We start from the raw sequence: 57206 nt of genomic DNA, 5'->3' as shown, positions 1-57206 counted from the left end.
GCTCGTCCTTCGGCGGGGTCACCACAATGATTTCGGTGATCTGCCCAATCCCGAGGATCCGGTCCACTGCATGTTCTGCCAGGGACTTCCCGGCCACCTGAACCATCGCCTTGGGAATTCCTGCGCCAAGACGGGTTCCCATACCGGCCGCAACCAGGATCAGGCTTGAATTTTGCGCTTCGCTTTGCTTCACAGCGCCCAGCTTATCGTGCCTCGTCATCCTGATTCGGCTGCTTTAACGCCAAAAGCCGTGAAACGCTTGGGAGCGTTTCACGGCGATGCGTTACCGGAACTGGGTTAGGCCGAAGCCAGAACCTCGTCCAAGAGGCCTTCCGCCTTGGCCTCGTCCAGATCCTTGGCCAAGGCCAATTCACTGATCAATACCTGGCGAGCCTTGGCCAGCATGCGCTTTTCGCCTGCCGACAGACCACGGTCGTTTTCTCGGCGCCACAGGTCGCGAACTACTTCTGCAACCTTGATGACATCGCCGGAAGCGAGCTTCTCGACATTTGCCTTGTAGCGGCGCGACCAGTTGGTCGGCTCTTCGGTAAATTCAGCACGAAGGACATCGAACACATGGTCCAAGCCTTCCTGACCTACCACGTCACGTACGCCAACAAGATCAACGTTCTCGGCTGGAACCTCAATGGTCAGGTCGCCCTGAGCCACCTTGAGCTTGAGATACATTTTCTCTTCGCCCTTGATCTTGCGCATCTTGATCTCTTCGATCATTGCGGCACCGTGGTGCGGGTAGACAACAGTCTCGCCAACCTCAAAAACCATGTGGATAAACCCCTTTCCCACGTTCTAGTCTACCATGTTTGCTATTCATGGCCTTGCGACTGTGCCCCATATAACCGCGAATTCATGCGGAATTGCCTCTTCCACTTGCAAGAGAAACATGCTATGAAGAAGATAAGGCAGTCGATTGCACACCACCCTCTTTCCCAGCGACGGTTGTCTACAACTTGTCGAAAAGCGTGTGTTGCACGTCGCTAAATCGCGTCTTTGCGTGAAAAACAGCTAGGCTTAGAGGTAATCGTGGTCCTTTTCGCGGCTGCCCCTGCCCCAGGTGCAGCCGATTCAACCGGCCACGAACCCGAAGCAACTCATTATTCTCACCGAGGAGTTAGTGTCGTGATCACCGCACGCATGACCGCTGGACGTCGCATCGCCGCGTCCCTCGCTGTGGCTGCCCTGGCATTCGGTGTCACCAGCTGTGGCGCCATCAACGAGCAGGCCACCAACATGGACTACGCCGCCAGCGATGGCGTCAACGTCGATGTCGCAGACGCCAAGGTCCGCAACCTGATGTTCGTCACCAACAGCGACGACACTGAAGCCCGCCTGATCGGCTCGGTAATCAACGCCGGCGATTCCGCGCTGACCCTGTCGGTCAAGGCCGAGAACACTGCACCTGTCTCCATCCAGGTTCCTGCCGATGGCGCTATCAAGCTTGAAGATGACAAGAACGAGCAGATCATCAAGAACTTGGGCATCCCTGCTGGCCAGCACGCACCTTCGGTCTTCACCGTCGCCGGCGAGAACGTGGAATTCAGCGTTCCAGTAGTCGATGGCACCCTTGCCGAATACCGCGACTTCGTACCGGGCGGTGCCGATGAGTCGGTCACCGAGCACCTGACCCCGGAAGAGACCCACTCGACTTCGGGCCACTAGGCTCCCCAAGCCGAAACAGCAGCCCCGGACAGAATCACTGATTCTGTCCGGGGCTGCTGCCGTATCCGGTCTATTTGGCCTTAGACCACGAACTTGTAACCCAGTCCGCGCACGGTCACCAGGCGTTCAGGGACTGCCGGGTCAACCTCGATCTTGGAACGCAGGCGCTTGACGTGCACATCCAGGGTCTTGGTGTCGCCCACATAGTCGCTGCCCCAGACGCGGTCGATCAGCTGTCCGCGGGTGAGCACGCGGCCGGCATTGCGCAGCAGCATTTCCAGCAGTTCGAATTCCTTCAGCGGCATGGACACCTCGGTGTTGTCGACCGAAACCACATGGCGTTCGACGTCCATGCGCACCGGACCGGCAGTGACCACGTTGCTGATCAGCTCCTCACCTTCGCCCTGGCGTCGCAGCACGGCGCGGATGCGGGCCAGCAGTTCGCGGGAGGAATACGGCTTGGTGACGTAGTCGTCGGCACCGAGTTCCAGGCCCACCACCTTGTCGATCTCCGAGTCCTTCGCAGTGAGCATGATGACCGGGACCTGGCTGTTCAGGCGGATCTGACGGATCACCTCGGTGCCCGGCTGGCCCGGAAGCATCAGGTCCAGCAGCACCAGGTCTGCGCCGTGGCGTTCGAACTCGGTGACTGCCTTCAGGCCATCGTCGGCGATCCGGACTTCGAAGCCTTCGCGTTCGAGCAGGAAGGACAGCGGGTCTGAGAGCGACTCCTCGTCCTCAACGATCAATATGCGGGTCATCGGCGTCCTCCTTCACGATCGGACGCACTCGCCTCGATCGTTCGTTCCTTCATCGTCTGGCCGGCAAGCGCATTGCTGGTCGCCGGTTCTTCGTCCGCTAGGGGAAGTCTTAGGGTAAATGTTGATCCGTGGCCGGGCTGCGACCACAGGGACACTTCGCCGCCGTGGTTGGCCAGCACGTGCTTGACGATGCTCAGCCCCAGCCCGGTGCCGCCGGTCTGCCGCGAGCGTGCGGAGTCCACGCGGTAGAAGCGCTCGAACACGCGCTCCTGCTCCTCGGGCGAGATGCCCGGTCCCTGGTCGGTCACCGAAATCTGGGCGTAGCCATCGCGCTGGCGGATCCCCACGCCGACAGTGGTGTGCTCCGGCGAATAGCGGATGGCATTGTCGATCAGGTTGCGGATAGCGGTCATCAGCAGGTCCGCATCGCCCAGGATCGGCTCTTCGAGATGGCCGCCCACGGTAATGGTGATGCCCTTTTCCTCGGCAATCAGGTGGCTGCGGTCCACGGCTTCTGCCACGACGCTGTCGATATTCACTTCCTGGCCCTGCACGATCGCGTCGGATGCCTGCAGCCGGGAGAGCTCGATGATGTCCTGCACCAGGGCCGCCAGGCGCCGCGATTCCTTGTCCATCCGGGTGGAGAAGCGGCGTACCGCCTTCGGGTCGTCGGCGGCTTCGGTGATGGCTTCGGCTAGCAGCCCGATGGCGCCGACCGGCGTTTTCAGCTCGTGGGATACGTTGGCCACGAAGTCATTGCGCATCGCTTCGGTACGGGTGATTTCGGTGCGGTCGTCGGCCAGCAGGAGGATGTATTCGTCTCCCAGCGGAGCGACGCGCACGTGGACAATCAGCTGCCCGGCACCGAGCGTGGAGCGCTGCAGCTCGTACTGACTTTCGGCAATCACGCCATCGGCGCGCACCTGGCGTACCAGCGAGAGCAGTTCGTTGTGGACCAGCGTGTGCCCGCGCACCAGCCCGTAGGCATAGGAGGCAGGGTTGGCCCGGACCACTCCGTCAACGTCATCGAGGATCACGAAGGCTCGTCCGATGACCGACAGGACGGCGGCCGCCCCCTCGGGGAGCACGGGCTCGTCGACTTGCGGCAGCTTCGAAGAGCGGGCCTGGGAGAGCCGGAAGGCGATGACGCCAACGATCCCCAGAGCCAGGCCGAGGACGCCGGCTATAAGAGTCGAGATCACTTCGTTCACATCTTTAGACTAGCTTCACCTGTGGGCGGCTCCAGCCCTAAATGACGTGTTTTAGTCGATTTCGGCGCGCTGTTCACCAAACGTTCACTTTTCGTGGCATATTCGTTAATCACCCGCTGACAAGCTGGAGCAAGACCCTCCACCATGCCACAAAACTGTCTCGTGGCGGGTGGCTGCCACGGCAGTCCACCATCCGGCATGGATACCGACACTCGAAAGGAACTGCTGTGCGTAAGGTATTTCAGGCAGACCTGCAGCAAATTGGCGAAGAACTCATTGAGATGGCCAACCAGGTAGCAACCGCAATGGACCGCGCTTGGGAATCGCTAGCCAACGTGGACGTCGATCTGGCACAGGAAGTCATTGCGGCGGACGCGAAGATCGACTTCCTGCAGAACCAGCTCGACGAACGGGCCATCGACACCTTGGCCCTGCAGGGGCCGGTAGCCAGCGACCTGCGCATGATTGTCGGTTCGCTGCGCATGAGCGCGTCGCTCGAGCGCATGGGCGATTTGGCCCGCCACCTGGCGCAGCTGACTCGTCTGCGGTTCCCCAACCCGGCGATCCCGGCCAAGATTTCCGACACCTTTGCCCAGATGGCAAAGATCGATATCGACATCGCCAAGGCGGTCGCGCGCCTGCTGGACACCCGCGATCTGAAGATCGCCACCGAAATCATCGAACTGAACCACGAGCTGGATCGTTTGCACTCCAGCGTCTTCACCCAGGTCGCGGCCGAGGACTGGGACGCCAACGCGCCAACCACCGTGGATGTGTCACTGACCAGCCGCTACCTTGAGCGCTTCGGCGATCACGGCGTGTCCGTAGCCCGCAAGGTCACCTACCTGGTGACCGGCGAATGGGATCCAACCGAAATCTAGCTTCTCGGAGCATTGGCTCGATTGCATAGCCATGGCGCCTGCCGTCCGGTACCAACGGATGGCAGGCGCCTTTTTTGTTCTTCAATTTTGCTTGGACGCGGCATGGGACTTCCGGCTGGGCGCTCCAGAGAGCACGCTGTGCGTCCTTGTTGGCCCCGATGAGGAAGCTGGCCCAGCCAAGGATTCCAGCTCGTTAAACGGGTAGAGGGCTACCCACCGATCGGTGGGCTGCCCTCTGCCCGTTCTCGGCGCACGAATGGCGCCAGCGTCTAGCGGGTTTCTAGCCTTCGCACTCGACGCAGAAGCCTACGTTGCCTTCTTCGCGCACCAGCTGCGAACGGTGGCGGATCAAGAAGCACGAGCCGCAAATGAACTCGTCGTCTTTCTGTGGAATGACCGTAACGGTCAATTCCTCGTTGGAGAGATCCGCGCCTGGCAGATCCATGCCATCGGTGTGATCGGTCTCGTCGAGCTCGCGCACCACCGACTTGGCGTCCGGTGCGTTTGCGGACTTCACCGCATCCAGAGAAGCCTTGCGTGCCTCAGCAACGTCTGGGCGGACTTCATCGTAATCAGTTGCCACGAATTGCATTCCTAACGTGAGCCATTGAGCCTATTCGAAATAGGAGATTACAGCATACTAATGCCAAAAATACAATCGTGCGCAGTTGTTTCGCTCACAGCCGGATGCCTGGCGTTATCCCCGCATTAATAAGCAGACGGCGGCTTCGCGATCACCGGCCCATGGCCGGTCATCGCGAAACCGCCGAAAAGCGTGTCCTACTTGCGACCTTGGTTGGCGACGGCCTTGATGGCGTCGGCCGCGGCCTCTGGATCCAGGTAGGTTCCGCCCTTGGTGATTGGCTGGAAGTTGTCATCCAGTTCATAGACCAGCGGGATGCCGGTCGGGATGTTCAGGCCGGCAATGTCTTCATCGCTGATGCCGTCCAGGTGCTTGACCAGTGCGCGAAGGGAGTTGCCGTGGGCGGTGACCATGACGGTCTTGCCTGCCGACAGATCGGCCTTGATGTTGTTCTCCCAGTACGGCAGCATGCGCTCCAGCACGTCCTTGAGGCACTCGGTACGCGGGGCGGAGTCGCCCAGCGCCGCATAGCGCTCATCATTGATCTGGCTGAATTCCGAGGAGTCGTCCAGTGCTGGTGGCGGGGTGTCGTAGCTGCGGCGCCATTCCATGAACTGCTCTTCGCCGAATTCGGCCAAGGTCTGCGCCTTGTCCTTGCCCTGCAACGCACCGTAGTGGCGTTCATTCAGGCGCCAGTCGCGGTTCACCGGAATCCAGGAACGGCCGGCGGCTTCCAGAGCCAGGTTCGCGGTGACAATTGCGCGGGTCAGCAAGGAGGTGTGCAGCACCTCCGGCTTGTAGCCTGCTTCGGCCAGCAGCTGGCCGCCGCGGGCTGCTTCAGCACGGCCCTTCTCGGTCAGCGAGACATCGTACCAACCGGTGAACAGGTTCTTTTCGTTCCATTCGCTCTGTCCGTGGCGAAGCAAAATCAAAGTGTGGCTCATGGAATCTATCCTAACCAATGCGCAAGCCCACTCGCGCGAAAGTTAAGGCCCGTGGTTAAAGTGCGAAGACCTGCGCTCCGCCATCAAGCGGATGCAGGTCTTCGTGAAAACTTGGGTGCCTTGGCGCGGCCTAGTAGTTGTACCAGCCGCCGCCCTTGCCGCTCACGGCAGGCTTGACGTCCGCAAGGTACACGCAGGCGATGCAGGCGCCGATTAGCTGCAGGAAGCCGATTCCGCCCTGTCCAAGCATGCCCAGCAAGGCTACAGCGGTGCTGGCCACTGTCAGACCGAGCCAGAAGCCCTTGGTGCGCTTGCCTTCCTGGGCGAAGCGATCCGCGCCATGGCGCAGGCAATCAACCAGAGCCCAAACGGCGAGCGCCACGATGACAACGCTCAGGGCGATCATCATGTAGTACTCGATCAGTCGGGCTACGTGCATCATGTTCATGCCTTCACTCTACCTTTGCGACGCATTTGAAGGGCACTGTGCCACGCGCGGAAATTGGCCCCGCGGCATCAGAGCCGGTCCAGGGCCTGCTTCAGATCTGCCCAGAGGTCTTCCACTTCTTCAATGCCTACCGACAGGCGGATCAGGCTGGCAGGGACGCTGGCCGGTTCGGAAGCGTGGCGTGCCCGCCGCTCGGCCAGGGACTCCACTCCTCCCAGCGAGGTGGCACCGGTGATGAGCGTGAATGCATCCAGCACCCGGTCGGCTTCTTCGGCAGAGCCGCCCGCTTCGAAGGCGATCACCGAACCGAACCCGCCCATGAGTTCGGCAGCGCGCGCGTGGCCCGGGTCATTGGCCAATCCCGGGTAGCGCACTGCCTGCACCTTGGGATGCGCCGCCAGCCGTTCGGCCAGCAGCTGGCTGTTCGACTGCGAGCGTTCAAGGCGTACGGCCATGGTGCGCACCCCGCGCAGGGCGAGGAAGGTATCCATCGGTCCGGCGATCGCGCCATGCAAGGTCCGGTATCCGTGCAGTCGGCTGTGCAGCTGTTCGTCGCTGGTGACCAGCGCGCCCATGATCACATCCGAGTGGCCCGAGAGGTACTTGGTCACCGAGTGCACGACAAGGTCGGCGCCGTGGACCAGCGGCTGCTGCAGCAGCGGGGTGGCAAAAGTGTTATCCACGATGCTCAGCACGTTCTTCACTTTCGCGCCGGCCAGCAGTGCCGGCAGGTCTGCAACTTCCAGCATGGGGTTGGTCGGCGATTCCACCCAGAGCGCATCGGCCCCATCCAACGCGGCGAGCACTTCGTCGGTGTTGGCAATGTCCACCGGGCGGATGCTCAGCCGTCCAGCTTCTTGCAGTTCCGAGCTCAGCGCCAGCGAACCGTTATAGGAATGCCGTGGCATCACCAGCACGCCGGCCTCTGGAACGAGGCTCAATGCCGCGGCAATAGCTGCCATGCCGGAGGAGAAAACCAGGGCCTGCAGGGTTGCCGCTTCGAGCTGGCCCAGCACTTCCTCGAAGGGATCCCAGGTGGGGTTGGAGAACCGCGCATAGACGCGTTCGCCGGGCGCCGCCTGGCCCTTGGAATGGTAGGTAGAGGTGAAGGTGACCGGGTGGTTAACTGGAACGTCGTAGCCATGGGCCGGACGCCCACCGGCAACGAGCAATGTCTTCGGGTCCCAGGACGGGTTGGAGCCTTGTTCTGCGGTGCGGGGGTCCATGGAAAAAACTCTACGCTGGATCGGGTACTGCCAAACGGTGGATTTCACTACATTTCATGTGACTGATCCACCACACTTGACGTATTTCCAATGCCCAAGCAGCCGTTGCAGTACGCATCTTTAAATGTCCTTGGATAGGCTAGTGGGGTGAGTAGAGATTCGAGTTCCCCAACCCGTGGCTTGTTCATCGTTTTCGAGGGCGGCGACGGCGCCGGCAAGTCCACGCAGGTCGCGCTGGCCAAGCAGTGGCTGGAATCCCGTGGAGCCAAGGTCGCCACGACCCGCGAACCAGGTGGAACCCAGATCAGCGAAGAGCTGCGTTCCCTGGTGCTTGACCACGGCCACGGCGAAATCGATGCGCGTACCGAGGCTCTGATCTACTCGGCGGCGCGTGCCGCCCATGTCCAGCAGGTCATCTCCCCCGCGCTGGAGGCCGGAACCCACATCATCTGCGACCGGTTCGTCGATTCCTCGCTGGCCTACCAGGGCATGGGCCGCGAACTCGGAATTGATGCCGTCGCATCAATCAACGACTTCGCAACCGGCGGTTTGAAGCCGGATGCCACCATCATCCTCGACATCTCCGCCGCGCAGGGGCGTGCCCGGCGCATTGCGGCCAGCGGCGGGGTGGAGCAGTCGGATCGCTTGGAATCCGAGCCGGATGATTTCCATGAACGCATCCGCAACGCCTTCCTCGATTTGGCTGCCCGTGATCCGCGGCGCTACCTGGTCCTGGACGCCACCGCCAGCGTGGAGCAGCTGCACCAATCGGTTGTGCAGCATCTGGCGGGCCTGCTGTGACCCGGCCGGTCTTCGCGGACCTCGCCGGGCAGGAACGCGTCATTGACACGTTGACCGCCGAGGTTGATCGCGGCAACCCCACCCATGCCTGGCTGGTAACCGGCCCCCCGGGTTCGGGCCGCACCACCGCGGCGCGTGCTTTCGCGGCGGCGTTGCAGTGCACCCAGACTCCGGCCGGCTGCGGCGAGTGCGCCAATTGCAAAATGGTGATGAATTCGGAGCACCCTGATGTGTCCTTCGTTTCCACCGACAAGTTCGAGTACCAGATTGCCGATGTCCGCCACCTGATTACCCGTGCGCAGGAAAGCGCTGGCACCGGCCGCTGGCGCATCATCATCATCGAAGATGCAGACCGCATGTCCGAGCGCAGCACCAACGTGCTGCTCAAGGCCATCGAAGAGCCTCCAGCCAAGATGATCTGGATCCTCAGCGCCCCGTCCCCCGCCGATGTGCTGGTGACCATCCGGTCGCGTTGCCGCGCGGTAAACCTCTCCGTGCCTTCCACCCAGGACGTTGCAGATCTGCTGGTGCGCCGCGATGGGCTGGAACCGGATCAAGCGTTGTTCGCTGCCCGGGTTTCGCAGTCGCATATCGGTGTAGCCCGCTTGTTGGCCCGTGACGAGCAGGCACGAATCCAGCGCGAGAAAGTCGTTACGCTGCCGCTGCGCACCACGACCTTGCCGCAGGCGATGGCGGCGGCCGCAGAAATCTCCAAGCTGGCCAGCGAGCGTGCCGAAAACATCACCGGCACCGACCTGCAGAACAAGATTGCCCAGCTGCGCCATGCCAATGGCTTGGGTCCGGAAGAAACCATCCCGCCTGGATTGCGCGGGCAGTTCAAGGCGCTGGAGGATGATGCCAAGCGATTTGCCCGGCGTGCGGCGTTCGATGCCCTGGACCGGACGCTGACGGACCTGACCACCTTCTTCCGGGATGTCTTGAGCATCCAGCTGAAAACCGGTACCGAGCTGATCAACGAGCACCTGCGCGAGAAGCTGGAGCGGTTCGCTGCGGAACAGTCCAGCGAGAAGTCCTTGGCCCAGCTTGATGCCATCAATGAAACCCGTGGCCGCCTGGCCGCCAACGTCAACCAGCTCATGGCGCTGGAAGCGCTCATGACCCGTCTGCTGCCACAGCCCGGACGCCGCTAACCCATCCCAAGGAGACACGAACAGTGCCTGCACGCTCACCGATGAAGCGCTTGGCCGCAGTAGGGACTGCCATGGCCTTGGGCCTGGCAGGCTGCTCTTCCCCCACAGCGGATTCGCCATCCAGCGCATCGAATGCCCCGAAGCCCGCGCCGAACACCAGTGCGCCTGAAGGATTGGAAACCTTCTATACCCAAAGCCTCGACTGGGAAAAGTGCGGCAGCGTCATCGAATGCGCCACCATCCAGGTTCCGATGGATTACGAGAACCCCGAAGGCGAGAGCATCGAGCTGGCCCTGAACCGCCGCGCCGTGGACGGTGCGACGCGCAATATCCTGGTCAACCCCGGTGGCCCTGGTGGATCTGGACTGGACATGGTGTCGTCCACGGTCCCGAGCATGTTCAGCGATGACCTGCAGCGGGCCTACAACGTCATCGGCTTCGATCCTCGAGGGGTGGGCGAAAGCTCCCCGATCACGTGCCAAAGCGCTGCCGAAACCGATAAGGGGCGCCAGGAAAACCTGCTGGCGTGGGTTCCCGAGGACCAGCACGAGATCATCGAGAGCGCCGAGGACTACGCGGCTGACTGCGCGTCCAATACCGGCGAGCTGCTCGACCACGTCGATACCGAATCGGCAGCCAGGGACATGGACGTGATCCGTGCTGTGCTCGGTGATGCGCAGCTGGACTACCTCGGTGTCTCCTACGGAACCTTCTTGGGCGCAACCTATGCTGACTTGTTCCCGCAGAATGTGGGGCGTTTCGTGCTGGACGGAGCCATGGATCCTTCGTTGCCAGCTGCCGAAGTGACCTTGGCCCAGGCTGTGGGGTTCGAGAAGGAAATCGACGCGTGGCTCGCCAGCTGCCTTGAAAGCGGCAATTGCCCTTTCACCGGAACCGTCGAAGAGGCCAAGGTGCAGCTGCAGCAGTTCTTTGCGCAGGTGGAGAACGAGCCGATGACCGCCAGCGATGGGCGCGTCGTTCCGATCATCGACTTCGTCAACGGCTTCATTTTGCCGCTCTACGATGATGCCAGCTGGTCCTATTTGACCGACGCCATGAACGCCGCGGTCAACGACGGGAATGTAGACATCATCCTCAGCCTGGCGGATCTCTCGGCAGACCGCCAGAGCGACGGCACCTATGCTTCGAATTCGAGCGACGCCTACGTAGCCATTGATTGCCTGGATCGTCCAACGGACAGCAGCCAAGAAGCCATGCAGGCCGAAGCGACCGAGCTAATGCGTGCGGCTCCGACCTTGGGCAAGTATCTGGCCTACAGCGGCATCGCCTGCGAGGCCCTGGACTTCGAATCCACTGGCAAGCCCGAGGTGCTCGACGCGAAAGGCTCGAATGAGATCCTCGTCATTGGCACCGTCGGTGATCCAGCCACCCCATATAAGTGGTCCGAGGCCCTGGCCAAGCAGCTGGATAACGCGACCTTGCTGACCTATGAAGGCCATGGCCACACCGCCTATGGGCGTTCCAACGAGTGCATTACCAAGGCGGTGGATGAGTACCTGATCGACGGCAAAGTCCCCGAAGCGGGCACCCGCTGCTGATTGGGCCTGATGATGTCATCGCCGTTTTGACGTTCAGACAATTCCTCGGATAAAGTGACGTGGTGCCTGTTTACAGGCACAGGCCTCCTTAGCTCAGGGGTAGAGCAGCTCCCTCGTAAAGAGCAGGTCGCCGGTTCAAATCCGGCAGGGGGCTCCACGTGAAGAAAACCCCGGAATCGCGAACAACTCGTGGTTCCGGGGTTTTCGCCATCTTCAGCGGTTCTTGCCAACTGAGTTCGGCCTTTGCACCCCACGGACTTCATTCGCGTCCCATATATGCCCCAACGACAACTTGGGATATGCGAACAGGCCCTGGTTCCAGATGAAACCAAGGGCCCGTTCTTGGGGTCGGTGTTCTATTCGAAGTCGGCGGTGGCCGGGTCAGCCGAGATGCGGCCTTCGGCGCCGCGATCCAGGGTAGCGATGGCTGCCAGATCTTCTTTGTCCAGCTTCACATTCAATGATTCGAAGTTCTCGACGATGCGCGATTCGGTGGTCGACTTCGGGATGACGACATTGCCTAGGGCCAGATGCCAGGCGATGACTACCTGCGCCGCCGATGCGCCATGCTTCTTGGCGATGTCCGCCAGTACTGGGTCGCTCAGCAGTTCACCGCCGTGGCCCAGCGGGGACCACGACTCATGCAGGATGCCGTGCTCGGCTTCGTAGGCGCGCAGGTCGGTCTGGGGGAAGTACGGGTGGGTTTCAACCTGGTTGATGACCGGGCGGACTCCAGTTTCGGTGTAGAGCTCTTCGAGTGCTTCCTTGGTGAAGTTGCAAACGCCAATGGACTTGGCCTTGCCGTCCTTCTGCAACTGGATCAGCGCCTTCCAGGTGTCCACGTAGGTGCCGCGCTTCGGCTGCAACCAGTGGATCAGGTACAGGTCGACGTACTCCAGGCCAAGGCGCTGAAGCGAAGCATCCGCTGCGGCCATGGTCTTCTCATAACCCTGGTCCGAGTTCCAGACCTTGGTGGTGATGAACAGTTCTTCGCGCGGCACGCTGCTGGCGGCAACTGCACGGCCGACTCCAGCTTCGTTTCCGTAGATGCGCGCGGTGTCGATGTGGCGGTAGCCAGCGTCGATGGCCTTGCCAACGGCCACTTCCGCGTCGGCGTCGGCGACCTTCCAGACGCCGTAGCCAAGCTGGTCGATGGTGTTTCCGTCAAGGAACTTCAGTTCAGGGATTGTTTGGGTCATGCAACTAATTTAGTTCACCGATGCGTGCGGCACGGCGAAAAACCACGCCAGCGATCGGGAGAACCCAATTATTCGCTGGAAGCGAGATTTTGCGCGGCCCGGCTGACGTCTTCTTCCACCAGCTTGGCCCGATGGCGCACCGCCTCGATGTCGATCGGCTGGCCGGCTTCCGCCTGCATCCGCATCATCGCGATTACCTGTGCGGTCGTCGCCAAATCGTTGGCCGCTTTGGTCAGCGAACGGTGCGCCGCCGAGGTCAGCTGCGGGATCGTGTCGTCATTGCTCGGGGTGATCCGCTGCGCCGCGCAGCATAGCTGGCGCACGGTCGGCAGCAGCACTGCCATCTCGTTGGCTTCCTTGACGAGCTCGTTGTACACCTGGTCATCAGTGATGCCTTCAACCACCTGGAAGACCCGGTCCAATGACCGCTGGAAACGGTCATGTGCGCGACGCCAGACGCCCTCTCCGAGTTCGCGAGTAGCAGCACGCTCAGCGCGCAGTCGTGAAAAGAACGCCATTACACTTCTCTGCCGGTGGTTTCCGATGGATTACTGGTTCTAGCCTACCGGGATCACCACAGTGTTCCCGGCAACGCAGTCGACATAAAACGAAACCGGCCGTGAGGGCCATCCGCTGTTGCGGATGGCCCTCACGGCCGGTTCCAGTCGGGTTCAGCAGCAACGCCCCTCGGGGTTCTTTTCCTGCCAGTCGGTGTAGTCCTTCCAGAACTCACGCTCGGTCATCGGCTTGGCGGTGGGATGATTGCGTTCGTGGTGTTCCAGGTAGTGCTGGTACTTGTCGGCACCGAGCACTCCGTCGACAAACTTCTTGGCTTGCCCCAGGCGTTCCAAAAGCGTAGCCATGGCTAGTGGCCGCCGCGCTGGACTTGGGCTTCGGCAGGGACCTGCTTCCAGGCCTTTTCAAGCTCCTTTTCAGCAGGCGACGAGATCAAGCCGGCAGGTGCGTACATCTTCGATGGCACGGCCGGATCCTCGGTGCTGGTGCCGCCGCCGTTGCGCTTGGCCTTGATGGTTGCGACGACAGCCGAGACCAGCACGATCGCGGTCAGCAGCAGGAAGACCACGGACAGCCAGCCCTGGACACCGGTGTTGCGCACCACGGCCTCCATTGCTTCAACGCTGCCCGCCGAGCCGAGGGAAGTCTCGCCATTGGCCAACGCTTCCTTGTAGGCGTTGTGGTTCGCGAAGTAGCCGACCTTGGTGTCTGCGGAGAAGATCTTCTGCCAGCTGGCCACGAAAGTGATCACCACGGTGAAGGCCAGCGGCAGGGCGACAACCCACAGGTACTTGAAGTTGTTCTGCTTGGCGATGATGGTCATCACCACTGCCAGCGCAATCGCTGCCAGCAGCTGGTTGGCGATGCCGAACAGCGGGAAGAAGGTGTTGATGCCGCCCAGCGGATCGGTTACGCCGAGGATCAGGATGTAGCCCCAGCCGGCGACCATGATCAACGTGCACAGCCACACGCCCGGACGCCACGAGGTGTCCTTGAACTTCGGGATGAAGTTGCCGATGGTGTCCTGCAGCATGAAGCGTGCAACACGGGTACCGGCGTCAACCGCGGTCAGGATGAACAGCGCTTCGAACATGATCGCGAAATGGTACCAGAAGCCCATCATCGCGGTGCCGCCGAACCACTGGTGCATGATGTGCGCAATGCCCACAGCCAGCGTCGGTGCGCCACCGGTACGCGAGACCACCGAGTTCTCGCCGACGTTATTAGCCAGTTCGGTCAGCTGGTTCGGATCCAGGCTGACGCCGACCAAGCCCAGCGAGTTCACGAACACCGCGGCGGTTTCCACCGTACCGCCGGTGGCGGCAGCCGAGGAGTTCATCGCGAAGTAGATGCCGCGGTCGATGGAGATCGCTGCAACCAGCGCCATGATGGCCACCATGGATTCCATCAGCATGCCGCCGTAGCCCAAGAAGCGGGTCTGCTTTTCCTTCTCGACCAGCTTCGGGGTGGTACCAGAGGAAATCAGGGCGTGGAAGCCGGAGAGAGCGCCGCAGGCGATGGTCACGAACAGGAACGGGAAGATATGCCCGGCCACGACCGGGCCATCAGCTCGTCCGGCGAACTCGGAGAAGGCAGGAACATCGATTTCCGGGCGGACAACGATGATCGCCACGGCCAGCAGGGCGATAACGCCGATCTTCATGAAGGTCGACAGGTAGTCGCGCGGAGCGAGCAGCAACCAGACCGGAAGCACCGCGGCGATGATGCCGTAGATGATGATCGCCCAGGCGATGGTGGTGCGCTCCAGGTGGAAGAACTCGGCACCCCACGCGGATTCGGCAATCCAGCGGCCGGAGATGATCGCGAACATCAGCAGCACGAAGCCGATGACTGAGATTTCCAGGACCTTGCCCGGGCGGATGAACCGCAGGTAGATGCCCATGAACAGAGCGATAGGAATAGTCAGGCCCACCGAATAGACGCCCCAAGCGGACTCGCCCAGCGCATTGACGACCACCAGCGCCAAGATGGCGGTAATGATGATCATGATGGTCAGGGTGGCGATCAACGCGGCGGTGCCGCCGATCAAGCCCAGTTCCTCGCGAGCCATCTGGCCCAGCGAGCGTCCACCGCGGCGCATGGAGAAGAACATGACCAGGTAGTCCTGGACCGCACCGGCCAGCACCACGCCCACGATGATCCAGATGGTTCCGGGCAGGTAGCCCATCTGCGCTGCGAGGATCGGGCCAACCAGCGGACCGGCGCCGGCGATGGCCGCGAAGTGGTGGCCGAAGAGGACCCGGCGGTCGGTGGGTACGAAGTCGCGGCCGTTATTGACCGATTCGGCCGGGGTAGCGCGGAAATCATCCGGCTTGGCGATCTTGCGCTCGATGAACTTCGAATAGAAGCGGTAGGCAATCAGGTAGGTCGCGACAGCGGCAAAGACGAACCAGATGGCATTGATGGTTTCCCCGCGCGAGAAGGCGAGGATCGACCATGCGATGCCGCCGACCAGTGCAATGGCAACCCAGATGCCGATCTTGGCCGGGGTCCAGCGCTTTTCTTCGCGTTCGGCAACCTCAGGATCGACACCCGCTGGTGGCAAGGTATTTTGGGTCCTCAATTTGAGCAACCTCCTAGGAACGGTGCAAGTGATGTGAGTGACCAGTGGTTATTAAACAAGTCACGTATTTAATGACTACGCAGTCACCTTACAACCGGTTCGCCCGTTGCATTAAACCTTTATGACAACTTTTCCGGTGTGTTCGCCAGAATCAAAGTATTCATGGGCGGCGGCCAGCTCCGCGAAGTCCATCGTCTTGGTGACATTCAGGGCCAGTTTTCCCTGTTCCAGCAGCGGCAGCACCTTGGTGGTGGTCTGGCGAACGATTTCCGCCTTTTCGCCCAGCGGGCGGGAACGCAAAGTCGTGCCGATGATCCGCGCCCGCTTGTTCATCAGCAGGCCCAAATTCAGTTCCGCCTTGGCACCGCCTTGCAAACCGATGACTACCATCCGCCCGCCGACGGCGAGCGCCTTGACGTTCTCCCCCAGGTACTTGGCGCCGACAACATCCAGGATCAGGTCAACGCCCCTGCCATCGGTCAATTCCTTGATGCGGGCAGAAAAATCCTCTTCGCGGTAGTTGATCCCTTCATCGGCGCCGAGCGCACGGCAGTAGTCCAATTTTTCTGCCGACGAAGCGGTGACGATGACGCGGGCCCCGGCGGCCTTCGCGAGCTGTATGGCCATGGAGCCGATGCCGCCGGCACCGCCATGGATCAATAGCGTCTGCCCATGGCCCAGTCCGCCTTCGATGAAGAGATTGGAAACCACGGTGGCAGCGACTTCCGGCAACCCGGCGGCGTCGATGGTCGAGACCGACCCGGGGATTTCTATGAGCAGCTCTGCCGGAACATTGACGTACTGCGCATACCCGCCGCCAGCGAGCAGGGCTGCAACACGCGTTCCGGGTTTCCATCCGCTGACGCCTTCGCCGATGCCCACGATGGTGCCGGCAACTTCCAGCCCAGGGATGTCGCTGGCCCCGGGAGGTGGCGGATACACGCCCTTGCGCTGCTGCACATCCGCGCGGTTCAGCCCGAACGCCTCGACTTTGACCAGCACTTCTCCCGCCGCGGCGACCGGAATTGGCCATTGCACCAGCTCGAGGACTTCTGGCCCACCGGCACCGTTGTAGATATAGGCGTTCATAACGTCGTTCATGGCCTTCAATTCCTTTCGAGCGGGGTTCATGCCGTATACTTTTTCGGGTTGGATGGTTGTCCGAGCGGCCGAAGGAGCTGGTCTTGAAAACCAGTAGGCGGCAACCCCGTCTCATGGGTTCAAATCCCATACCATCCGCGTTCTACGGTTTGGCGGGCTGATCTTCGGATCAGCCCGCCAAACTGCTTAATCCTGTTCTGCGCTCAACTTTCCGTTGCCGCTCAGCCCCGCAAGACGCGCCACTTCATTCACCACGTTGGCCGCGTCGTGCAAGGTCCGGGCCGCAGGCCTGCGCAGGTCTCCAGCTTGGGCGGCAATTGCCGTTCCCCACTGCGCAGATGACAATTGCAATCCCAGAACAAACAGCCCACGGTGCGCCAGCCCTTCGCTGTTGACCAGACGGTATGGCTCGCCGACCACGTCGAAACCTGATCCGGGCAGGCTTTCGCCTTCCGCATTCTTCCACGTGTGCACGCGCGCCACATGATCACCCAGCAGCTGCTTGATCAGCGGCGAGCTGTTCTGCAAGACGCGGTTGCTCGGCATCATCGCCTCGCACATGATTCTCGCAGTATGCACTTCAGCGTCGACCCACGGCGAGGATGCCGTGAACTGCTCCGACACCTCATCGAAGCCGAACTCCGGATCCGGGCCGACGAAGGAGACGATTCCCGCACGCGACAGCGCCAGCAGCTGCTCAATGCGTTCCAGCGGTGGACCGGATGACAACCCTTCGACCAATGGCTCGAAGTGCGCCTGGATTTCCTCGATGCGCGACTGCTCGTCGATCACGCCCGAAGCGATCAGTTCCTTGATCAGCATGCGCCCGGCATTCATCGTCATGATCGCGCAGGACAACGGGTCGTCAAGTCCACCGGTGCTGTGCCGGGCATTGTCGACGAGGTAGTCGCGTACGCTCTGCTGGTACTGCTCATCGGAGTTGAATCCGACTTCCTCGAATGGCCTGGCCAGCTTTGGAACGTCGAGCCACTGCAGCTGCGGGAACTGCTCGATGAATTTGCGCAGTTCGCCAAGCCACACCTGGCTTCCTTCATGATGCTCGGCAGAGAGAATCGCTTCGAGCCGCTCAACGAACTCGCGCTCGCCAAAGCCATCAGGGGCGCCATGCACGCGGGCACAGCTGCTGTAGTAGGCGAACAGGATGTCGCGATGCAGTTTCGGCCAAATATGGCGTGAGAACACCAAGGACGCGGCAGGATTGGTGGCGCGGGCTTCGGCGAGGCGTCCAATCAGTTCCGGCGCGTCGAAGTAGCGAAGCTCGATTTCATCTGGAATGAACTGGTCCACCACTGGTTTGCCCCAGTACGGGGTTCCTCGCCGCGAAGCCACGATCAGTGCCGGCTCCCGACCTGAGGCAATGTATTCAAGGCGGTGCCCCGGCTCGGTGCTGGACTCGCGGAAGATTCCGCCACGGCCCGCTGTCAGCTCGGCCATGCCGTCGAAGAAATTCAACCCCAACCCGCGGATCAATGCCGGCTGGCCTTCCTTGAAGCGGGAATAGTCGAGGTCTGCAGGGACGTTCGGCGGCATGTAGGTCGCCCCTGCCTGCGCGGCTGCTTCCTCGAGCTGCTTCTGCCACGGGTTCAGCTCAGCCGGCTGGTGGCCCAGGGCCAGCACCACGGCGTCGGCGTCGAGCTGACGGGTTTCAGCACTGTCCTGGGCACTGCTGAAATCGACCTGGTAGGCGTTGCCTACGGGGCGGACAGCGACCACTTCTGCGGCAACATGCTGGATGCTGAAATTCTCGTGGGCGGCGAGAATGGAGGCGCTGCGGTCATAGACATGCTCAAGGTACTCGCCGTAGATTGCGCGTGAGGGATAGGTCCCGGGTTCAATCCGCTCGATCAGCTTGGCGTGCTCGTCGGTGAGTTTTCGTCCGTCGCCGCGAAGCTCCACGAACTGGCGAAAGCTCAGCCCCGGTTCAGCGCCTTCCCGTTCGGGGGCAACCGTCGGAAATGACGACGGGGTGTTCATCAGGAAATTCTGGGACTGCTCCGGGTTCCACACGTGGCCCGAACCCGGAGTGAATGGGTCGAAAACCGTCACTTTCAGGACGGTGCCTTGTTCCGGGAGGTTCAACGCCAAATTGGCGAGTCGTTCAACCACGCTGGTGCCGCGCGGGCCTGCCCCGACCAGGACCAGGCTGAACTCGTTCTTGGGTGCTGCCTTCTCGCTGTTCACTTCTCTAGGTTATTACCTTTGGACCACGTCATGGGCCAGACGCATAGACTATGGCCATGACTGAGCATGTTTCTGAGGTTGCAAGCACCGATCCATATTCCTGGCTTGAAGGAATCCACGACGAAACGGCACTCGAATGGGTGCGGAACCAGACCCAGCGCACAGAGTCCGAACTCTACGACGGAACGTTCCACGCAAATGCGCAGCGGATCAAGACGGTTCTCGATGCCCAGGACCGCATTCCGATGGTGAACAAGCGAGGCGAGCACTACTACAACTTCTGGCGCGACTCGGCCCATCGCCTTGGGCTGTGGCGCCGCACCACTTGGGATTCCTACCTCAGCGACAACCCGCAGTGGGAAGTCCTGCTGGATCTTGACCTGCATGCGCGGCAGGAAGGCCACGAATGGCATTTCGCTGGTTCAGCACTGCTGCGGCCCGCCTCCGGTGATGCGTATGAGCGTGCGCTGCTTCGTTTGAGCCCTGACGGCGGCGACCAAGTACGCATTCGCGAATTCGATCTGACGTCCAAGAGCTTTGTTCCCGACGGATTCGACCTTCCTGTCGCGAAGACCCAGGCCTCGTGGATTGACCGCGATACCTTGCTGGTCGGTTCCGCAACCAGCGAGCAATACACCACCCGTTCAACCTACGCGAACACCTTGCGGCGGCTCAGCCGCGGCATGGAAATTGAACAAGCCCCAATTCTCTTCGAAGTCGACAAGGAACATGTCGCAGCATTCGGCTACTACGACTCGACTCCCGGATTCGAACGAATCGTCACCACCGACGCCATCGACTTCTACAATTCCACTGCCGGGGTCTTCATCGATGGGGAACACCATCGGATCGATGTACCAACCGATGTGCAGGTGAGCCTCCACCGGCAGTGGGTCCTTTTTGCCCCGCAAACCCAATGGGAACACCAAGGCCAGCAGATCGCTGCCGGTTCATTGGCCATCGCCCGGTTGGACGCATTCCTTGAGTCCGGCAGCATCGAGAAGGTCCTATTCAACCCGGATGCGCACACGGCTCTGGAGTCACTGAGCTTCACCGCCAATTACCTGTTGCTCACCGTCTTGCACGACGTGGCTTCGCAGGTGCGCATCATCGATCTGGCAGACCAGTTCAGCCAATCCGACATGCCGTTGGAGGATCCAATGCTCAGCGTCTCGGTGGGAGCTGTTGACGATGAAGATCCGGCGCACGGCGATGACTATTGGATGACCATCACCGGCTTCATCACCCCGACGACCCTGTTGCGCGGCACTGTCGGCACCCAGGCAGAAGTTGTGAAGAAATCACCGGATCGTTTCGATGCCGACGGTTTTGAAGTCACCCAGCACTTCGCGACATCCGCGGACGGAACCAGGGTTCCCTATTTCCAGGTCGCGGCAGCTGATCTGGTGCACGACGGGAAGAACCCGGTACTGATGGATGGCTACGGCGGTTTCCAGCACAGCATGACGCCCGGCTACGCAGCGGCGATGGGCACCGGGTGGCTATCGCGCCGCACCGATGACGGCCGCAAGCCGGTATACGTCATGACGAACATCCGTGGTGGTGGTGAGTACGGCCCAGCTTGGCATCGTGCGGCGCTTCGTGAAAAGCGCCATCGCGCCTATGAGGACTTCGCCGCCATCGCCCAAGACCTTGTGGCCCGCGGGGTAACCTCCCGAGCGCATTTGGCTGCCACCGGCCGGTCCAATGGCGGATTGCTCATGGGCAACATGATCGCCGGCTACCCGCACTTGTTCGGCGCAATCTCCTGCGGCGTTCCGCTCTTGGACATGCAGCGCTATACCCAGTTGGCGGCCGGCCACTCCTGGATTGCCGAGTATGGCGATCCGGAGGTTCCCGGGGACTGGGACTTCCTGCGGACCTTCTCCCCCGTCCATCGGCTCACCGATCAGCCTCATCGAGTCGATGACTATCCGGCCTCATTGATTTGGACCACGACGTCCGATGACCGTGTAGGTCCATCGCAGGCACGCATCATGGCAGCGAAGATGATGGATCTGGGCATTGGCAACGTCAGGTACCACGAGCCGCAGGACGGCGGCCATGCCGGCTCAACGGACAACGAGTCCACCGCGAAAATGCTGGCGACCAGCTACGAATTCCTGTGGCGACAGGTGCGTTAGCTCTCTCGTTTTGGAACACGCACCCATCTTCAGGTAGGCTAGATTCTGCTGGAAACAGCGGATGGACACGTGCCAGAGCGGCCGAATGGACTTCACTGCTAATGAAGGGTCGGGCTAAAACTCGACCGGGGGTTCAAATCCCCCCGTGTCCGCCAAAAAACCCCTAGTCAACTAGGGGTTTTTTCGTTTCCAGGTCAAGAATAAGACCCGTGGGTCAAAACAGTCGGAATACTTCTCCATGCTGTTTTCGTAGCAAACCTCGACAAATGCTCAACGCGACTTGGCCACGCCCAATACAGGGTCACATGGAGAACAACCGGTGCCGTTCAATTCACCGTCATTCGACGCCAACTAAGTGCCATGCGAAAGCCTCTATTGGCCACAAGATCTGCTGTTTAAATTAGTCCAGTCCCCGCTGATGATGCATCAGCGGGGGCCAGGTGCGAGTTTTGCGCCAAGAAACAGAATCCCCATTCTGTTTCTTCAAGGACTTTCGATTCCCCAAAAACGATTGCCCAGCGTGAAACCTAAGCCTAGGATACGTCGTTAAACCTTTAACGCCTAGTAATTTTTCAAACTGGGAAAAGTATTTAATTTCTTCTTTCCACTTCTAATTTTGCTCTTCTGGCATTACAGTTGCCATTGGCTTATGCCAATCAAAGAATCACCAGTCAGGCATCGAGTTCGCAGCCCCCAAACGCGACCTCGAAATGGTGAAGCCCGTCAGTCTCCCCCAATACTGGCGGGTTGCCTGATTAACGAAGAAAATTCCCGACTGGCGCATTGAAAGTTGACCAGCATTTCGTAAAGTGGTCCGTTTCGGGAAACATGCCCTGGGAATCGCCAACAGTCGTTTGGCGCGCCTTAGGCACGTCCATGCGCCAGCCGGTCTCGCGTACACGTTGGTCTTCCTAGGGCGCTAGAAATAATCGCCCGAAGCGCCGGCCTGATTGCGGTGACATTCTTTCTCATCGTCGCACTGATCTGCAGTGCCAATAGCTTGCGAGCAGAAAACGCGAACGGGCGAGCACACCGCGTCGACTTCGGCCAGTCGCCGGCCCAGCCGGGCGCGCGAACGGCTGACCATCCAACGCCGCTGGATTGCCGCTGCTAATCCTCGCGCTTCACGAAAGTCCGCAGCATGTTCTGCACGATATCTTCCGGCAACGACGTATGCCGGACGATAATTTCCGACATCCGTTCCAGATCGGTATCTGCGATGGCATCGAAGAGCGCTTCGCGTTCAGCTTCCGGAAGCTCGGCAGCATCAAAATGCACAGGGCCATCCGGTCCCTGGCCTTCAAAACGGAAGTCTGCGACATTCCCGTTGGCGTTCGCGCCAGACATTGGAGATGTGGAGATCATGCGTTCCAAATCCTCGACCGGCAGGTCCGTATAGCCGTGAAGAATCTTTGCCGCTGCTTCAAAGTTGGAATCCCGCAGCATCGAGAACAGCTGGTCGTATTCATTGGGCGGCAGCTGCTCGCTGGAAAACTCGCGACTCTCGCCGTCAAGCTCAAATGCCATCTTGAAATGCGTGGCACTGGGTTCCTGGAGAGAACTGAACTGCTCGCTCCATTCCTGGGGAACAACCCAGGGTTCATCGGCCGATGCTGGCGCTGACTCGGCAGCGGCAGTTGCCGCCGCTTCTCGATCTTCGCGCTCAACTTGGGCTTCGAGCTTGTCGCCCAGGGCCTTGAGCTCGGTATCATCGTTCGGTAATTCCTTGGCAGGGGCAGTCTGCGGGTACTTGTCGAGGCTGCGGACTGCGATCACGCAATTCTTGACCGAGTCGCCGGTAGCCTCGCGGAAGTCCTTGACCGCGCCCATGATGTCGCCCTTGGCCAAATTGCGGTACACCGAATTGCGGGAAGCATCATCTAGTCTCGCGTTCGCGGCCTGTGCCGCCTCACGGGAAATCGCCTGCGCGATTTGCGCAGTGTTCTTCTTGCGAAGCGCTTGCAGACCGAAGTAGCCCAGGGCAATCACTGCAATGAGGACAACGAGCCAGATGAGAAATTCCATGCTTCCAGACTACTTTGTTTAACTGTGCGATTACCCAGCTACGCCCAAAGTGAAAGGCATGACACCCGGAGCGCCGGCGATCCTCAAGGCCCGTCCAGCCATCGCGATAGACCACCGCGAATCGACCAGGTCGTCAACGAGCAGCACCGGCCCTGGAGCATTGGCAATGAGCTGTTCAAGCTGGGTTGGAAGTTCGAACGCATCAGCTACCGCGGCAACACGGAAAGCCGAGTTTCCTCCGGGACCGTTCTGCGGTCCAGGACCGCGATATTCGAGCTGGCCCAGATAGCGCAGCCGACCTACTTCGGCCAGGCCTTGGGCCAGCGAGGTGATCAGCTGGGGGCGCTTATTCGATGGCATGGCCACCACACCCACCGGGCGTTCCTCCCAGTTCCATTCGGCCAGCACCTTGATGCAGGCCTCGAACATCGCCTTGTCGATCGGGTTGTCGGCAGGGTCGGCGAAGATCTGGCGCAAGCGGTTGCCCCAGCCGAGGTCGGTCAACCGGGCCAGCGCACGGCCCATGGCCACCTGCTCGTCAACAGGGATCTTGCCTTTGAGAGCGTAGCCCAGCCGATCCAGTCCGGAGGGGTACAGCTTGCGCGGCTCGATAGGCACACCCACCCGGCCCAAGGCCGCCTGCGCACTGTCCTTGGAGTCGTCGGGAATATGGTCGTCGAACCACACACCGGCGCAGTTGTCGCACCGGCCGCACGGCGCGGACTGCGGGTCATCCAACGCATCGGTCAGGAACTGCATGCGGCAGCCACGCGTGTTCTCATAGCTGACCATGAGGTTCTGCTCATGGACCCGGCTTTGCGCCACCCGCTTGTAGCGATCGGCATCATAGGTCCACGGCATGTCCGTGCGCATCCAGCCGCCAGCCACGCGCTCCACTGCGCCGTCCACCGCCAGGACCTTCAGCAGCAGCTCAAGCGGCGAGCGCCGAAGGTTCACCGCGCTTTCCAGCGCCGGGACACTCATCGCCCCGTCGGCCTTGGCCAGGGCCTCGAGCACCTGGGTGGCACGCTCCTGGTCCGGCATGGAGCTGGTGGCGAAGTATTCCCAGATTTCCGAGTCGTCGGGCCCGGGCAGCAGCAGCACATCCGCGTTGACGCTTCCACGTCCGGCACGGCCCACCTGCTGGTAGTAAGCCACCGGCGAGCTGGGCGCACCGACGTGCAGCACGAAGCCGAGGTCCGGCTTATCGAAGCCCATGCCCAAGGCGCTGGTGGCGATCAGCGCTTTCACTTCATTGTTCTTCAACGCCTGCTCAAGACGTTCGCGTTCTTCCAGATCGGTGCGTCCGGTGTACGCGGCAACTTCGTGCCCGGCGTCCTTGAGCAGTCGGGCAATATCCTCTGCGCCAGAAACCGTCAGGGTGTAGATGATCCCCGACCCCTTGAAGTCCTCGATGTGGCTGAGCAGCCAGGCCAACTGCATCCGCGGCGAAGCCAGGCGCAGGACACCCAGGCGCAGCGAGTCGCGGGCCAGGGTGCCGCGCAGTGTGAAGACCTCTTCGGTGCCTCCGGCCAGCTGTTCGGCCACATCCTGGACGACTCGGCTGTTCGCGGTGGCGGTAGTCGCCAGCACCGGCAGGCCCTGGGGCAACCGGGCAATCAGATCGCGGATGCGGCGGTAGTCGGGACGGAAATCGTGGCCCCAGTCGGAAATGCAGTGCGCTTCGTCGATCACCAGCAGGCCCAGTCGCTGCATCAGCATCGGCAACTGCTGCTCGCGGAAGGATGGATTGTTCAAGCGCTCCGGGGATACCAGCAGCACATCGAGCTCATTGCGCTGCAGCTTTTCGAGAATCTCGCGCCATTCGAGCACGTTGGCCGAGTTGATGGCCGCGGCGCGGACGCCCGCACGCTCCGCGGCCGCGACCTGGTCGCGCATCAGGGCCAGCAGCGGCGAAACGATCAGTGTTGGCCCGTAGCCCTGTTCGCGCAGCAGCAGGGAAGCGATGAAGTACACCGCGGATTTGCCCCAGCCGGTGCGCTGGACGACGAGCGCTCGGCGCCGCTGGGCCACCAGCGCGCTGATCGCTTCGTACTGTCCGTCATGGAACTGCGCGTCCGGGTTTTGCACCAGGGCGCGCAGCTTCTGCAGTGCCAGCGTTTTCAGATCCACTTGCGTTGAGCCATCCATGCCTCCAGTATTTCAGTTCCCGCCTACCGATTTGGCTCGCGGCGCCCGCGGATTGTGGATGGGCTCTGCCCGGCGGAGGTGCGGCCAGGATCCATCAGCAGAAATGTTAGGCATTTCCCACCCGCATTCGCCTGCATCTCAATGATTTGAATCGGCCTAGCCGGTAGGCTGAAAGGCGTGAGTGAACAGATTGACCTGAATCAGAGCTTTAAGGCCTACGACGTGCGTGGCGTGGTCGGCGAGACCCTGGATGCCGAAGCAATTGAAGCTATTGGCGCCGCCTTTGTCGACGTGCTGTCGCTGTCCGGCAAGGACGTGCTGGTTGGCGGCGATATGCGTCCGTCCTCCGCGGAATTCGCCCAGGCCTTCGCCCGCGGTGCCACCTACCGCGGCGCCAACGTGGTCATGCTCGGATTGATTTCCACCGATGAGCTGTATTTCGCCTCGGGCAAGTTCAATGCCGCCGGTGTCGTCTTCACCGCAAGCCACAATCCCGCCCAGTACAACGGCATCAAGATGTCCAAGGCCGGCGCCCGCCCGATTTCCTCGGCAACCGGCCTTTTCGACATTCGCGATCTTGCCCAGCAGTACCTGGACGAGGGCCTGCCGGTCTCCGGCGATGCCCCGCAGGGCAGCATCAGCGAACGCGATGTGCTGGCCGACTACGCAGCCTACCTGCGGGAATTAGTGGACTTGTCAGCCATTCGCCCGTTGAAGATCGTGGTGGACGCCGGCAATGGCATGGGCGGCATGACCACCCCTGCAGTCCTCGGGGGCACGGTGCTGGCCGAGTTGCCGCTGGAGATCATCCCGCTGTACTTCGAGCTGGACGGCACGTTCCCCAACCACCCCGCCAACCCGCTGGAACCGGAGAACCTCAAGGACCTGCAGGCAGCGGTGCTGGAGCACGGCGCCGACCTCGGCCTGGCATTCGACGGCGATGCCGACCGCTGCTTCGTGATCGACGAGCGCGGCCTGCCGCTGTCCCCCTCGGCCATCACCGCACTGGTTGCGGTGCGCGAAATCGCGCGAGTGCAGGCCGCCGGCGAACAATCCCCGGTGATCATCCACAACTTGATCACCTCCAAGGCTGTGCCGGAATTCGTCGCCAAGGCCGGCGGCACCCCGGTGATGACCCGCGTGGGACACTCCTTTATCAAGGCCGAGATGGCCGCCCAGGGCGCGGTCTTCGGCGGCGAACATTCGGCCCACTACTACTTCCGCGACTTCTACAATGCCGATACCGGGATGCTCGCCGCCATGCATGTGCTGGCCGCCCTGGGCGGGCAAGACCTGCCGCTCTCCGAGCTCGGCGCCGAATACGAGCCGTACGTTGCCACCGGTGAAATCAATTCCGAGGTGGAGGACAAGGCCGGAGCCACCGCCCGCGTGGTGTCCCACTTCCAGGACCAGCCCGTGGACGTGACGACCATGGACGGCACGACCATTTCGGCGGCCGACGGCAGCTGGTGGATCAATCTGCGCCCGTCGAACACCGAACCGTACCTGCGTTTCAACGGCGAGGGCCGCACCGCGCAGATCATTGAGCCCATTCGCGATGCCGTGCTGGCTATCGTGCGTGAAAACACCGTCGCCAACTAGCAAAGGGAAGACATGAACCTCGAAGAACTGGATGAAGGCGTCAAGGACGCGCTGAACAAGGTCTTGGGCACCGCCCTGGGCGTAGCCCGCGAACAGCTCGAAGAGCAGGGCGTGTTCCTGCCTTTCGCCATCGCGCTGGAACCGCAGGAAGGCGAAGACGAGCCGGAGCTGCGCCTGATTGCGGTTCCGCCAACGGACGATCCCGAGGATCCGGAAGCCGACATCGACACCGAAGCCATGGTTGCCGACCTGATGCAGGTGCTGAACCAGCAGGGCACCCACTTCCAGGCCATCGCCGTCGCCTCCGACGTGCTGCTCCAGGACAATGACCAGGACGCCATCCACATTGTTGCCGAGCACCGCATCGGTGCCGCGCTGGCCATCGTGCAGCCGTACACCATGCCTGCCGAGCCAGGCGGAGAATGGCACTTCGATGAGCCGGCGGCGGAGTCGGCGGAAGCCATCTGGGCCAACGCGCTCTAGCCCGCATCGGGTGCTTTCGGGGTCGGCATAGTCACTATGCCGACCCCGAAGCGCTTTTCCCGCGTAGAGTGGGAAGCATGAAACTCAGTGCCTTCACCGACGTGTGCCTGCGGACCGTGATGGTCCTGGCAACTCCCGGCACCGGGCAACTGACCAGCCGCGAGATCGCCGATTCGGTCGGGGTTCCCTACAACCACGTTGCCAAGGCAGTGCTGGAACTGCGCACGCTGGGCATCCTGCAGGTCACCCGCGGCCGCAACGGCGGCGCCGCCTTGAGCGGAGAAGCGCTGGATTTTTCCCTCGGCGGGCTGCTGCGCAAATTGGACAAGCGCACCGATATCGTGGACTGCACCGATCATGACGCGCAATCCAACTGCCCGCTCTCGGGCAACTGCCGCCTGCGGGCGGTCTTCCGCCAGGCACGCGAAGCCTTCTACGCCTCGCTGGATCCGCTGACTATCAGGGATATCTGCCCGACGTCAGCAGCGGAGCCCATCACGCTGCTCCCCTTCCCTACGGTGCGCAGCGTTTCCTAGTTCCACTTCACCCATGAAGTGATACCGGTCACTTCTGTTGCGAAACCGGCCAATTGATTTGCAATCCTTTTCTACTGAGCGTAGAAATGAATCATAAATCTTGTATTTCAGATACAAGTAATCACCTACGCCCAAGGAGACCCGATGCTGTCCACCAAGTCCTTCCCGGTCATTGAAGCCACGCTGCCGATCATCGCAGAGCGCATTTCCAGCATTACCCCGAACTTCTACAACCGCCTGTTCGCCGCCCACCCTGAACTGCTCGACGGAATCTTCTCCCGCTCGAACCAGAAGAACGGCACCCAGCAGCAGGCCTTGGCAGGATCCATCGCGGTCTTCGCAACCTACCTGGTCAAGCACCCGGGCGTCACCCCGGAAACCATGCTCGCCCGCGTGGCCCACAAGCACACCTCCCTCGGTGTCGTCGAGGAGCAGTACCCGATCGTCTACAAGCACCTCTTCGATGCCATCGCCGAAGATCTGGGCGATGCACTGACCCCGGAGATCGCCGAGGCCTGGACCGAGGTGTACTGGCTGATGGCCCATGCGCTGATCAAGATCGAGAAGGGCTTGTACGCGCAGCAGGCCAACGCCGAGATCTACACCCCGTGGAAGCTTGTCGAACGCACCGAAACCGGTGTCGATTCGGTCAGCTTCAGCTTCGAGCCAGCTGACGACACCCCGGCGACGGTCGCCAAGCCAGGGCAGTTCGTTTCGGTCCGCATGCCGATGGCCGACGGCGTCCGCCAGGTTCGCCAGTACACCCTGAGCAGCGATATCGAGCAGGCCAACCGCCGCACCATCACCGTCAAGCTGGATGTGAACGGCGAATTCTCCCCGGTTATCCACAACGACCTGAAGCTCGGCGACGTGCTCGAGCTGTCGAATCCGTATGGCGATCTGGTCATCGATGAGGAGGGCGCGCCGCTGGTGATCGCTACCGCTGGCATCGGCTGCACCCCGAGCGCCGCCGCGCTGCAGACCCTGGCCGCACGCGGCTCCAACCGCAAGGTCACCGTGCTGCATGCAGACCAGGAAGTGGGTGCCTGGCCATTGCGTGAGCAGATGCTCGATTCCATCGCCAAGCTGCCCCAGGCCACCCTGGGCACCTGGTTCGAACGCGGCGAACTGCCGGAAGAGCTGAACGCCAAGGCCGGCTACATGAATCTGACCGATGCACTGGCCGAGGACGCCGAGGTGTACCTGTGCGGCCCGCTGCCATTCATGCATGCCGCGCGCAGCCAGGCACTGGAAGCCGGCATCCCAGCCGAGCGGATCCACTATGAGGTCTTCGGCACGGATGTGTGGCTGGCCGCCTAGCATCCAGGTCTTGCAACTGTGCTGCAGGTGGAATCATGGGGAATCCACCTGCAGCACTTTTTTGCCGCTATTTTCCGGTATCCGCGGCAGATTCCGGGTGATCACCCTTCTGCGGGGCCTTCTTCTTGAAGGCGAGTTTCTTCGGATCCAGCTTCCGCGGATCGATTTTGCCGCCGAGCTTTCCAGACTTCTTCGCCTCCGCCTCCTGGACTGGCGGTGCCGGCAGATCGGCATCGCGGTCTTCGGATTCCGGAGCCTCGGAGGGCTGCTCGGCTGGCGCAGCCTTGGCGCCGCGTGCCGGTTTCGCGGCCTGCGGGTCCACCAGGATCTGGTGCAGCCCTTCCTCTGAGATCCACTTGCGCAGCACCGAGTTGAACAGGATCGGGTTCTCGATGTTCCATTGGTGGTGCATGCCAGGGACCACGCGCGTGATCACCTGCGGGAGCTTGGCGCGCAGCGCCTCGAAGGATTTCTGCACCACCTTCGGCTCCTTGGCTCCGACCAGGGCCAGCACCGGACCTTGGTAGGAGTCGAGCTTCTCCGGAAGTCCCCCGGGATCCATCTCGTCCATGATGGCCCGCAGGTTCTCGGCCTTCAGTTTCACGCCATGCTCGGTGAACAGCTCCCGCTCGTCATCCACCATGCCGTAGGCTCCGGCCTGGAATCGCCAGTACCACTCGCTGCCGATGAGCTTGAGCTGCATCCGCTGGAAAGCCCTGGCCGCCTGGCCCACGCCGGTCACCGGTGTTCCGGTGATCATCACGGAGTCAACCAGTTCCGGATGCCGTGCCGCCACGTGCAGCGCGATGACGCCGCCGAGGGACATGCCCACCAGGTGCACGCCGCCTTCGGAAACTTCGTCGGCGATCAAGGCCGCGACGTCATCGGCGGCGGATTCCAGTCCTTCCCAGGCCTCCTCGAACCGGGCGCCGAAGGCCGGCAGGTGGAGGGTCAGGATGTTGTAGTCGCCAAAGGCCAGCACCTGCGGGTCCCAGCTCCAGTTGCCGACGTTTCCGCCATGGAGGAACACCAGCGTCTGCATCGAACGCTGGGCATCGTGATGCCGGCCGGGATGCACTTCCGGATAATCGGTGGCATCGCGTGATGCATCGCTTGCAGGGGTCTTGTTCTGGTCTTTGGCTGCAGTCATGGCAAGTACTCCAATACCGCGTCGAGCCATTCCAGCTCTGCGGCTTGTTGTCGGATTGCATGGTCAAGTGTGGCAGCCATCAGGAAGCTGCGACGGTCCGCAGCGGCGCGCATGTCGATGCCTTCGCGCTGGGAGAGGTAGTCATCGAGGGTGTACTGCGTGGCTTGGCGGCGTTCCTCCAGCAAATTCTGGATCTCACCGCGTTCGAGTTCGGCAGCAAAGAACACTTGGCCCATGAAGGGATCCCGTTCGGGAGACTGCACGGCCCCGGCAGATAGCCACTGGACCAGCGCCTCGCGACCGGCCTCGGTGATGTGGTGTTCCTGGCGGTCCGGATAGTTCGACTGGGCGACGGTGCGCACGGTGGCATACCCCTTGTCCACCAGCTGCGCCAACGTGCGGTAGATCTGCGCCTTGTCTGCGTTCCAGAAGTGGTTGATAGAGGAGTCAAAGTGCTTCTTGAGCTCGTAGCCAGTCATGGGCGACAAGCACAGCAGCCCGAGAATCAATCGTGCCAAAACCATAGGGCAATCTTTTCACACATAGTTGATTTTGCACCCACTTCGGCTCGGCGTGTGGAAACTGTACCCAGATTGTGACAATTCCCTGGCTGCGCATGAAAATACCCCGGCCACTGGCATTCCAGTGGCCGGGGCGTTCCCAAGTGCGGATCTGCGGGAGATCCAGTTCTGCTAGGCGCTCAGGCGGGCCTTCAGGCCATCGAGTTCTGCACGCAGCGAGGACGGCAGTGCATCGCCGAACTTGGCGTACCATTCCTCGATGCCCTCGACTTCCACGGCCCATTCGTCCTTGTTCACAGCAACGGCCGCTTCGACATCGGCTGGGGTGAAGCCTTCCAGTCCAGTCAGGTCCATGGACTCGCCGGTCGGGACGTTGCCGATGATGGTTTCGCGGGCGTCAGCGGTGCCTTCGATGCGCTCGATGGCCCACTTGAGCACGCGCGAGTTGTCGCCGAACCCTGGCCATGCGAAACCGCCGTCAGCGGTGCGGCGGAACCAGTTGACCAGGAAGATCTTCGGCATCTGCTCCGGGTTGAGCTTGTCCGAGATCTTGTCCCAGTGGTTCAGGTAGTCGCCTGCGTTGTAGCCGATGAATGGCAGCATCGCCATTGGGTCGCGGCGGATCACGCCGGTTGCACCGGCAGCGGCCGCGGTGGTCTCCGAGGAGAGGGTCGAACCCATGAAGATGCCGTTGGTCCAGCTGCGGGCTTCGGTCACCAGCGGGATGGTGGTCTTGCGGCGGCCACCAAACAGGATCGCGTCGATCTTCACGCCGTTTGGCGAGTAGTAGTCGTCCGAGAGCATGTCGACCTGATCGATCGGGGTGCAGAAGCGCGAGTTAGGGTGCGCTGCAGGACGGCCGGACTCAGGGGTCCAGTCGTTGCCCAGCCAGTCGGTCAGGTGCGCTGGGGGCTCGTCGGTCATGCCTTCCCACCAGACGCCGCCCTCATCGGTCAGCGCAACGTTGGTGAAGATGTTGTTGCCCTTGGAGATGGCGCGCATGGCGTTCGGGTTGGTGGACCAGCCGGTGCCTGGAGCCACGCCAAACAGGCCGTACTCAGGGTTGACGCCGCGCAGCTCGCCGTCCTTGCCGATGCGCATCCAGTTGATGTCATCGCCCAGGGTTTCGGCCTTCCAGCCTTCGATGGTTGGATCCAGCAGCGCCAGGTTGGTCTTGCCGCAGGCCGATGGGAAGGCCGCGGCAATGTGGTACGACTTGTTCTGCGGGCTGGTCAGCTTCAGGATGAGCATGTGCTCTGCGAGCCAGCCTTCATCGCGGGCCATGGCCGAGGCGATGCGCAGCGAGTAGCACTTCTTGCCCAGCAGCGCGTTGCCGCCGTAGCCCGAACCGTAGGACATGATGGCGCGCTCTTCGGGGAAGTGCACGATCCACTTGTCTTCGTTGCATGGCCATGGAACATCTTCCTGGCCTGGTTCCAGGGGTGCGCCGACCGAGTGCAGGGCCGGAACGAAGAAGGCGTTCTCGGCTTCCATCTTGCGCAGCACTTCATTGCCGATCTTGGCCATGATGCGCATCGAGGCGACAACATAGGCGGAATCGGTGATTTCCACGCCGTAGGCAGGTACTTCTGCGTCCAGCGGTCCCATGACGAACGGGATAACGTACATGGTGCGTCCGCGCATCGAGCCATCGAACAGGCCGTTGAGCATGGACTTCATCTTGGTCGGGTCTTCCCAGTTATTGGTGAAGCCCGCATCTTCTTCCTTTTCGGAGCAGATGAAGGTGCGCTCTTCGACTCGGGCCACGTCCTTGGGGTCCGAGAAACCGGCGTAGGAGTTGGGGAAGTTCGGATCGGTCAGCTTGACCAGGGTACCGGCTTCAACCAGCTCGGCAGTCAGGCGATCATTCTCTTCGACAGACCCATCAACCCAATAAACACGATCCGGCTTCGTCAGTGCGGCAACTTCCTCGACCCAGGATGCCAACTTCGCGTGCGAAGTAGGTGCTGCGTCGATAACGTTCTGATCCGAGCTCGTGCTCATTATCCATTCCCTCCATTGGGCTGAACTTGCAATAAATCAAGGCTAGGGTGTGCTCGACGCCCGCGCCGTGTGATCGAAACCTCATGAAAGTGAAACCCCGGGGACCAAAAAGAGAAAATTCCCGTAATTCCGGGGGTTAGGCTAACCAGCGCACCCGCATTAAGTGACTAAGGTCACGTAGACCGGTACCCTTTCAATGTCTTCACATAACCTTCTGTTCACCTGGGCCCAGTAGCTTTGCCCGTCGATTTGTACAGCGCGAAATCGACCTGTATAGTTATTCGAGGTTCGTGAGAACGAGCTGGACAAAAGAATATGCGCCCATAGCTCAGCTGGATAGAGCGTCTGTCTACGGAACAGAAGGTCAGGGGTTCGAATCCCTTTGGGCGCACAAATTGAAATTCCCACTCGATCGAGTGGGAATTTTTTGTTTCCCGCAAGGAATGAGCCGATGAACCACGTCGCCTTGGATGGCCAACTCAGCCTGTGCCCGTTGGAAATTGCCGACGCGCGGCAACTCGCCGAGTCCTACCGGCGCAATCGGCAGCACCTTCAGCCCTGGGGACCGGCCCGTCCCGCCGAGTTCTTTACCGAAGCCCATCAGGCGGCAAGCCTCGCCGCAGCCGCAGAAGCGCGGCGGAGCGGACTAGCCTTCCCTTTCGGACTCTTCGAGCACAAGAAGCTCATCGGTCGCTTCAACATCAGCGGCGTGGTCCGCGGCGCATTCCAAAGCGCCAGTTTGGGCTACTGGATCGATCATGAGCACACCGGCCGCGGCTTGGCTTCCCGGGCCGTGGCCAAATTGCGCACCGCTGCGCTCAACGACCTGGGGCTGCACCGACTGGAAGCCAGCACGCTCCCCTACAATCACGGGTCGCAGCGCGTTCTCGAGAAGAACGGCTTCGTCCGCATAGGGATGGCACCGAACTACCTGAAGATCGCCGGACGCTGGCAGGATCATTACCTCTACCAGGCGATCTTGCACGATTAGCAGGCTTCCAGCTCCGTCGATTCCGAAGTCGACTAGTTATTTTGTGAAACACCACACTTTTGGCCGTTTTGGTTATTGCTCCCGGAAAATCTCGTGTAAAGTTATTCAAGTCGTCAAGACGGCAAGCAATTGAATAAGCGCCCATAGCTCAGCTGGATAGAGCGTCTGTCTACGGAACAGAAGGTCAGGGGTTCGAATCCCTTTGGGCGCACAAGTTGAAATTCCCACTCATTCGAGTGGGAATTTTTTTGTTATTCCTGCTGATTCAACGCAGGCACCGCGAGGGACTAGTGCGAGGCGCGCAGCACCAATTTCGTGTCCATGATGCTCCACTCGGGCACCTGTTCCCCGTTGATGCGCTTGATCAGCAGCTCCGCCATGATCTCGCCCTGGCGCTCCGGGTTCTGCGCAATGGTCGTCAACGGCGGGGTCGAGCTCCGCGCGAAGGAATCATCATCGACCGACGTGACCGAAATGTCCTCGGGAACTTTCACGCCGGCCTCGGCCAGGGCCTGCAAGGCGCCGAAGCCCATCTGGGCGCTGGCAGCGAACAGACCATCGACCGCGAGATTAGCATCCAGCAGCTGCCGCATGATCCGCCGACCACTCGCCGGGGTGAAATCGCCGATCTCGATAGCCACAGGTTCCAGGCCAGCGTTTTGAACCGCTTGCTTGAATCCCACCAGCCGGTCCAGTCCCGCACCCATGTCCTGCGGCCCGGCAATCGTTGCCAGCTTGGTGCGCCCCTGGCCAATGACGACCTCCGTCGCCTGCTTGGCCGCGGCAATGTTGTCGATATCGACAACATAGATGTCCTTCTGGTCGGTGCTCATGGTGCGCCCGCCATAGACCATGGGCAGCACGTTTCCGAGATCAGCATAGGAGCGGTCATCTGCGTGGTGCGAAAGCACCAGTGCCCCATCCACGTTGCCGCCTTGCAGGTAGCGGGTGGTCTTTGCCGGATCCGCTTCGGTGGACAGCAGCAAGGTGAGCATGAATTCGGTGCCGGCCAGGTACCGGGCCACGCCCTGGACCACCTTGGCGAAGTAGGGATCGGCAAAGAACTTCGCGGTGTTCTCGGGGACAACCAGGGCAACGGAATTGGTCCGGCCCTGCGCGAGGGAACGGGCAGCGCGGTTGGGCACATAATTCAATTCGCGGATCGCCAATTCAACGGCCCTGCGGGCCGCGGGCTTCACCCGTTCCGAGCCGTTGACCACGCGGGAAACCGTGGCGCGCGAGACACCTGCGCGTTCTGCCACCAACTCTAGGGTCGGCTTCGGACTGCGCGCTTCGTGCATGCTCATGTTCTGTACCCAGGTGCCTTGCAGTAGTTCGTCGTGGAAACGCGATGGTGGCCCGCAGCACCGGGAGCGGGCTACGGGCCACCATGCTCAGGTGTTATGCCATTGTACGGTTCGCGGCAATCAACCCCGCGTAGGTCCGGCCGCTATTCTTGATCGTCCGCACCTGCGTCTGGTAATCGACGTGGATGATCCCGAAGCGCTTGGCGTAGCCCCAGGCCCATTCGAAATTATCCAGCAAGGACCAGAGAAAGTAGCCGCGGACATCCACGCCATCGCCGATCGCGCGGGCGACGGCATCGAGGTGGTTGAGGATGTATTCCTCGCGTTCGGTGTCTTCGATGGTTCCGGCCTCGGTGACCGTATCCGTGTAGGACGCGCCGTTCTCCGTGATGTACAGCGCCGGCATATTGCTGTAGTCCCGCTTCAGGCGGTTCAGCAGCACCCGCAGCCCCTCGGGATTCACCTCCCAGCCCATGGCCGTGCGCGGCAGGTCGCGGGCCGGGAAGCTCACGTACTCGCTGCCGACAAACGGCGAGGACTTCGGCGCATCGGTGGGCATGATGGCCGGCGGCTGGCCGGGTGGCAGCGGATGCCCCGAGACGTTGTCGTCGTGGTAGTGGTTCACGCCCAGGAAGTCGATTGGCTGCGCGATGATTTCCAGGTCCCCGGGCTCGATGGCTTCGGCCAGCCCCAGTCCTTTGACGTCCTCGAGCAGGTCTTCCGGGTAGGCGCCGCGCAGGATCGGATCCAGGTACATGCGGTTCCACAGCGCGTCGATGCGGCGCGCGGCTTCCAGGTCCACCGGATCGCTCGGGTCGTTCGGCACCGCGTTGGTCAGGTTCAGCGTGATGCCGATCTGCTCGGCGCCCAGTTCGCGCAGCCGGGATGCGGCCAGCCCGTGGGCCAGGTGCTGGTGGTGCACCGCGGCCAGCGCGGCCTCGGGCTCCTGGCGTCCCGGGGCGTGCTCGCCGGCGGCGTAGCCGATCAGCGAGGAGCACAGCGGTTCGTTGAAGGTCGTCCAGTGCTTCACCCGGTCGCCGAGCTTTGCATGCACCGCTTCGGCGTAGTCGAGGAACTTGTACGCGGTATCCCGGTTGGCCCAGCCGCCGTGCTCCTCCAACGCCTGCGGCAGATCCCAGTGGTACAGGGTCAGCCACGGCAGGATGCCGTTTTCCAGCAGCTCGTCGACCAGCCGCGAGTAGAAGTCCAGGCCCTCGGGGTTCACCGTGCGCCCGCCGGGAACGATGCGCGCCCAGCTGGTGGAGAAGCGGTAGGAGTCCAGGCCCAGTTCGCGCATCAGCTGCACGTCTTCGCGGTAGCGGTGGTAGTGGTCCACCGCGACATCGAGATTATCGCCGCCTGCGATGGCCCCCTGCTTGCGGGCGAAGGCGTCCCAAACGGAATCCTCCTTCCCGTAGGAGTGCGCCGCCCCTTCGATCTGGGCTGCCGCGGTGGCAGAGCCCCACAAGAAGTCCTTCGGCCATGCGAATTGCTGGGATAGGTGGTTCATCATCAGCCCTTTACAGCTCCTGCCATAATTCCGGATACAAGTTGCTTGCCTGCAAGAATGAAAAGCACCAGCAGCGGGATCGTCGCCATCAAGGCTCCGCTCATCACGATGGTGTAGTCAACGTATCTTGCAGACTGCAGCTGGCTCAACGCCACCTGCAAGGTCGGGTTCTGCGGCGCCACCAGCATCGGCCACAGGTAGTCGGTCCACGCGGTCATGAAGGTGAACAGCGACAGGATCGCCATCGCGGGCCGGGCCGCTGGGACGCCGACATGCCAGAAGGTTCCGATCATGGACGCGCCATCCACGCGCGCGGCCTCGATCAGCTCATCGGGGATGTTCTCCACCAGGTACTGGCGCATGAAGAAGACGCCAAAGGCGGTGACCAGGGTCGGGATGATGACGGCTCCCAGCGAGCCGGTCCAGCCGAATTGCTTCATCATCATGAACATCGGGATGATGCCCAGCTGGGTGGGCACGGCCAGGGTGGCGATCACGAAGACCAGCAGTCCCTGGCGTCCGCGGAAGCGCAGCTTGGCGAAGGCGTAGCCTGCCAGGGTGGAGAAGGACACCACAGAGAAGGTGATCACCGAGGAGACAATGATGCTGTTTCCCAGGGCCGCCCAGAAATCGATCGAGTCCAGCACTTCGGCCACATTGGTCCAGAAGTGCCCGCCGGGCAGCAGCGGCGGGTAGGCCGAGGCGAACACCCCGCCGGTGGAGGAGCCGATGACGAAGCTGTACCACAGCGGGTAGGTGCTGCCGATGAGGAAGGCCAGCAGGATTCCGTAGGTGAGGAAGCCCGGGCGGCGATCCATTGAGAAGTTCTTGCCGCGGCGCTTGGGCGCAGGCGCCTGGCGTGCGGGGCGTTGGATGGTTGCGTTACTCATGTGCTGCACTTCCGCTCTGCATTCTGTTGGCCTGCTTCGCCGCTGCGGCTTCGGCCCGGGCCGACGCGCGGCGTGCCGCACTGGTTCGGCCCGTGCTGCGCGCGCCCTTCTTGTCGGCCGAGGAGGCGATGGAGCCGGAGATCAGGAAATTGATCACGCCGATCACGATGATGATCAGGAAGAGCATCCAGGCCACGGCCGAGGCGCGGCCGAAGTCCCCGCGGTTGAACGCCAGGTCCCAGAGGTAGAGCACGGTGGTCTGGTACTGGCGGTCGGGGCCGCCGGGAACCGAGCTGCTGGGGTTGAACAGCTTCGGTTCGGTGAAGATCTGCAGTCCGCCGATGGTAGCGGTGATGATCACGAAGATCATCGTGGGGCGGATGCTGGGCAGGGTAATCGAGAAGAACCGGCGGATCGCGCCGGCGCCGTCGATGGCCGCCGATTCGTGCAGCTCGCGGGGCACCGCCTGCATGGCGGCCAGCAGGATCAGTGCGTTGTACCCGGTCCAGCGCCAGTTCACCATGGTCGCAATCGCCGCATGCGAGGCGAAGACGTCGGTCTTCCACGCGATCGGGTCGAGGTTCACGGCGCCCAGCAGGTTGTTCAGCACACCGTACTGCTCGTCGAAGGCCGAGGAGAAAATCAGCGTGACTGCGACCGGGGTGACCACATAGGGAACCAGCACGCTCATCCGCCAGAACGTCTTGGCGCGGATGTTCTGGTCCAGCATGGCCGCGATGAACGTCGCGATCACCAGCTGCGGGATGGCCGAAAGCAGGAAAATGCTGAAGGTGTTGAACAGGGAATTCCAGAACAGCGGGGAGGACAGTTCGGCTTGGTAATTTTCCAAGCCGACCCACGCCCCCGCGCCGCCGAGCAGATCCCAGTCATTGATCGACACCACGAACGTGTAGATCAGCGGGAACAGGCCCACCAAGCCGAAGAGCAGGAAGAACGGCGAGATGTAGAGGTAGGGGGAATACTTGAAATCCAGCTGCCCGCGGCGGTGGCGGCGGCAGGTTCTGCGTTCCTGCGCGGATTCCGCCAGTTTTTCCCTGGTCGGAGCATTCCTGCCGGGCTGCCGGCGCCGGGGCTGCGCTGCATGCGCGCTGGCATCCCGGTCTTGTTCCGGGGCATTGCGTGTTGTGGTGCTCATCGGTGGCATCTTTCCTGCTGGAGTAGCTGACCAGCCAAGGGCCGCAACCTCGTTGCGGGCCGCGGGCCCTGGGCTGGAGTTGGCGCGGGCTACGGGATTACTTGATCTCAAGTTCCTGCAGGGTGGCCAGGGCCTTGTCCCACGCGCTCGCGCCGTCGGTGCCGGAGTCGATCGCCTGCACTGCCGGGCCGAAGACCTGCTCCTGGATCACCGAATCCTGCGGGCCCTTGAACTGTGCCTTCACGCCGTCGGCGCGGTTGCCCAGGATTTCGCCCACCGGTGCGTCATTGAAGAATTCGCTCATCTCGTTCGCACCGGTCACCGCCTCGGACTTCTGCGCTTCCAGGTTCGATGGGAAGGCGCCGGCCTGTTCGAAGGAGGTAGCCTGCGAGCTGGCGGTGGTCAGGAACTGGGCCAGCTTGGCAGCTTCGGCAGGGTGCTCCGAGGTTGCCGGAACGGTCAGGAACGAGCCGCCCCAGTTGGCTGGGCCGCCCGGGAAGACATCGGCGAAGTCCCAGCCTGCGCTGGAATCCCCGCCTGCGCTTTCAACCTTGCCCTTGACGTTGCCCAGCATCCAGCCAGGGCACGGCATGACGGCGAAGGATCCGTCAACGAAGGCCTGGCCCTTGCCCCAGTCCCACTGGGTCTGGTTGGCGGACAAGCCCTCGGAGGCTGCCTCGGAGAGCAGGTCCCAGCGCTCGCGCAGCTCGGTGTTGCCCTCGACGTTCAGCGATCCATCAGCCTTGTAGTAGCCCTCGTCGAGCTGGTTGACCATGGCGTTCCAGACGAAGCCGGACTGGTCGTAGAACGCCTCGCCGGACTTCTCCACGTAGTCCTCGCCTGCCTTGAAGAAGTCTTCCCAGGTTGCGTCGTCGCCGCCGAGCAGCTCGGCAACCTCGTCGCGTTCGCTGGGCAGGCCCGCGTCCTTGAACAGCTTGGCGTTGTAGCAGATGCCCATGGGGCCGATATCGGTTCCGTAGCCGATGATCCGGCCCTCTGGATCGGTGGCCTGCTTGACCTTCCAGTCGACCCATTCCCCGGAAATCTCGTCCGCTCCGTATTCACGCAGATCGGTGAAGGAATCGGAGACCGTCATCACCTGGCCCAGCCAGCCTTCTTCCACGGCCTGGACATCAGGCAAGCCGGCGCCAGCCGCCTGCTTGGTCTTCCAGTCGGTCAGCGCATTGCCTCCGGTGTCGATGTTGGTGGCTTCGATGGTGATGCCGGGGTTGTCCTTCTCGTACTGCTCGTACAGCGTGTCCAGCCCCTGGGTGCCGAAGGTGGTCACGGTCAGGGTGATCGGGTTGTCGGCAGAGGCCGGCTCCGCATCCTTGCTTGCCTCGGCGGCGCAGCCGGTTGCCAGCAGTGCGATGCTTCCGGCAAGAACTGCTGCCTTTGCCAGTGGGGATCTGCGTGAGGGTTTCACGGTGACTCCATTTCGAATATGAATCGTGCGAGCGGATGAGCGCCAAACAGTTTTGAGAGCGCTCTCAAAATGCGGCAAAAAGAAAAGGTCCTGCAATTTCCTGGATGCCTGAAACGATGAAAGCGACTCTGCCAAACATTTTGTGAGCGCTCTCACAAATCTTCTCCACCAATTCTCCATGATGGAATTCTGCTGTCAACCCCTTTTTTGGGCCCCGGTCTCGCCAAGCGGCAGCCAACTCGGAATTACATTCATAGCAGGGAGTTAAAACAAGGTGGCCAGGCATTCTTCAGCGAAGAGGAACGCCCGGCCACCCAGCCAGCGGAATCAGCTAGTTCTTCTTATCCAGCTGCAACCCTACGAGCACCGGATCGTGATCCGAGGAACGGTACTGGTCGGCAGTGAACAGGTTGGTGATGTTGTTGTTGTAGCGGCTGTATTCGTAGCCCACGGATTCGGTGGCATTGATGTTCCAGATGTCTTCTCCGGTCACCTTGCCCGCCAGCTCCTTCGAAGCGAAGATGTGGTCCAGCGAGCCGACCAATCCGCCATAGAGGTAGCTCTGGGAATCCGCCTCAGCACCGAGGTCCACATAGCCGGCCTCGATCAGCACCTGCATCGGGTCTTCGGCCGAGTAGGAGTTGAAGTCGCCAGCCAGCAGCACCTTGTCGGTGTTGCGCAGCTTCTTCAGCCGATCCGCGAACTGGACCAAGGCCTCGGCCTGGCCGACTCGTGCCTCATTCCACGCGCCCTGGCCATCACCCTTGTCGGCGTTGCCCGAGCCGTCATCGGGATTCGAGCCCTTGGACTTGAAATGGTTGGCTACCACCAGGAAGCGGGTGTTCTGGTTCCCGCCAACACGCTGGAAGGCCTGGGCCAATGGATCGCGGGCGTTGGAGAAGGCCGGATCATCGAGGATCACCGATTCGTCGATCGGCTTCACCGCCTTGTTGCGGTAGATGATCGCGGTGCGGATGACGTCTTCGTCGGCGGGCACCACCGACGGGGTCGGAGCGTAGCTCCACACCTGGCGGCCGGCTTCATCGTTCAGCTCATTGACCAGGTTGGCCAGGGCCGCGTCGCGATGCTGACCGAAGCGTGCGGAATTCTCGATCTCCTCGAGCACCACGACATCTGCGGTGAACTTGCTCAGCGCGGCAACGATCTTGGACTGCTGGCGCTCGAAGCTTTCAGCCGTCGCGGCGCCGCGGGCATCGCATCCGCCGCGGACATTGATCGGATTACCTTCGCGGTCGGTGTAGTAGGAACACCCGTCAAGCATGTCGCCGGTGGTGGTGAAATAGTTCAGCACGTTGAAGCTGCCGACGCTGACGTTGCCGCCCACCTCGTCCGGGGCATCGCTCTCAACCTGCTCGAAGTTCACGGCGATATCGGCATCATCGGCGCCGATCACCTGCCCCTGGGGCTGCAAGCGCCACAGGTCGTAGCGGTAATCCAGGATGACCGGGCCGATGAAGGTGGCCTCAGCCCCCACGGTCACGCGCTGCTGGGCATCGATATACGGCAGGGCGATCTGCTTGTTCCTGCTGGTGGTGAAGTTCAGCGTGGCGCCATCATCGACCACGATCGAGCGCTGCTCATTTTCTGCGGCCAGCGCCTTGGCCTCGGCCGAGCCCGGGCGGAAGACATCGGTTGGCTGGCGCAGCAGGCGTTCGCCAGGCAGGATTTCACTGGTGCCCATGGCCAGGCCCAGCTCGCCGTACTGGTTCAGCGAATAGTTGACCGAGACGGTGAACTCTCCCTGCGGTTCGATCAGCATGGATTCGAATCGTTCGCGTTCAGCGTCGCTGGCTGGCAGCGCCACCGCCAGCGGCTTCACGGCTTCGGCCGGCTCATCGAGAACCGCCACACTGCCGGCCTTGAGCTGGGTCAGGCCGTAGTATTCGGAGACTTCGCCGGAAACCTGCACGTGGTCGCCGACGCTCACCGAGGAGACCTCGTCCGGTGCGTAGACGAAGATGGCCGAGCTCGCCTGGCCCGTGGCATCTGCACCGCTGTCAGCGCTTTGCAGATAGAAGCCGCGGATCCCGCCCTCGGCGTAGGCTCCGGTGACAACACCGCGCACCGTGGCATCCTGGCCGGCCATTGGCGAAGCGCTGCCGGTTCCCTGGATCTGCTCGATGGGCGTGATTTCGGGGGTGTCGGCGTGCGCTGCCGAGAAGCTCGAAACTGCAAGCGCGGTGCCCAGCACCGCCGCGGCGATGCGCGTGGGGCGTCTGTTGATCATGTTATTCCCTATGTAGATTCTCAAGCAGCGGCGACCCTGCCGCATGCAGGGGCCAGGCTTCAAGGTAAGCAAAGCTGGATTAACCGCTCTTGAACTCCGCCCCGCTTTTTCGTGACCTGTCCAACAACCATCCAAAAGCATCAAACGCTTTACGTCCAGTAGTGATTAAAAGAATCTTCCCACTAATTGAACTGACCAGTCAGTTCAATTAGTCTTTAATTGTGCTTACCGCAGATTCAGTTTCCGTCAAGGGACGCCACGATTTACTGGTGTCCCCCACCTCGCTTCAAGTAACTCGCGGAGAGGTACACCTTGTGGTGGCCGACCCGCAAATCTCACGTACCGCCTTGGCCCTAGCCCTGAGCGGGCGCATGAAACCATCTACGGGGACCGTCTCGTGGGGTCACGCTGACTCCCTGAAAACCCTGCGCCAGCACACTGCCCTCCTGGATTCTCCAGAGGTCAACGAACCTGAATCACATATGAAGGTCCGCGATCTCATCGCCGAAGACCTCGCCCTCCTGCCGGGCCCGATCTGGAAAAAACCACGCAATAAAAAGTGGACGGCACTGCACGGATTCGATGATGTGGCCAAGGATTGGGCAGACTCCCTAGATCCCGCCCGCCGGTTGGAACTGCAACTTTTACTGGCCGCAGAAGACTCCCGCATCGAACTTATAGTCCTTGACTCCCCTGATCGCCACGACATGCAAGATGATGTCTGGCTGGATCTCCTGCTTGAATTTGCTGGCTCGAACCGCGCATTCGCGATCGTCGCCATTGTCAGTAACGCCCCTTACGAGTGGGATGGACCGATCACTTACCTGGGATCCAACGAGTACGAAGAATTTGAATCACCGGAAGAAGCCACCGCGCTCATCTCCGGAGAACCTCTGGTTGAAGAGCCAGAAGAACCCCAAGAACTAGAAGAGCCAGAAGAGCCCGAAAATTCTGAAGCGCCCGCAGAACTAGAGGAACCCGATAAAACAGAGGTTTTGTCGCAAGAATCTGTTCAAGATGAGCTGGATCTAGACGTTCCAGAAACAGTGGAGCCCAAGTCCGCGGAGCAAGAATCCACACCGGCAGAACACAGCGACGCAGTACCAACTGTCGCAGAGGATAGCGACGCGAAGGAAAAAGAATGACCACTTTGCAACTTGCGCTCTCCGAGCTAAAGCGCATGACCCGTGGCACCCTGCCAAAGCTGGCGCTCATCGCGGTGACCTGTGTGCCTCTGCTTTATGGTGCCCTCTACCTCTACGCCAACTGGGACCCCCAGGGAAACTTAGACAAGGTCACCGCGGCCGTCGTTAATCTCGATGACGGCGGGGAAAAGGACGGCAAATTCACCCGTGTCGCCGACGATGTCGTTGAGAACCTCGAAGACGATGGGACCTTCAGCTGGGCGCATCTCGATTCGAGAGACGAAGCCGCCGACGCGGTGGCCAGCGGCAAATACGCCTTCGCCCTCGTTCTACCCGATAATTTCACCGCTGCGCTGCTGTCCCCCGGCGACTTCAAAGATGCCAGCCAGGCCAATATTGAGTTGCTGACCAATGACGCGAATAACTTCATGGTCTCCAACTTCGCACGGACCCTGACCACCTCGGTGCGCACTTCGGTCTCCGAAGAAGTCGGCACCGAAACCGCGTCGGCGATGATCGCCGGCTTTGTAGACATTCACAGCTCTATGGATAAAGCCGCGGACGGCGCACAACAGCTCTACGACGGCACGATCACCCTAGGTGATGGCATCGTGACCCTGGCCGATGGCACCACCAAGCTTGTTGATGGCAGTAGTGAACTCTCCGACGGTGCTGTCCAGCTCAAGGATGGAACCAGCGAACTTTCCAGTGGCCTTTCTCAGCTGGTCTCAGGTCAGAAGAAACTGCTCGATGGCAGCAATTCTCTGGCCGATGGCACCGGAGAGCTAGCCACCGGTGCAGATACGCTCAGCGATGGTTTGAGCGCCATGAAATCCAAGACCAAGACCCTGCCAAGCTCGGTCAAACAGCTCAACGATGGCGCCCAGAGCGCCAAGAGCGCTGCCGACCAGTTGGCCACCGGCGCACGTCAAGTCGCCGATGGAAATAAGCAGCTCTCCGACACCGCCGATGACGCCATCTCGGTGATCAACGAGCTGCAGGACGAAACCGACAAGCAACTGCAGAACGTCAAGACCGATACGCAGGCCGAGCTGGACAAGCTGGTGGCCGACGGTGTGTTGACCCAAGAGCAAGCAGACACCATCAAGTCCAAGGTCAGCGATAGCGTGGAGAACTCGATGCTGAGCAACACCTTGAAGAACAAGGTGGACAAGGTCAACACCGGCCTTGCAGGACTGCAAGATAACCTGCACACACTCTCGGATGGTGCCGACAAGGTCGCCGATGGTAACGAACAGCTAGCTACCGGTCTGGGCACCCTTGCCCAGGGCACCAAGACGCTGAACGCTGCGGTACCAAGCCTCGTGGACGGAATTTCCTCGGCCGCTGACGGCTCAGCGAAACTTGCCACCGGCGCGAACAGTGCCCACGACGGTGCCAAGCAGTTGGCCGAAGGCCAGAAGTCCGCACTGACCGGTGCGACCCAGGCCTCCGAGGGTGCCAAGAAGCTGGATTCCGGAGCCGGTTCCCTGGTGACCGGCGCCGACCAGCTCCACAGCGGTTTGGTCCAGCTTTCCGATGGTGTCGGCGATCTGTCCGACGGTACCACCAAGCTCCAAGATGGCTCCAACGAGCTGGCCACGGGCCTGGATGACGGCGTCAAGCAGGTTCCTAACCCCGATAAGAAGACCAGTGAAGAGCTCTCCGATGTGATCGGTAACCCGGTGACGGTGGAGAACACCAAGCAGTCCGAAGCCCAAGTCTATGGTGAGGGTCTAGCCCCATTCTTCATGACGCTGGCGACCTTTATCGGTGTACTGATCCTCACGCAGGTGATGCGCCCCATTACCAAGCGCGCACTGCTGTCCAACGGCAGCAACTGGAAGATCTCGCTCGGTGGTTGGATACCATTCGCGGCCGTTGCCGTGATCCAGACCAGCCTGCTCTACGCAGTGGTGCACTTCGGACTGGGTCTACACACGGCGCACCCATGGATGGCATGGTTCCTTCTGGTACTCGCCGCCCTGTGCTTCAGCGCCCTCATCCAAGGCTGCTTCGCCCTGCTAGGAACTGCCGGCAAGTTTGTGGTGCTCGTCTTGATGGTGCTTCAGCTGGTCACCGCCGGCGGTACCTTCCCGTGGGAGACCCTGCCAGCGCCATTGCACTTCCTGCACCAGATCTTGCCGATGGGTAATGTGGTCGTCGGACTGCGTCACCTGGTGTACGGAGCGGAATTGAATGTGCTCTCCGCGGTCGCAGGCTCATTGCTCATCTACACCGCCATTGGACTAGTCTTGAGTATGCTTGCGGTACGCAAGAACAAGACCTGGAGCCTGACCACGCTGCAACCGGAGCTGAAAGAATGACAACGCCAACCGGCCAGCGCCGCCGCGTGCGCGCCACGGATTCGAAGGAAAAGCTCTTCGAAGCGGCCATGAAGCTGCTCGGTTCGCGCTCCCCCGAGTCCGTCTCGGTGGACGAGATCGCAGCGGCCGCCGGCGTTTCCAAGGGCACCGTCTACTACAATTTCGGTTCCAAGGACGAGCTGGTCAGCCAGCTGCTCAGCTACGGCGCGCAGAAACTCATGGGCGAACTGGCACGCGTTGCTTCCGGGGAGGACCCCTACCTGGCGCTGCGCCAGATGCTGGAATTCGCCATGGATTTCGTGGCCAGCTACCCGGCCTTCGCCCATCTGTGGATGCAGGAGCAGCTGAATGCCGACACCGCAAACGCGTTCGCCGGCACCCCGCTGCACACGCAGGTGACCGGGCTGATCATCGAGGTCCTCGAACGCCTCGTGGTGCTCGCCCCGGAGCAGAAGCTGTCGGTAGCCACCAGCATTTTCGGCGCCGCCTTGTTCACCGCCCGCATGCGCGCCTCGGGACGGACCGATCTGGACCGCGAGCAGACGGTGCGCGCCGTGCTGCTCACCGTGGACGGGCTGCGTGCCACCCGTCCACCAGCCAGCAATTAGGCCCGCGCTTCCCAGCTGGCGGTTTCGCTGATGCCCGGCAGTTCGCCGCTGAAGATCAGCACCCCGGGATAGTCGTTGAGCAATTCGGCCAGCGTGGCATAGGCAGCATCGGGCAGGCGGGCCAGCAGCGAATCGAGCACCAGCAGCGGCGGTTCGCGCAATAGCGCCCGCGCCACCAGCAGCGAGGCCTGCTGCGCGGAATTCAGCGGTTCTCCGCCCCGGCGCAAGCGGGTTTCCTCCGCATCGGGCAGGTGGGCCATCTGCAGCCCGCAGGTTTCCGCCAGTGCCACTGCCTTGCGCAGCGACGCGCCCGGATGGCGGTAGCGCAGCGCGCGGGCAACGCTGCCGCGCTCGGGAACCATGGACTCCAATGCGGCGCCGATCAGCTTGCGGCGGCCGGTCGCAGGCAAATCCTCGCTGCGCCCCTCGGCGATCCACACCCCGGCCTGCGGGTCGGCGTCATGAGCCAGGCTGCCGGTGGCGATGGCCGCGAGCAATGCGGCGCAGTCCCCCTGGTTTCCGCGCACCGCGATGCGCTGCCCGGGCTGGGCCCGCAGCGTGGGAAACTTCCCGGCCATCGATTCCGGAAGCTGGATGCGCACTGAGGACGGCTGGAGCATCAGCTCCTTCGCATCGCGGGTGCTCGCCGGCGATGCTTCGCTGGCCTGCCAGCGTTCCTGCTCGGCCAGCAGCGGCGCGATGATGCGCCGGCCGGCCTTGTAATTCTGCCGGTACTCCACCACGCGGCCCCACTCGCCCAGGGTTCCGGCGCAGATTCCCATCAGCGTCAGCGCGGTCGCCACGGCGGCTGCCGGAAGCTGTGCCTGCGCGGCCGCGGCCACGAGAAGCGCGGTACCCAGCAGCGGAATGGCCAGCGCCCCACCGCGCAGGGCCGCGGCGAACCGGGCGCGATGCACCGACGCGTCAATCACCTTCTGCGAGGTGTCCTGAACCCTTTGCACTTCCCGCTCGATGCCGCCCCCGGCGGCAATCGCGGTCCGCGCGGCCACGGTATCGGCAATGCGCGCAGCCAGGTTCCCGCGGTGCCGGCGCAGGGTCCGGGCGCTGAGGAACGTCCCGCCGGCCAGGCCCGCCAGCAAGATGCCTTCCAGCACCAGTGTCGCGCCCAGGCTGAGGGCCAGCAGCGGATGCAGGAACCACAGCCCCGTGCCGCTGACGATCAGCAGCGGGAGGCCGGCCACCAGGGGGACCATGCCCTGCACTATCCAGTTGCGGATCGAGGACAGGTCGTTGGTGGAACGGGCGATGGTGATGCCCATGGACGGTCCGCGGGCGCTGCGCAAAGCGTGGGCGACCAGCCCGCGGCGCAGCTGGGCCACATAGTGCTGGCCCAGCTTTTCGGCCAGCACCCGTTCAGCGTATTTGGCCAGGAAGAAGCAGCCGACCAGGCCCAGCACCGCGGCTAGCGCCCCGGCGCTGAGGCTGGCCGAGAGCTGTCCGATCAGCCAGCCAATGGCGATCGAGAGCAGGCCGGCGAGAACCCCTAGGCTGAGCAGTCCGGCCAGGAGCATCCGCCGTCCGGGCGCTACCAGTGGCGGCAGGCGCTCGGGCTGGGCCACCGGCGCGGCGGCGGTCTTCTGGTCCAGCATTGCGGCTCCTAGTGGGTTGGCAGCAGCGCGGCGGCAACCTCGGCCTGGCACAGGTCGAAGGTACCGATGACCGGGGTGGCCAGCTGCGACTGGGCTTCCTTCGCGGCCAGCGGGGAGGCGGTGAGCACTCCAGACACCGCGGCAACATCCAGGCCTGCTTCGCGCAGGATGCGTTCGCCGGCCAGTGCGCCCAGCGCGTCCTGGGCGCTGAACAGCACGCGGTCCACGTGCTCGGAGAAGACCGGGTCGAGCAGCAAGCGGGAGGTTTCGCCCTGGAACAGGCCGTCGGCGATCTCGATGACCACTGCGTCCGCGCCGGTGGCGCTCTGCTCGCGGATCATCGCCACCAGCAGGTCGCGGACGGTTTCGTAGTCCAGGCGGTAGGTGGTCGGGAAGCCGAAGTCGGTGAAGTCGCAGACGCTGAAGGCGCCGGCATCTGTGAACAGGTCCGGGTCGTTGCCTGCTCCGGTGCCGGTGGCCTTGCCTGCGGCAACTGCCATGCCGGAGTTGACCAGGCCGTTGACCAGGCATCCGAGCGTGGTGGACTTGCCGGAGTTCATCGAGGTGCCCAGCACCGCGATCACCGGCGGGCGCTGGGCGCCGGCCTGCGCCGGGCGCGGGGAATCGTCCTCGATGCCCAGCGGTGCGAAGTCCGCCAGGTTCACGACCTTGCCGTGGCGCATCAGCAGGCCGGTTGGCTGCAGCTGGGTCGCCATGTCGATCGAGGCGTGCTGCTCGATGACTTCGCTGGCGACGCCGCCGCCGGCCACCAGCTGGCAGGGGCCCAGGTTCTGCGGCACATGGGCAAGGAACTGGTCCGGTGCGTAGCGGTCGCCGTAGGCGACCATGATCTCCTGGCCGACGAACATCAGCTGGCGGCGGGAAACCGGGGACTGCAGGCGCGTGTGCTTGCCCAGCTCGGTGACGGTGGCAATCACGACGTCGCCGGCACGAGGCGCCATGTTCGCGCGGCGCACGACCTGGAAATCCTGGGGGTTGCGCTGCATCTCGGCTGCGACAAAGCGGGTGGTGTAGGCGGCGCGGATGGTGCGAGCACGCTGTGCATCGATCTGCTGCTGCACTTCATTGCGGGCTGCGGTGGTCTGCGTTGGAAGCGATTCTGCGATGATGGCCATTTGCCTGTTCCTCTTTCACTGTTTCCGGCCTGCGGTTTCCGTATGCCGGTGCTGGCTGTGCTGCCAACGATTCCTAGTGAAACGAGCAATAGTGAACTCAAAATGAACGGTTCATGAGACGACGAGGTGGATTCGATGAGAGGGTTATCATCTGCTTCTCATACATCCAGATCATCACTTATTTACATGCTGACTAGTGCGTTAGAAAAATCTTGATGAGACTTCCCTCATGCAGGCCGAGGCGCGGTGAAATGTGTGACGCGCGCATCACGGGCATCCAAATGCGAGTACGGGTGCGAAGTTTCCAGCACCGTGGTCCCCAGGGTCGGATAGTTCATCGCCAGCTCGTAGACGGCTTCTTCATCCGAGTCCATAGCGGCCAAGCGCAACGCCAATTCCTGCAGCACCGGCTGATGCCCGATCACCAGCAGGCAGCTGACCGTATCCGGGACCTCATTGATGATGGAGCACAGCTGGGAGACGCCCGCGGTGAAGATGCGCGAGTCGATGTAGGGGGTTGGACCCTTTTCACCAAGCTCGGACAGCACCCACGCGCAGGTGGCGCGCGCACGCAGCGCATCGGAGCAGATGATGTAGTCCGGGATCAGGCCATTCTCTACAAGCCAGGCTCCGGCGGCGGGAGCCTCGCGGTGGCCGCGGGCTGCCAGCGGCCGGTCGTGATCCGCGACGCCTAGCGGGTAGTCGGCCTTGGCGTGGCGCATCAGAATGAGCTTGCGGGAGTGAATGGTGTTCATTGTCCCAGCTTAAGACAGCAGTGGCGGGCAAACCGAACCCGGTTTGCCCGCCACTGCTGTGAGCAACTGCTAGATGGAGTATTCCGGAGCAGCCCAGACGACCACTTCTGGGTGCTCGTAGAAGCGGTAGCCCTGGCCGCGCACGGTTCGCACGGTGTTGGCCAGGCGTCCCAGCTTCGAACGCAGGCGACGGATATGCACGTCGATGGTGCGTTCATTGGGGACTTCTTCGGCGTTGCGCCACAGGTTTTCCAGCAGCTCTTCACGGCCTACGGTGCGGGTGCCGTTTTCCACGAGGAAGTTCAGCAGCTCGAATTCCTTGAAGGTCAGGTTCAGGGTTTCGCCATCCAGGTAGACTTCGCGGCGCGAGAGGTCAATCAGCACACCCGATGGGCGCGGGGTGGATGGGCGGGCTTCAGCGCGAGGCCGGCGGGAAATCGTCGGGTCGCCCAGTGCCTGGCGAACAACATCGATTGGCTCGCCCTGCGCACTGGTTGGTGCCAGCGCTACGGCGGCGTGGGTCTGTGCCTGCGGCGACAGGGTGGCCAGGAAGGCGCGCACCTGGGTGGCAAGCTTGCCCAGGGAGGTGCCCTGCGCCTGGGCTGCGGTTTCATCCAGGCCTACGTAGAGCACGAAGCCGCGTGCTGAGGTATCGGCGCTCGGCTGGCCGGTTGGCTGCACTGGAGCCTGAGCTGGCTGATGCGATGCATCACGAGTTTCATGAACATTGGAAACTGCGCGCAGTGGGCGATAGCCCGCTGGTGCATAGTTGCCAGAAGCTGCACGCTGGGCAGCTGCTGCGCGGTTCTGCGCATTGCGAATTGAAACGTGGACGTATCCGGAACCAGCCGACATAATCTTTTTTCCTCTTTTAGTGCGAAGGCCAAGTGGCTTGGCGCTCATGCTTCGGGTTTTGCTTGCGCTGTCCGCGGCCTTCGTCCACGTTCAGCAGTTGGGTTTCCCGTCAATAACACCCAGAATCCGGATTGCAAATCACTCGCAATTCGATCTGGATGCCAAGGACGCCGAGCATTCATTGAGAACAATCGCGGGCAATTCGAGGTGGTTATTCGAGGTGCCTTTGCTGTTCTGCGCCGTACTCACATCTCTAGTTTCCTCGTAACATTGGCAACTTGCAAGTAACAATGGGCACCCATGTCCACATAGTGAGACGAATGTTTCCAAACGTGATAGACACCACGTTAGGCATTTCTGGGCTACCTAAGCGCTTAACTAAACAATATGCTCAATCTATCAGTTGATCTTCGTCATTTTGCCTAGTTCACTCAGATGCCTGAATATCCATTCATCGCAACGGCTTGTCCACGCTTCAATCATTCGTCGTTCCTAGGGGTTGACCAAATTAACCACTATCGGTTCCGATTTTCTCCGCATAAAATCGACTTGCAGTCATAGCTCGCACACAGCAAAAACATATTCTCGGCCCATGGCAATAGGACAAGCTGATAAACATGAATGAATCTCGATTTTCACCTTCGCAATTGCCTCGGCTGACCCACCCTGACGGCACGGCAATCAAAGTTCTCGTGGTCGATGATGAACCTTCGCTGGCAGAATTGGTCGCCATGGGAACCCGCATGCTCGGCTGGGAAGCCACGATGGCCCACGATGGGCCGGAGGCCGTAGCAACCGCCCGCTCCTTGGCCCCTGACGTCCTGGTTCTCGACTGGATGCTGCCCGGATTCGACGGCCCGGAAGTGCTGCGCAAGGTGCGCACCCATTTCCCGGAGATCCCCGTTCTCTTCCTGACCGCCAAAGACGCGGTCGAGGATCGCATCGAAGGTCTGGGCGCCGGTGCAGACGACTATGTCGCCAAGCCTTTCAGCCTCGAAGAGGTCCTGATCCGGTTGCACCGTCTCGTGGAACGTTCAGGCGCGGCCACCGCTGATTCCGCTGAACTAGTGGTCGGCGACCTGGTGCTGAACATGGACTCGCACGATGTCTCGCGTGCAGGCCGCGAAATTTCGCTGACCGCCACCGAATTCGACTTGCTCAGCTACCTGATGAGCAATGCCCGCCGAGTGGTGTCCAAGTCGCAGATCCTGGACAACGTCTGGCACTACGATTTCGACGGGCAGGCGAACATCGTCGAGTTGTACATCTCGTACCTGCGCAAGAAGATCGATGTCGATGCCGAGCCGATGATCCATACCGTGCGTGGTGTCGGCTACGTGCTGAAGCCGGCTGCATGAGTTTCTTTTCCCCGAATACCAGGGTGAGCTCGCCGCACGCGCTGCAACGCAAGCTGTTGCTCATCCTGCTGATCTCGGTCACCGCAGTATCCGTATTGCTCGGCCTGCTCTATAACGCCGGCATGCGCCAGACGTTGATGGACCAGCTCAACAGCCAGTTGCGGCTGACCACCGAACGCGCGCTGAATTATTCACAGGGCGCGCCAGCGGTGAACTCCCGGTTGGATGCCCCGGGCCAGGCGGCCGGAACGCTGACCGCCCGTTTCGTCGACAAGTACGTCTTCAACGGCGGCGTGCTGGATGAACGCACCGGTGAGCTGAAGCAGCTGAGCCAGGAAGACGCCATCCCGATGGTGGATCTCGAACTGAGCACGCTGCGTGCCGGCGGGCAGTTCAAGCCGGTACGCGCCCATCTGACCGTGGGCGACTACTACCTGGTCGCCGTCAAGGACTCCGGCTCCAACGGCATCCTGATCGTCGGGTTGCCGTTGCACGGCACCGACCTGGCGCTGCGCGGCATGGCGTGGCTGACGTTGTTCATTGCCTTGATCCTGATCGCCGGTGCAGGCCTGGCCGGCTCGTGGCTCATCTCGCGTTCGCTGGCCTCGCTCAAGCGTGTGGCTGCAGTGGCGGGTTCGGTTGCCGCCGAAGATCTCGATTCGGGCAAAGTGGACCTGACCCAGCGCGTGCCGGCACGCGATGCAGTTCCAGGCACCGAGGTGGGCAATGTCGGTAATGCGCTGAATGCGATGATCAGCAACGTCGCCACCGCACTGACCGCCCGCGAGAAATCCCAGGCCCAGATGCGCCAGTTCGTCGCCGATGCCTCGCACGAGCTGCGCACGCCGCTCTCGGCGATCCGTGGCTACACCGAACTGCTCTCCGCTACCGAGCATTTCTCTCCTGACGGGCAGCGCTCGGTGGATCGGGTGCTGCAGCAAAGCAGCCGGATGAGCTCGCTGGTGGAGAATCTGCTGCTGCTGGCCCGTCTGGATGAAGAGAATGCTTTCAAGCGCAGCAAGATCGATTTGTGCTCGCTCACCGCGGATATCACCGAAGACTTCAAGCTCACCGCGAGCGACCACCATTGGGAGTTCGACTGCCAGGCCCCGCAGACCTTCGTCTACGGCGATTCGTCCTCGCTGCGCCGGGTGATTACCAATCTCCTGGCCAATGCACGCAAGCACACGACCGCCGGAAACACCGTCACCGTATCGGTGGACCGCGACGAGGACGCCGATGAAGCCGTCATCCGGGTGCACGACACCGGCGAAGGCATTGCCCCAGAATTCCTGCCCCGGGTATTCGAGCGTTTCACCCGAGCCGACAAGGCGCGTTCTGGCTCCGATGGCACCACCGGGCTGGGCCTGCCGATCGCCAAGAGCATCGTCGAAGCCCATGGCGGCAGCATTACGGTGGCGTCCACGCCGGGAGACACCGTCTTCGAGGTCCGCCTGCCGCTGGATGAACCCGAAACCGATGAAGAAACGCCGGAGGCTGCGGTGTAATCACCGCAGCCTCCGGGCGCATGGCTTAGCTGATGCTATGCAATCGGCGGGGTCACGCCATACAGGCGGTCGCCGGCATCGCCCAAGCCTGGGATGATGTAGGACTTCTCGTTCAGCTTCTGGTCCATCGCCGCCAGCACGATGTGCACGCGGTCGTCGCCACCGTGGATTTCCTTCAGGCGCTCGACACCTTCAGGAGCAGCGATCAGGCAGATGCAGGTGACGGATTCCGCGCCTCGCTCGAAAATGAACTTGATGGACTCAGCCAGTGTGCCACCGGTGGCCAGCATCGGATCCAGCACGAAGACCTGGCGACCGGTCAGGTCGTTTGGCACGCGGTCGGCGTAGGTGATGATGTCCAGGGTTTCCTCGTTGCGGGCCATGCCCAGGAAGCCGACTTCAGCCGTTGGAACCAGGCGGGTCATGCCTTCGAGCATGCCCAGGCCTGCACGCAGGATCGGGACAACCAGCGGGGTTGGCTTGGCAATCGAGGTGCCGGTGGTGGTGGCGACCGGGGTCTGCACCTCAACGTTTTCGGTTTTCACCTCGCGGGTGGCTTCATAAGCCAGCAGGGTGACCAGTTCGTCGGTCAGCTGGCGGAAAATCGAGGAGGGGGTGTTCTTATCACGAAGAACCGAAACCTTGTGTGCCACCAGTGGGTGGTCGACTACCTGTACGCGCATAAGTAGAAATCTATCAGCACCGCCTCGGCCAAATCGAGAGAAATCCTCGATTTCACGCTGTTAAAGGTCTTTGGTGTGCCCAAGGAAACAGCAAACTTCAGTGCAGTGGGCGGTGATCCACGCTCCCGGAGCCCGGCAGCCGTCGCAAAACACGTAAAGTGAAAGCACTATGGTGCACGATTTTGATGCTTGGATGGACCTCGCCTTGGCTGAAGCGCGCAAAGCGCTAGCCACCGATGACGTGCCCATCGGCGCCGTTATCCTCTCCCCCGAAGGCGAAGTGCTGGCCACCGGCCGCAATGAGCGCGAGGCGGTCAAGGACCCTACAGCGCATGCCGAGGTGGTCGCCATCCGCAATGCGGTCAAGGCACTGGAAGCCACAGGGCAAGACGATGGCTGGCGCCTATCGGACTGCACGCTGGTGGTGACCCTGGAACCCTGCGCCATGTGCGCCGGGGCCATAGTCCTCTCGCGCATCCCCAAGCTGGTCTTCGGGGCATGGGATGAAAAGGCCGGCGCGTGCGGCTCGGTCTTCGATATCGTCCGCGAACCGCGCCTGAACCATTGGGTCGAGGTGCATTCGCGGGTCAAGGAGGAAGAATGCGGTGACCTGCTGCGTGAATTCTTCCGGGGCAAGCGAAGCTAGAAACCGACATTGATGTGTTTCGGAACACTTCAAGCCAAAAACAGCGCTCTCGTTTTTGTTTTCACCTGATGTTCGTTATAGAGTTATCAGGTCTGGTGACGTGTCCGAGCGGCCGAAGGTGCAACACTCGAAATGTTGTGTACGGTAACCCCGTACCGTGGGTTCAAATCCCACCGTCACCGCCAGAAAAACCCCGGTAATCAGTGATTACCGGGGTTTTGCCTTGTCTAGCGCTAGTTCGCGAAGGTATCGGTGAGCTTGCCCTTGGCATCCCACAGCGCCAGGGAATCGCCGGCATTGTTCAAGATGCCCGGACCATCCACGTAGAAAGCTTCATCGCTGTTGGTGCCCGGACCCGAGTACACGCGCAGCTGCTCGTCTGGCTCTAGCTCGTATCCCTGGCCGATTTCCAGGATGTTGTTGGCGGCATCGCGAATGATGTAGCCGCTGACATCGATGGTGCGCTTGCCGGTGTTCTCCAGGATCACATGCTCGCCATTTTCCGGAGCGACGTCGTTTCCAGGCACGTCGTTGACCGCGTCGGCAATCACCACGCCGTTGTTGGCCGGGAAGTCCTTCTGGCCACCAATATGGCGGTTAACCTGTGTTGGGAAGTCGCCGGTGATCCGCTCGACACCCAAGGCCACGGCATCGTCGGCAGCTTCGGTGGCGTTGACCGTGTAGACGCCCAGGCCCAAGCCTGCGTCTTTCACGCGCTGGGCACCGGCGGCATCAAGCGTGCGGTAGTTGGTGCCGAAGGAATCAGCGTAGGTCGCGTAGTTTGCCAGTTCCGCGGCAGTTGGCACGGTTCCGGTCAGCTGCTGCAGAGGCACTTCCGGGGCCAGCTGCGCAAAAATCTGATTGGATGCTGCATCGAAGCTGAGTACTTCGATCTTGTTCGCATCTGCGAGCGCCTTCCACTCCGGATCCTCGGCCAACGCGTCCGCTACCAGCTTCTCCACGCCAGGGGACTTGGCTGGATCCTTGATTTCGATGAAGACACCAGTGCCACCGGTCAGCGCACCTGGGACCTCGTCGAAATGCGGAATCTTGGTTCCCTTGAACTCGTCCGAGAAGTAGGAACCGGCGTCGAGCTGCTGCAGTTCTTCCCAAGTGAATGACGTGATGGGATCATTGACGCGGTCAGGGAATACCTCTGCCACGTTCGTGGTGCGCGAAGGAGTCCCGTCATGGAAGATGAACGGCACCCCGTCCTTGGATAGTTGCACGTCGATCTCAATGAATTCGGCGCCGGAGTGGCTACCTGCCTTAATGGCTGGCAAGGTGTTCTCCGGGGCCACGCCTGCTGCTCCGCGGTGGCCGATGATCAGTGGATCGGAACCAGTCGGTTCAATCGGCGCGGCTCCGGCAGGAGCGGCCAGGGTGACGGCCAAAGCCAGGGTTGCTGTGCCGAGGGTGATTTTGCGCAGTTTCATGGAGCTCTTCCGTTGGTGTCATTGATGTACACCGGCCATGCTTCCGCGCGCTGGTGACAGCCGCGGCACACTGAGCTAAATCAGAGATTAACCTTTGCTACTCAATCCCATGCGAGCTGATCTGCGTTTCCAAGCTCGTTCCATTCAATTCAAGATAAATTTGCCCCTCGGTTACCGAAACGGGCATGGTGTTGCGGCGGGTCAGTGCCTGGGTGGCCGCATCGATGAATTTGGGGTCGAAAGAACGCACCATGATCTGTTCCGATTGGTGGATCGTCTTTCCGCGCCAGGAGGCCAGAAGCTTTGCAGGGTCACGATGCGTGTAGACGGCGGTACGCCCTGCCCGCTTACTTCCCGTATGCAGCCGCTGGGCATCAGGAGCACCCACTTCAATCCACGCGGTGATCAGGCCGGTCAGATCCTTGACCAAGATGGCAGGCTCTTCCCCGGTGGAAACGCCGCCGGCCGAGAAGGCGATGCCTTCCTCATATTCGAGGCAGTAGGCAAGCACCCGGGTAACCAAATAGGCATCGGTTTCCGAAGGGTGCTGCGCAGCCCGCAGCGAAAGATCCTCGTACACCCCGCGATCCACATCAGCAAGCTGGATTTCAAAGGTGTGCATAGTCGCGCCGATAGCCATAGTCATCGAGTTTACCGTGAATGCCAGTGGCTGATCGACGAGCAGCCACTTTGCTGGGCTTTGGGCTAAGCCGTTCCCCCCGGGTGCTCGTCAGCCCAGCGGTGGGCGCGCGAGACCAGCTGCTCGGACAAGCCAGCCAAATCTCCCTTGCCGCTGCCCATGGCCAGTCCGAGCAGGAAGGTGCTCAGCGG

50 protein-coding genes and 6 tRNA genes (2 of these 56 cut by a window edge) are annotated in these 57206 nt (G+C 61.7%); 23 read left to right on the top strand and 33 right to left on the bottom strand.

The features are described 5' to 3' along the window. Both ispD and ATK23_RS16030 read right to left on the bottom strand, forming a co-directional pair. Positions 1–220 carry the 5' end (the start) of a 2-C-methyl-D-erythritol 4-phosphate cytidylyltransferase gene (ispD, locus tag ATK23_RS16035; protein WP_083515704.1) on the bottom strand. The gene continues 1049 nt to the left of window position 1, outside the view, so the window shows 220 of its 1269 coding nt (coding positions 1–220); its start codon is at positions 218–220; the stop codon falls past the left edge of the window. 77 nt (positions 221–297) lie between these two features. Then, positions 298–783, bottom strand: a complete 486-nt coding sequence (locus ATK23_RS16030) for a CarD family transcriptional regulator (RefSeq protein WP_038993823.1) — start codon at positions 781–783, stop codon at positions 298–300. Positions 784–1137: 354 nt separating this feature from the next. On the opposite strand from ATK23_RS16030, the gene ATK23_RS16025 reads away from it, so the two are divergent. Further along, a complete protein-coding gene (locus ATK23_RS16025) occupies positions 1138–1677 on the top strand; it encodes a hypothetical protein (protein ID WP_066144100.1) in 540 nt (179 codons plus the stop codon). Positions 1678–1757: 80 nt separating this feature from the next. On the opposite strand, the gene ATK23_RS16020 is transcribed toward ATK23_RS16025, so the two are convergent. Both ATK23_RS16020 and ATK23_RS16015 read right to left on the bottom strand, forming a co-directional pair. Continuing rightward, positions 1758–2438: a response regulator gene (locus ATK23_RS16020; protein WP_038993821.1), complete on the bottom strand. Its 681-nt coding sequence runs from the start codon at positions 2436–2438 to the stop codon at positions 1758–1760. Then, positions 2435–3649, bottom strand: coding sequence for a sensor histidine kinase (locus ATK23_RS16015; RefSeq protein ID WP_038993820.1), 1215 nt, complete (start codon positions 3647–3649; stop codon positions 2435–2437). Before ATK23_RS16015 ends, ATK23_RS16020 begins: the two co-directional genes overlap by 4 nt. A gap of 227 nt (positions 3650–3876) precedes the next feature. Here ATK23_RS16015 and phoU point away from each other — a divergent pair, with 227 nt between their 5' ends. Further along, a complete protein-coding gene (gene phoU / locus ATK23_RS16010; RefSeq protein ID WP_038993819.1) occupies positions 3877–4530 on the top strand; it encodes a phosphate signaling complex protein PhoU in 654 nt (217 codons plus the stop codon). A 280-nt stretch (positions 4531–4810) separates the two neighbouring features. Here the strand turns inward: phoU and ATK23_RS16005 are convergent, their stop codons facing one another. The 4 genes from ATK23_RS16005 to ATK23_RS15990 form a co-directional block, all read right to left on the bottom strand. Beyond that, positions 4811–5113, bottom strand: a complete 303-nt coding sequence (locus ATK23_RS16005; protein WP_038993831.1) for a DUF4193 domain-containing protein — start codon at positions 5111–5113, stop codon at positions 4811–4813. 197 nt (positions 5114–5310) lie between these two features. Further along, complete coding sequence (locus ATK23_RS16000; RefSeq protein ID WP_066144097.1) at positions 5311–6057, bottom strand: phosphoglyceromutase; 747 nt, start codon at positions 6055–6057, stop codon at positions 5311–5313. 130 nt (positions 6058–6187) lie between these two features. Further along, on the bottom strand, positions 6188–6505 hold the full coding sequence (locus tag ATK23_RS15995) for a DUF2516 family protein (RefSeq protein ID WP_038993817.1): 318 nt from the start codon (positions 6503–6505) through the stop codon (positions 6188–6190). Between the two features lie 68 nt (positions 6506–6573). After that, a complete protein-coding gene (locus tag ATK23_RS15990) occupies positions 6574–7731 on the bottom strand; it encodes a trans-sulfuration enzyme family protein (RefSeq protein WP_066144094.1) in 1158 nt (385 codons plus the stop codon). Positions 7732–7878: 147 nt separating this feature from the next. Here ATK23_RS15990 and tmk point away from each other — a divergent pair, with 147 nt between their 5' ends. From tmk to ATK23_RS15970, 4 genes are all read left to right on the top strand, one after another. After that, positions 7879–8532 (top strand): dTMP kinase, encoded by a 654-nt coding sequence (gene tmk / locus ATK23_RS15985; RefSeq protein ID WP_066144091.1) that lies wholly within the window; start codon positions 7879–7881, stop codon positions 8530–8532. Then, positions 8529–9683 carry a DNA polymerase III subunit delta' gene (locus tag ATK23_RS15980; RefSeq protein WP_038993815.1) on the top strand — a complete coding sequence of 385 codons (1155 nt, stop codon included), beginning with the start codon at positions 8529–8531 and terminating at the stop codon, positions 9681–9683. The genes tmk and ATK23_RS15980 overlap by 4 nt, the downstream gene beginning before the upstream one ends. A gap of 23 nt (positions 9684–9706) precedes the next feature. Next, positions 9707–11242, top strand: coding sequence for an alpha/beta hydrolase (locus ATK23_RS15975; protein WP_245858468.1), 1536 nt, complete (start codon positions 9707–9709; stop codon positions 11240–11242). 82 nt (positions 11243–11324) lie between these two features. Next, positions 11325–11399: transfer RNA gene (locus ATK23_RS15970), tRNA-Thr, on the top strand. Between the two features lie 199 nt (positions 11400–11598). Here ATK23_RS15970 and ATK23_RS15965 read toward each other — a convergent pair. The 5 genes from ATK23_RS15965 to ATK23_RS15945 all read right to left on the bottom strand — a co-directional run bounded on the left by ATK23_RS15965 (position 11599) and on the right by ATK23_RS15945 (position 16630). Beyond that, a complete protein-coding gene (locus tag ATK23_RS15965) occupies positions 11599–12441 on the bottom strand; it encodes an aldo/keto reductase (RefSeq protein ID WP_066144086.1) in 843 nt (280 codons plus the stop codon). Between the two features lie 68 nt (positions 12442–12509). Next, positions 12510–12959: a hypothetical protein gene (locus ATK23_RS15960; protein WP_066144082.1), complete on the bottom strand. Its 450-nt coding sequence runs from the start codon at positions 12957–12959 to the stop codon at positions 12510–12512. Positions 12960–13112: 153 nt separating this feature from the next. Continuing rightward, entirely contained in the window at positions 13113–13304 is a 192-nt protein-coding gene (locus ATK23_RS15955; RefSeq protein ID WP_066144080.1) for a YbdD/YjiX family protein, read from the bottom strand. 2 nt (positions 13305–13306) lie between these two features. Beyond that, the gene (locus ATK23_RS15950) at positions 13307–15541 is read right to left on the bottom strand and encodes a carbon starvation CstA family protein (RefSeq protein ID WP_245858466.1); all 2235 of its coding nucleotides are present in this window, start codon (positions 15539–15541) and stop codon (positions 13307–13309) included. A gap of 111 nt (positions 15542–15652) precedes the next feature. Then, the gene (locus tag ATK23_RS15945; protein ID WP_066144159.1) at positions 15653–16630 is read right to left on the bottom strand and encodes an NAD(P)H-quinone oxidoreductase; all 978 of its coding nucleotides are present in this window, start codon (positions 16628–16630) and stop codon (positions 15653–15655) included. A 62-nt stretch (positions 16631–16692) separates the two neighbouring features. On the opposite strand from ATK23_RS15945, the gene ATK23_RS15940 reads away from it, so the two are divergent. After that, a tRNA-Ser gene (locus ATK23_RS15940) sits at positions 16693–16780 on the top strand. Between the two features lie 48 nt (positions 16781–16828). Here the strand turns inward: ATK23_RS15940 and ATK23_RS15935 are convergent. Then, a complete protein-coding gene (locus tag ATK23_RS15935; RefSeq protein WP_066144075.1) occupies positions 16829–18844 on the bottom strand; it encodes an FAD/NAD(P)-binding protein in 2016 nt (671 codons plus the stop codon). 56 nt (positions 18845–18900) lie between these two features. Between ATK23_RS15935 and ATK23_RS15930 the strand changes: the two genes are divergently transcribed. Both ATK23_RS15930 and ATK23_RS15925 read left to right on the top strand, forming a co-directional pair. Next, positions 18901–20988 carry a prolyl oligopeptidase family serine peptidase gene (locus ATK23_RS15930; RefSeq protein WP_066144156.1) on the top strand — a complete coding sequence of 696 codons (2088 nt, stop codon included), beginning with the start codon at positions 18901–18903 and terminating at the stop codon, positions 20986–20988. A 63-nt stretch (positions 20989–21051) separates the two neighbouring features. After that, positions 21052–21143, top strand: a tRNA-Ser gene (locus tag ATK23_RS15925). 955 nt (positions 21144–22098) lie between these two features. Here ATK23_RS15925 and ATK23_RS15920 read toward each other — a convergent pair. Both ATK23_RS15920 and ATK23_RS15915 read right to left on the bottom strand, forming a co-directional pair. Further along, on the bottom strand, positions 22099–23013 hold the full coding sequence (locus ATK23_RS15920) for a hypothetical protein (protein WP_066144072.1): 915 nt from the start codon (positions 23011–23013) through the stop codon (positions 22099–22101). A 30-nt stretch (positions 23014–23043) separates the two neighbouring features. After that, complete coding sequence (locus tag ATK23_RS15915) at positions 23044–25164, bottom strand: RecQ family ATP-dependent DNA helicase (protein ID WP_066144069.1); 2121 nt, start codon at positions 25162–25164, stop codon at positions 23044–23046. Positions 25165–25341: 177 nt separating this feature from the next. Between ATK23_RS15915 and ATK23_RS15910 the strand changes: the two genes are divergently transcribed. The 4 genes from ATK23_RS15910 (at position 25342) to ATK23_RS15895 (ending at position 29105) form a co-directional block, all read left to right on the top strand. After that, positions 25342–26766 (top strand): phosphomannomutase/phosphoglucomutase, encoded by a 1425-nt coding sequence (locus tag ATK23_RS15910; protein ID WP_083515703.1) that lies wholly within the window; start codon positions 25342–25344, stop codon positions 26764–26766. Positions 26767–26778: 12 nt separating this feature from the next. After that, positions 26779–27249, top strand: a complete 471-nt coding sequence (locus tag ATK23_RS15905; protein ID WP_038993806.1) for a hypothetical protein — start codon at positions 26779–26781, stop codon at positions 27247–27249. A gap of 77 nt (positions 27250–27326) precedes the next feature. Beyond that, positions 27327–27785, top strand: coding sequence for an RrF2 family transcriptional regulator (locus tag ATK23_RS15900; RefSeq protein WP_066144066.1), 459 nt, complete (start codon positions 27327–27329; stop codon positions 27783–27785). A gap of 144 nt (positions 27786–27929) precedes the next feature. After that, a complete protein-coding gene (locus tag ATK23_RS15895) occupies positions 27930–29105 on the top strand; it encodes a globin domain-containing protein (RefSeq protein WP_066144063.1) in 1176 nt (391 codons plus the stop codon). Positions 29106–29172: 67 nt separating this feature from the next. On the opposite strand, the gene ATK23_RS15890 is transcribed toward ATK23_RS15895, so the two are convergent. The 3 genes from ATK23_RS15890 to ATK23_RS15880 form a co-directional block, all read right to left on the bottom strand. Continuing rightward, positions 29173–30255 carry an alpha/beta fold hydrolase gene (locus ATK23_RS15890; protein ID WP_066144060.1) on the bottom strand — a complete coding sequence of 361 codons (1083 nt, stop codon included), beginning with the start codon at positions 30253–30255 and terminating at the stop codon, positions 29173–29175. Then, positions 30252–30779 (bottom strand): PadR family transcriptional regulator, encoded by a 528-nt coding sequence (locus ATK23_RS15885; RefSeq protein ID WP_066144057.1) that lies wholly within the window; start codon positions 30777–30779, stop codon positions 30252–30254. The genes ATK23_RS15890 and ATK23_RS15885 overlap by 4 nt, the downstream gene beginning before the upstream one ends. 168 nt (positions 30780–30947) lie before the next feature. Next, the gene (locus tag ATK23_RS15880; RefSeq protein WP_066144054.1) at positions 30948–32780 is read right to left on the bottom strand and encodes a phosphoenolpyruvate carboxykinase (GTP); all 1833 of its coding nucleotides are present in this window, start codon (positions 32778–32780) and stop codon (positions 30948–30950) included. A 317-nt stretch (positions 32781–33097) separates the two neighbouring features. On the opposite strand from ATK23_RS15880, the gene ATK23_RS15875 reads away from it, so the two are divergent. From ATK23_RS15875 to ATK23_RS15865, 3 genes are all read left to right on the top strand, one after another. After that, positions 33098–33171 (top strand) — tRNA-Arg (locus ATK23_RS15875). 60 nt (positions 33172–33231) lie between these two features. Then, positions 33232–33771 carry a GNAT family N-acetyltransferase gene (locus tag ATK23_RS15870; RefSeq protein ID WP_066144051.1) on the top strand — a complete coding sequence of 180 codons (540 nt, stop codon included), beginning with the start codon at positions 33232–33234 and terminating at the stop codon, positions 33769–33771. 137 nt (positions 33772–33908) lie between these two features. Next, positions 33909–33982: transfer RNA gene (locus tag ATK23_RS15865), tRNA-Arg, on the top strand. A gap of 76 nt (positions 33983–34058) precedes the next feature. On the opposite strand, the gene ATK23_RS15860 is transcribed toward ATK23_RS15865, so the two are convergent. The 6 genes from ATK23_RS15860 to ATK23_RS15835 all read right to left on the bottom strand — a co-directional run bounded on the left by ATK23_RS15860 (position 34059) and on the right by ATK23_RS15835 (position 42308). Then, a complete protein-coding gene (locus ATK23_RS15860; RefSeq protein WP_066144048.1) occupies positions 34059–35078 on the bottom strand; it encodes a LacI family DNA-binding transcriptional regulator in 1020 nt (339 codons plus the stop codon). Positions 35079–35172: 94 nt separating this feature from the next. Then, positions 35173–36591 carry a GH1 family beta-glucosidase gene (locus tag ATK23_RS15855; protein ID WP_066144045.1) on the bottom strand — a complete coding sequence of 473 codons (1419 nt, stop codon included), beginning with the start codon at positions 36589–36591 and terminating at the stop codon, positions 35173–35175. Continuing rightward, positions 36591–37478, bottom strand: a complete 888-nt coding sequence (locus tag ATK23_RS15850) for a carbohydrate ABC transporter permease (RefSeq protein ID WP_066144042.1) — start codon at positions 37476–37478, stop codon at positions 36591–36593. Before ATK23_RS15850 ends, ATK23_RS15855 begins: the two co-directional genes overlap by 1 nt. Further along, positions 37471–38634 carry a carbohydrate ABC transporter permease gene (locus ATK23_RS15845; RefSeq protein ID WP_066144039.1) on the bottom strand — a complete coding sequence of 388 codons (1164 nt, stop codon included), beginning with the start codon at positions 38632–38634 and terminating at the stop codon, positions 37471–37473. The genes ATK23_RS15850 and ATK23_RS15845 overlap by 8 nt, the downstream gene beginning before the upstream one ends. Positions 38635–38731: 97 nt before the next feature. Then, a complete protein-coding gene (locus ATK23_RS15840) occupies positions 38732–40060 on the bottom strand; it encodes an ABC transporter substrate-binding protein (RefSeq protein ID WP_066144037.1) in 1329 nt (442 codons plus the stop codon). Positions 40061–40391: 331 nt separating this feature from the next. Continuing rightward, a complete protein-coding gene (locus tag ATK23_RS15835; protein WP_066144034.1) occupies positions 40392–42308 on the bottom strand; it encodes an ExeM/NucH family extracellular endonuclease in 1917 nt (638 codons plus the stop codon). 221 nt (positions 42309–42529) lie between these two features. Between ATK23_RS15835 and ATK23_RS15830 the strand changes: the two genes are divergently transcribed. Genes ATK23_RS15830 through ATK23_RS15820 form a run of 3 tightly spaced genes read left to right on the top strand, consistent with a single transcriptional unit; the run spans position 42530 to position 46388 of the window. After that, positions 42530–43453: an ABC transporter ATP-binding protein gene (locus ATK23_RS15830; RefSeq protein WP_157066427.1), complete on the top strand. Its 924-nt coding sequence runs from the start codon at positions 42530–42532 to the stop codon at positions 43451–43453. Next, positions 43450–45780, top strand: a complete 2331-nt coding sequence (locus ATK23_RS15825) for a YhgE/Pip domain-containing protein (RefSeq protein WP_066144028.1) — start codon at positions 43450–43452, stop codon at positions 45778–45780. Before ATK23_RS15830 ends, ATK23_RS15825 begins: the two co-directional genes overlap by 4 nt. Then, complete coding sequence (locus ATK23_RS15820) at positions 45777–46388, top strand: TetR/AcrR family transcriptional regulator (protein WP_066144025.1); 612 nt, start codon at positions 45777–45779, stop codon at positions 46386–46388. Before ATK23_RS15825 ends, ATK23_RS15820 begins: the two co-directional genes overlap by 4 nt. On the opposite strand, the gene ATK23_RS15815 is transcribed toward ATK23_RS15820, so the two are convergent. The 4 genes from ATK23_RS15815 to ATK23_RS15800 all read right to left on the bottom strand — a co-directional run bounded on the left by ATK23_RS15815 (position 46385) and on the right by ATK23_RS15800 (position 50744). Next, on the bottom strand, positions 46385–47998 hold the full coding sequence (locus ATK23_RS15815; RefSeq protein WP_066144022.1) for an ABC transporter transmembrane domain-containing protein: 1614 nt from the start codon (positions 47996–47998) through the stop codon (positions 46385–46387). The genes ATK23_RS15820 and ATK23_RS15815 overlap by 4 nt on opposite strands. An 8-nt stretch (positions 47999–48006) precedes the next feature. Next, on the bottom strand, positions 48007–49134 hold the full coding sequence (locus ATK23_RS15810; protein ID WP_066144019.1) for a malic enzyme protein: 1128 nt from the start codon (positions 49132–49134) through the stop codon (positions 48007–48009). A 227-nt stretch (positions 49135–49361) separates the two neighbouring features. Then, the gene (locus ATK23_RS15805; RefSeq protein ID WP_066144017.1) at positions 49362–49889 is read right to left on the bottom strand and encodes a SixA phosphatase family protein; all 528 of its coding nucleotides are present in this window, start codon (positions 49887–49889) and stop codon (positions 49362–49364) included. Between the two features lie 69 nt (positions 49890–49958). Continuing rightward, a complete protein-coding gene (locus ATK23_RS15800; protein ID WP_066144014.1) occupies positions 49959–50744 on the bottom strand; it encodes a winged helix-turn-helix domain-containing protein in 786 nt (261 codons plus the stop codon). Between the two features lie 617 nt (positions 50745–51361). On the opposite strand from ATK23_RS15800, the gene ATK23_RS15795 reads away from it, so the two are divergent. Both ATK23_RS15795 and ATK23_RS15790 read left to right on the top strand, forming a co-directional pair. After that, a complete protein-coding gene (locus ATK23_RS15795; RefSeq protein WP_038992352.1) occupies positions 51362–52102 on the top strand; it encodes a response regulator transcription factor in 741 nt (246 codons plus the stop codon). Then, a complete protein-coding gene (locus tag ATK23_RS15790) occupies positions 52099–53610 on the top strand; it encodes a sensor histidine kinase (protein WP_066144011.1) in 1512 nt (503 codons plus the stop codon). Before ATK23_RS15795 ends, ATK23_RS15790 begins: the two co-directional genes overlap by 4 nt. 35 nt (positions 53611–53645) lie before the next feature. Here the strand turns inward: ATK23_RS15790 and upp are convergent, their stop codons facing one another. Then, positions 53646–54293, bottom strand: coding sequence for a uracil phosphoribosyltransferase (gene upp, locus ATK23_RS15785; protein ID WP_066144007.1), 648 nt, complete (start codon positions 54291–54293; stop codon positions 53646–53648). A gap of 169 nt (positions 54294–54462) precedes the next feature. Between upp and tadA the strand changes: the two genes are divergently transcribed. After that, on the top strand, positions 54463–54939 hold the full coding sequence (tadA, locus tag ATK23_RS15780; RefSeq protein WP_066144005.1) for a tRNA adenosine(34) deaminase TadA: 477 nt from the start codon (positions 54463–54465) through the stop codon (positions 54937–54939). Between the two features lie 94 nt (positions 54940–55033). Beyond that, positions 55034–55124 (top strand) — tRNA-Ser (locus tag ATK23_RS15775). 48 nt (positions 55125–55172) lie between these two features. Here the strand turns inward: ATK23_RS15775 and ATK23_RS15770 are convergent. The 3 genes from ATK23_RS15770 to ATK23_RS15760 form a co-directional block, all read right to left on the bottom strand. Continuing rightward, a complete protein-coding gene (locus ATK23_RS15770; RefSeq protein WP_066144001.1) occupies positions 55173–56375 on the bottom strand; it encodes a glycerophosphodiester phosphodiesterase family protein in 1203 nt (400 codons plus the stop codon). A gap of 97 nt (positions 56376–56472) precedes the next feature. After that, entirely contained in the window at positions 56473–57015 is a 543-nt protein-coding gene (locus tag ATK23_RS15765; protein ID WP_066143999.1) for a YaeQ family protein, read from the bottom strand. Positions 57016–57080: 65 nt separating this feature from the next. Beyond that, positions 57081–57206: the end of an NTP transferase domain-containing protein gene (locus ATK23_RS15760; protein ID WP_066143997.1), read on the bottom strand. 753 nt of this gene lie beyond the right edge of the window; the window shows 126 of its 879 coding nt (coding positions 754–879); its start codon lies beyond the right edge, outside the window — the gene reads right to left on this strand; the stop codon is at positions 57081–57083.

It is taken from the genome of Glutamicibacter nicotianae (genome assembly GCF_002797775.1).
GTDB classification, from domain to species: Bacteria; Actinomycetota; Actinomycetes; order Actinomycetales; family Micrococcaceae; genus Glutamicibacter; species Glutamicibacter nicotianae.
Note: the sequence above shows the minus strand (reverse complement) of the source record. Positions and strands in the feature narration are given on the sequence as shown.

Bases quoted from the DNA above. Each gene is read 5' to 3' on its own strand.
- ATK23_RS16030 (WP_038993823.1), bottom strand. From the start codon at position 783: ATGGTTTTTGAGGTTGGCGAGACTGTTGTCTACCCGCACCACGGTGCC.
- ATK23_RS16020 (WP_038993821.1), bottom strand. From the start codon at position 2,438: ATGACCCGCATATTGATCGTTGAGGACGAGGAGTCGCTCTCAGACCCG.
- ATK23_RS16000 (WP_066144097.1), bottom strand. From the start codon at position 6,057: ATGAGCCACACTTTGATTTTGCTTCGCCACGGACAGAGCGAATGGAAC.
- ATK23_RS15995 (WP_038993817.1), bottom strand. From the start codon at position 6,505: ATGAACATGATGCACGTAGCCCGACTGATCGAGTACTACATGATGATC.
- ATK23_RS15990 (WP_066144094.1), bottom strand. From the start codon at position 7,731: ATGGACCCCCGCACCGCAGAACAAGGCTCCAACCCGTCCTGGGACCCG.
- ATK23_RS15965 (WP_066144086.1), bottom strand. From the start codon at position 12,441: ATGACCCAAACAATCCCTGAACTGAAGTTCCTTGACGGAAACACCATC.
- ATK23_RS15960 (WP_066144082.1), bottom strand. From the start codon at position 12,959: ATGGCGTTCTTTTCACGACTGCGCGCTGAGCGTGCTGCTACTCGCGAA.
- ATK23_RS15955 (WP_066144080.1), bottom strand. From the start codon at position 13,304: ATGGCTACGCTTTTGGAACGCCTGGGGCAAGCCAAGAAGTTTGTCGAC.
- ATK23_RS15945 (WP_066144159.1), bottom strand. From the start codon at position 16,630: ATGAACGCCTATATCTACAACGGTGCCGGTGGGCCAGAAGTCCTCGAG.
- ATK23_RS15930 (WP_066144156.1), top strand. From the start codon at position 18,901: ATGACTGAGCATGTTTCTGAGGTTGCAAGCACCGATCCATATTCCTGG.
- ATK23_RS15920 (WP_066144072.1), bottom strand. From the start codon at position 23,013: ATGGAATTTCTCATCTGGCTCGTTGTCCTCATTGCAGTGATTGCCCTG.
- ATK23_RS15915 (WP_066144069.1), bottom strand. From the start codon at position 25,164: ATGGATGGCTCAACGCAAGTGGATCTGAAAACGCTGGCACTGCAGAAG.
- ATK23_RS15905 (WP_038993806.1), top strand. From the start codon at position 26,779: ATGAACCTCGAAGAACTGGATGAAGGCGTCAAGGACGCGCTGAACAAG.
- ATK23_RS15900 (WP_066144066.1), top strand. From the start codon at position 27,327: ATGAAACTCAGTGCCTTCACCGACGTGTGCCTGCGGACCGTGATGGTC.
- ATK23_RS15895 (WP_066144063.1), top strand. From the start codon at position 27,930: ATGCTGTCCACCAAGTCCTTCCCGGTCATTGAAGCCACGCTGCCGATC.
- ATK23_RS15890 (WP_066144060.1), bottom strand. From the start codon at position 30,255: ATGACTGCAGCCAAAGACCAGAACAAGACCCCTGCAAGCGATGCATCA.
- ATK23_RS15885 (WP_066144057.1), bottom strand. From the start codon at position 30,779: ATGGTTTTGGCACGATTGATTCTCGGGCTGCTGTGCTTGTCGCCCATG.
- ATK23_RS15880 (WP_066144054.1), bottom strand. From the start codon at position 32,780: ATGAGCACGAGCTCGGATCAGAACGTTATCGACGCAGCACCTACTTCG.
- ATK23_RS15870 (WP_066144051.1), top strand. From the start codon at position 33,232: ATGAACCACGTCGCCTTGGATGGCCAACTCAGCCTGTGCCCGTTGGAA.
- ATK23_RS15860 (WP_066144048.1), bottom strand. From the start codon at position 35,078: ATGAGCATGCACGAAGCGCGCAGTCCGAAGCCGACCCTAGAGTTGGTG.
- ATK23_RS15855 (WP_066144045.1), bottom strand. From the start codon at position 36,591: ATGATGAACCACCTATCCCAGCAATTCGCATGGCCGAAGGACTTCTTG.
- ATK23_RS15850 (WP_066144042.1), bottom strand. From the start codon at position 37,478: ATGAGTAACGCAACCATCCAACGCCCCGCACGCCAGGCGCCTGCGCCC.
- ATK23_RS15845 (WP_066144039.1), bottom strand. From the start codon at position 38,634: ATGAGCACCACAACACGCAATGCCCCGGAACAAGACCGGGATGCCAGC.
- ATK23_RS15835 (WP_066144034.1), bottom strand. From the start codon at position 42,308: ATGATCAACAGACGCCCCACGCGCATCGCCGCGGCGGTGCTGGGCACC.
- ATK23_RS15825 (WP_066144028.1), top strand. From the start codon at position 43,450: ATGACCACTTTGCAACTTGCGCTCTCCGAGCTAAAGCGCATGACCCGT.
- ATK23_RS15820 (WP_066144025.1), top strand. From the start codon at position 45,777: ATGACAACGCCAACCGGCCAGCGCCGCCGCGTGCGCGCCACGGATTCG.
- ATK23_RS15815 (WP_066144022.1), bottom strand. From the start codon at position 47,998: ATGCTGGACCAGAAGACCGCCGCCGCGCCGGTGGCCCAGCCCGAGCGC.
- ATK23_RS15810 (WP_066144019.1), bottom strand. From the start codon at position 49,134: ATGGCCATCATCGCAGAATCGCTTCCAACGCAGACCACCGCAGCCCGC.
- ATK23_RS15805 (WP_066144017.1), bottom strand. From the start codon at position 49,889: ATGAACACCATTCACTCCCGCAAGCTCATTCTGATGCGCCACGCCAAG.
- ATK23_RS15800 (WP_066144014.1), bottom strand. From the start codon at position 50,744: ATGTCGGCTGGTTCCGGATACGTCCACGTTTCAATTCGCAATGCGCAG.
- ATK23_RS15795 (WP_038992352.1), top strand. From the start codon at position 51,362: ATGAATGAATCTCGATTTTCACCTTCGCAATTGCCTCGGCTGACCCAC.
- ATK23_RS15790 (WP_066144011.1), top strand. From the start codon at position 52,099: ATGAGTTTCTTTTCCCCGAATACCAGGGTGAGCTCGCCGCACGCGCTG.
- upp (WP_066144007.1), bottom strand. From the start codon at position 54,293: ATGCGCGTACAGGTAGTCGACCACCCACTGGTGGCACACAAGGTTTCG.
- tadA (WP_066144005.1), top strand. From the start codon at position 54,463: ATGGTGCACGATTTTGATGCTTGGATGGACCTCGCCTTGGCTGAAGCG.
- ATK23_RS15770 (WP_066144001.1), bottom strand. From the start codon at position 56,375: ATGAAACTGCGCAAAATCACCCTCGGCACAGCAACCCTGGCTTTGGCC.
- ATK23_RS15765 (WP_066143999.1), bottom strand. From the start codon at position 57,015: ATGGCTATCGGCGCGACTATGCACACCTTTGAAATCCAGCTTGCTGAT.